This is a genomic window from Rhizobacter sp. P2_D12 (assembly GCF_056404395.1).
In genome coordinates, this window is the sequence record NZ_JBFUEB010000001.1 from 112,804 (window position 1) to 165,514 (window position 52,711).

At 68.9% G+C, this 52,711-nt stretch carries 48 protein-coding genes (1 of these 48 cut by a window edge); 22 read left to right on the forward strand and 26 right to left on the reverse strand.

Annotated features, from left to right (window positions below; genetic code table 11):
• Window positions 1–61: the 3' end of an MBL fold metallo-hydrolase gene (locus AC1DYN_RS00500; protein WP_477957173.1), read on the forward strand. It extends 995 nt beyond the left edge of the window; the window shows 61 of its 1,056 coding nt (coding positions 996–1,056); its start codon lies off the left edge, out of view; it ends in the stop codon at window positions 59–61.
• On the opposite strand, the gene AC1DYN_RS00505 is transcribed toward AC1DYN_RS00500, so the two are convergent.
• The 5 genes from AC1DYN_RS00505 to AC1DYN_RS00525 are packed head-to-tail and all read right to left on the reverse strand — an operon-like array spanning window position 62 to window position 4,827.
• Window positions 62–751 (reverse strand): GntR family transcriptional regulator, encoded by a 690-nt coding sequence (locus AC1DYN_RS00505; RefSeq protein WP_477957120.1) that lies wholly within the window; start codon window positions 749–751, stop codon window positions 62–64.
• A 2-nt stretch (window positions 752–753) separates the two neighbouring features.
• Window positions 754–1,629: an ABC transporter permease gene (locus AC1DYN_RS00510; protein WP_477957121.1), complete on the reverse strand. Its 876-nt coding sequence runs from the start codon at window positions 1,627–1,629 to the stop codon at window positions 754–756.
• Between the two features lie 3 nt (window positions 1,630–1,632).
• Window positions 1,633–2,499, reverse strand: coding sequence for an ABC transporter permease (locus tag AC1DYN_RS00515; protein ID WP_477957122.1), 867 nt, complete (start codon window positions 2,497–2,499; stop codon window positions 1,633–1,635).
• Between the two features lies 1 nt (window position 2,500).
• The gene (locus AC1DYN_RS00520; protein WP_477957123.1) at window positions 2,501–3,784 is read right to left on the reverse strand and encodes an ABC transporter substrate-binding protein; all 1,284 of its coding nucleotides are present in this window, start codon (window positions 3,782–3,784) and stop codon (window positions 2,501–2,503) included.
• A 50-nt stretch (window positions 3,785–3,834) separates the two neighbouring features.
• A complete protein-coding gene (locus tag AC1DYN_RS00525; RefSeq protein WP_477957124.1) occupies window positions 3,835–4,827 on the reverse strand; it encodes an ABC transporter ATP-binding protein in 993 nt (330 codons plus the stop codon).
• Window positions 4,828–5,020: 193 nt separating this feature from the next.
• Here AC1DYN_RS00525 and AC1DYN_RS00530 point away from each other — a divergent pair, with 193 nt between their 5' ends.
• Window positions 5,021–5,752 (forward strand): aspartate/glutamate racemase family protein, encoded by a 732-nt coding sequence (locus tag AC1DYN_RS00530; protein ID WP_477957125.1) that lies wholly within the window; start codon window positions 5,021–5,023, stop codon window positions 5,750–5,752.
• 402 nt (window positions 5,753–6,154) lie between these two features.
• Here AC1DYN_RS00530 and AC1DYN_RS00535 read toward each other — a convergent pair whose 3' ends face one another.
• From AC1DYN_RS00535 to AC1DYN_RS00550, 4 genes are read right to left on the reverse strand one after another with little or no spacing between them, the layout of a single operon-like run.
• The gene (locus AC1DYN_RS00535; protein ID WP_477957126.1) at window positions 6,155–6,676 is read right to left on the reverse strand and encodes a nucleoside deaminase; all 522 of its coding nucleotides are present in this window, start codon (window positions 6,674–6,676) and stop codon (window positions 6,155–6,157) included.
• Window positions 6,677–6,681: 5 nt separating this feature from the next.
• The gene (locus AC1DYN_RS00540; protein WP_477957127.1) at window positions 6,682–7,449 is read right to left on the reverse strand and encodes an ABC transporter permease; all 768 of its coding nucleotides are present in this window, start codon (window positions 7,447–7,449) and stop codon (window positions 6,682–6,684) included.
• Window positions 7,446–8,258 (reverse strand): ABC transporter ATP-binding protein, encoded by an 813-nt coding sequence (locus tag AC1DYN_RS00545; RefSeq protein ID WP_477957128.1) that lies wholly within the window; start codon window positions 8,256–8,258, stop codon window positions 7,446–7,448. The genes AC1DYN_RS00540 and AC1DYN_RS00545 overlap by 4 nt, the downstream gene beginning before the upstream one ends.
• Window positions 8,255–9,079 (reverse strand): alpha/beta hydrolase, encoded by an 825-nt coding sequence (locus tag AC1DYN_RS00550; protein WP_477957129.1) that lies wholly within the window; start codon window positions 9,077–9,079, stop codon window positions 8,255–8,257. Before AC1DYN_RS00550 ends, AC1DYN_RS00545 begins: the two co-directional genes overlap by 4 nt.
• Before the next feature lie 82 nt (window positions 9,080–9,161).
• Between AC1DYN_RS00550 and AC1DYN_RS00555 the strand changes: the two genes are divergently transcribed.
• Window positions 9,162–9,704: a hypothetical protein gene (locus AC1DYN_RS00555; RefSeq protein WP_477957130.1), complete on the forward strand. Its 543-nt coding sequence runs from the start codon at window positions 9,162–9,164 to the stop codon at window positions 9,702–9,704.
• A gap of 5 nt (window positions 9,705–9,709) precedes the next feature.
• Here the strand turns inward: AC1DYN_RS00555 and AC1DYN_RS00560 are convergent, their stop codons facing one another.
• Genes AC1DYN_RS00560 through AC1DYN_RS00580 form a run of 5 tightly spaced genes read right to left on the reverse strand, consistent with a single transcriptional unit; the run spans window position 9,710 to window position 15,444 of the window.
• A complete protein-coding gene (locus tag AC1DYN_RS00560; RefSeq protein WP_477957131.1) occupies window positions 9,710–10,729 on the reverse strand; it encodes an ABC transporter substrate-binding protein in 1,020 nt (339 codons plus the stop codon).
• 35 nt (window positions 10,730–10,764) lie between these two features.
• Window positions 10,765–11,991 (reverse strand): M20 family metallopeptidase, encoded by a 1,227-nt coding sequence (locus AC1DYN_RS00565; RefSeq protein WP_477957132.1) that lies wholly within the window; start codon window positions 11,989–11,991, stop codon window positions 10,765–10,767.
• The gene (gene uraD / locus AC1DYN_RS00570; protein ID WP_477957133.1) at window positions 11,988–13,748 is read right to left on the reverse strand and encodes a 2-oxo-4-hydroxy-4-carboxy-5-ureidoimidazoline decarboxylase; all 1,761 of its coding nucleotides are present in this window, start codon (window positions 13,746–13,748) and stop codon (window positions 11,988–11,990) included. The genes AC1DYN_RS00565 and uraD overlap by 4 nt, the downstream gene beginning before the upstream one ends.
• The gene (gene puuE, locus AC1DYN_RS00575) at window positions 13,745–14,698 is read right to left on the reverse strand and encodes an allantoinase PuuE (protein WP_477957134.1); all 954 of its coding nucleotides are present in this window, start codon (window positions 14,696–14,698) and stop codon (window positions 13,745–13,747) included. The genes uraD and puuE overlap by 4 nt, the downstream gene beginning before the upstream one ends.
• Window positions 14,698–15,444 carry a GntR family transcriptional regulator gene (locus AC1DYN_RS00580; RefSeq protein WP_477957135.1) on the reverse strand — a complete coding sequence of 249 codons (747 nt, stop codon included), beginning with the start codon at window positions 15,442–15,444 and terminating at the stop codon, window positions 14,698–14,700. Before AC1DYN_RS00580 ends, puuE begins: the two co-directional genes overlap by 1 nt.
• 52 nt (window positions 15,445–15,496) lie before the next feature.
• Between AC1DYN_RS00580 and uraH the strand changes: the two genes are divergently transcribed.
• Both uraH and AC1DYN_RS00590 read left to right on the forward strand, forming a co-directional pair.
• Window positions 15,497–15,853, forward strand: a complete 357-nt coding sequence (gene uraH, locus AC1DYN_RS00585; protein WP_477957136.1) for a hydroxyisourate hydrolase — start codon at window positions 15,497–15,499, stop codon at window positions 15,851–15,853.
• 5 nt (window positions 15,854–15,858) lie between these two features.
• Window positions 15,859–17,058: a urate hydroxylase PuuD gene (locus tag AC1DYN_RS00590; protein ID WP_477957137.1), complete on the forward strand. Its 1,200-nt coding sequence runs from the start codon at window positions 15,859–15,861 to the stop codon at window positions 17,056–17,058.
• 86 nt (window positions 17,059–17,144) lie between these two features.
• On the opposite strand, the gene AC1DYN_RS00595 is transcribed toward AC1DYN_RS00590, so the two are convergent.
• Entirely contained in the window at window positions 17,145–19,337 is a 2,193-nt protein-coding gene (locus AC1DYN_RS00595; protein WP_477957138.1) for a tetratricopeptide repeat protein, read from the reverse strand.
• A gap of 253 nt (window positions 19,338–19,590) precedes the next feature.
• Here AC1DYN_RS00595 and AC1DYN_RS00600 point away from each other — a divergent pair, with 253 nt between their 5' ends.
• Both AC1DYN_RS00600 and AC1DYN_RS00605 read left to right on the forward strand, forming a co-directional pair.
• A complete protein-coding gene (locus tag AC1DYN_RS00600) occupies window positions 19,591–21,150 on the forward strand; it encodes a clostripain-related cysteine peptidase (RefSeq protein ID WP_477957139.1) in 1,560 nt (519 codons plus the stop codon).
• Window positions 21,151–21,355: 205 nt separating this feature from the next.
• On the forward strand, window positions 21,356–21,766 hold the full coding sequence (locus tag AC1DYN_RS00605; protein ID WP_477957140.1) for a hypothetical protein: 411 nt from the start codon (window positions 21,356–21,358) through the stop codon (window positions 21,764–21,766).
• A gap of 148 nt (window positions 21,767–21,914) precedes the next feature.
• On the opposite strand, the gene AC1DYN_RS00610 is transcribed toward AC1DYN_RS00605, so the two are convergent.
• Complete coding sequence (locus AC1DYN_RS00610) at window positions 21,915–22,688, reverse strand: TerC family protein (protein ID WP_477957141.1); 774 nt, start codon at window positions 22,686–22,688, stop codon at window positions 21,915–21,917.
• Between the two features lie 89 nt (window positions 22,689–22,777).
• Between AC1DYN_RS00610 and AC1DYN_RS00615 the strand changes: the two genes are divergently transcribed.
• Window positions 22,778–23,608, forward strand: coding sequence for an urease accessory protein UreD (locus tag AC1DYN_RS00615; protein ID WP_477957142.1), 831 nt, complete (start codon window positions 22,778–22,780; stop codon window positions 23,606–23,608).
• A 19-nt stretch (window positions 23,609–23,627) separates the two neighbouring features.
• Here the strand turns inward: AC1DYN_RS00615 and AC1DYN_RS00620 are convergent, their stop codons facing one another.
• Window positions 23,628–24,302, reverse strand: coding sequence for a glutathione S-transferase (locus AC1DYN_RS00620; protein WP_477957143.1), 675 nt, complete (start codon window positions 24,300–24,302; stop codon window positions 23,628–23,630).
• Window positions 24,303–24,536: 234 nt separating this feature from the next.
• Between AC1DYN_RS00620 and AC1DYN_RS00625 the strand changes: the two genes are divergently transcribed.
• The 5 genes from AC1DYN_RS00625 (at window position 24,537) to AC1DYN_RS00645 (ending at window position 30,036) form a co-directional block, all read left to right on the forward strand.
• The gene (locus AC1DYN_RS00625) at window positions 24,537–25,259 is read left to right on the forward strand and encodes a DUF4397 domain-containing protein (RefSeq protein WP_477957144.1); all 723 of its coding nucleotides are present in this window, start codon (window positions 24,537–24,539) and stop codon (window positions 25,257–25,259) included.
• 103 nt (window positions 25,260–25,362) lie between these two features.
• Window positions 25,363–26,775 (forward strand): hypothetical protein, encoded by a 1,413-nt coding sequence (locus AC1DYN_RS00630; RefSeq protein WP_477957145.1) that lies wholly within the window; start codon window positions 25,363–25,365, stop codon window positions 26,773–26,775.
• A 133-nt stretch (window positions 26,776–26,908) separates the two neighbouring features.
• On the forward strand, window positions 26,909–27,961 hold the full coding sequence (locus AC1DYN_RS00635; protein WP_477957146.1) for a DUF2278 family protein: 1,053 nt from the start codon (window positions 26,909–26,911) through the stop codon (window positions 27,959–27,961).
• A gap of 19 nt (window positions 27,962–27,980) precedes the next feature.
• Window positions 27,981–29,651 (forward strand): phospholipase D-like domain-containing protein, encoded by a 1,671-nt coding sequence (locus AC1DYN_RS00640; RefSeq protein ID WP_477957147.1) that lies wholly within the window; start codon window positions 27,981–27,983, stop codon window positions 29,649–29,651.
• Window positions 29,652–29,751: 100 nt separating this feature from the next.
• Complete coding sequence (locus AC1DYN_RS00645) at window positions 29,752–30,036, forward strand: hypothetical protein (RefSeq protein WP_477957148.1); 285 nt, start codon at window positions 29,752–29,754, stop codon at window positions 30,034–30,036.
• A 205-nt stretch (window positions 30,037–30,241) separates the two neighbouring features.
• Here the strand turns inward: AC1DYN_RS00645 and urtE are convergent, their stop codons facing one another.
• From urtE to urtA, 5 genes are all read right to left on the reverse strand, one after another.
• Window positions 30,242–30,934 carry an urea ABC transporter ATP-binding subunit UrtE gene (gene urtE / locus AC1DYN_RS00650; RefSeq protein WP_477957149.1) on the reverse strand — a complete coding sequence of 231 codons (693 nt, stop codon included), beginning with the start codon at window positions 30,932–30,934 and terminating at the stop codon, window positions 30,242–30,244.
• 3 nt (window positions 30,935–30,937) lie between these two features.
• The gene (gene urtD, locus AC1DYN_RS00655) at window positions 30,938–31,831 is read right to left on the reverse strand and encodes an urea ABC transporter ATP-binding protein UrtD (protein ID WP_477957150.1); all 894 of its coding nucleotides are present in this window, start codon (window positions 31,829–31,831) and stop codon (window positions 30,938–30,940) included.
• Window positions 31,828–32,964 (reverse strand): urea ABC transporter permease subunit UrtC, encoded by a 1,137-nt coding sequence (gene urtC, locus AC1DYN_RS00660; RefSeq protein ID WP_477957151.1) that lies wholly within the window; start codon window positions 32,962–32,964, stop codon window positions 31,828–31,830. The genes urtD and urtC overlap by 4 nt, the downstream gene beginning before the upstream one ends.
• Window positions 32,961–34,583 carry an urea ABC transporter permease subunit UrtB gene (urtB, locus tag AC1DYN_RS00665; RefSeq protein WP_477957152.1) on the reverse strand — a complete coding sequence of 541 codons (1,623 nt, stop codon included), beginning with the start codon at window positions 34,581–34,583 and terminating at the stop codon, window positions 32,961–32,963. The genes urtC and urtB overlap by 4 nt, the downstream gene beginning before the upstream one ends.
• Before the next feature lie 145 nt (window positions 34,584–34,728).
• Entirely contained in the window at window positions 34,729–35,997 is a 1,269-nt protein-coding gene (urtA, locus tag AC1DYN_RS00670) for an urea ABC transporter substrate-binding protein (protein WP_477957153.1), read from the reverse strand.
• Between the two features lie 177 nt (window positions 35,998–36,174).
• Between urtA and AC1DYN_RS00675 the strand changes: the two genes are divergently transcribed.
• Window positions 36,175–37,332: an ATP-binding protein gene (locus AC1DYN_RS00675; protein WP_477957154.1), complete on the forward strand. Its 1,158-nt coding sequence runs from the start codon at window positions 36,175–36,177 to the stop codon at window positions 37,330–37,332.
• A gap of 57 nt (window positions 37,333–37,389) precedes the next feature.
• Here the strand turns inward: AC1DYN_RS00675 and AC1DYN_RS00680 are convergent, their stop codons facing one another.
• Window positions 37,390–38,352: a response regulator gene (locus AC1DYN_RS00680; RefSeq protein ID WP_477957155.1), complete on the reverse strand. Its 963-nt coding sequence runs from the start codon at window positions 38,350–38,352 to the stop codon at window positions 37,390–37,392.
• A complete protein-coding gene (locus AC1DYN_RS00685) occupies window positions 38,333–41,830 on the reverse strand; it encodes an ATP-binding protein (RefSeq protein WP_477957156.1) in 3,498 nt (1,165 codons plus the stop codon). The genes AC1DYN_RS00680 and AC1DYN_RS00685 overlap by 20 nt, the downstream gene beginning before the upstream one ends.
• Before the next feature lie 81 nt (window positions 41,831–41,911).
• Between AC1DYN_RS00685 and ureA the strand changes: the two genes are divergently transcribed.
• The 4 genes from ureA to ureC are packed head-to-tail and all read left to right on the forward strand — an operon-like array spanning window position 41,912 to window position 44,865.
• On the forward strand, window positions 41,912–42,214 hold the full coding sequence (ureA, locus tag AC1DYN_RS00690; RefSeq protein WP_477957157.1) for an urease subunit gamma: 303 nt from the start codon (window positions 41,912–41,914) through the stop codon (window positions 42,212–42,214).
• A gap of 17 nt (window positions 42,215–42,231) precedes the next feature.
• Window positions 42,232–42,834, forward strand: coding sequence for a HupE/UreJ family protein (locus tag AC1DYN_RS00695; protein WP_477957158.1), 603 nt, complete (start codon window positions 42,232–42,234; stop codon window positions 42,832–42,834).
• A gap of 10 nt (window positions 42,835–42,844) precedes the next feature.
• Window positions 42,845–43,150, forward strand: coding sequence for an urease subunit beta (locus AC1DYN_RS00700; protein WP_477957159.1), 306 nt, complete (start codon window positions 42,845–42,847; stop codon window positions 43,148–43,150).
• On the forward strand, window positions 43,150–44,865 hold the full coding sequence (gene ureC / locus AC1DYN_RS00705) for an urease subunit alpha (protein WP_477957160.1): 1,716 nt from the start codon (window positions 43,150–43,152) through the stop codon (window positions 44,863–44,865). Before AC1DYN_RS00700 ends, ureC begins: the two co-directional genes overlap by 1 nt.
• A 192-nt stretch (window positions 44,866–45,057) precedes the next feature.
• Here ureC and AC1DYN_RS00710 read toward each other — a convergent pair whose 3' ends face one another.
• Window positions 45,058–48,396 carry a di-heme oxidoredictase family protein gene (locus tag AC1DYN_RS00710; RefSeq protein WP_477957161.1) on the reverse strand — a complete coding sequence of 1,113 codons (3,339 nt, stop codon included), beginning with the start codon at window positions 48,394–48,396 and terminating at the stop codon, window positions 45,058–45,060.
• A gap of 386 nt (window positions 48,397–48,782) precedes the next feature.
• The gene (locus tag AC1DYN_RS00715; protein ID WP_477957162.1) at window positions 48,783–50,420 is read right to left on the reverse strand and encodes a methyl-accepting chemotaxis protein; all 1,638 of its coding nucleotides are present in this window, start codon (window positions 50,418–50,420) and stop codon (window positions 48,783–48,785) included.
• 91 nt (window positions 50,421–50,511) lie between these two features.
• On the opposite strand from AC1DYN_RS00715, the gene ureE reads away from it, so the two are divergent.
• The 4 genes from ureE to AC1DYN_RS00735 form a co-directional block, all read left to right on the forward strand.
• Window positions 50,512–51,066: an urease accessory protein UreE gene (gene ureE, locus AC1DYN_RS00720; protein WP_477957163.1), complete on the forward strand. Its 555-nt coding sequence runs from the start codon at window positions 50,512–50,514 to the stop codon at window positions 51,064–51,066.
• Between the two features lie 5 nt (window positions 51,067–51,071).
• Window positions 51,072–51,782 (forward strand): urease accessory protein UreF, encoded by a 711-nt coding sequence (locus AC1DYN_RS00725; protein WP_477957164.1) that lies wholly within the window; start codon window positions 51,072–51,074, stop codon window positions 51,780–51,782.
• 2 nt (window positions 51,783–51,784) lie between these two features.
• Window positions 51,785–52,489 carry a response regulator gene (locus AC1DYN_RS00730; protein ID WP_477957165.1) on the forward strand — a complete coding sequence of 235 codons (705 nt, stop codon included), beginning with the start codon at window positions 51,785–51,787 and terminating at the stop codon, window positions 52,487–52,489.
• A gap of 4 nt (window positions 52,490–52,493) precedes the next feature.
• The coding region (locus AC1DYN_RS00735; protein WP_477957166.1) for a hypothetical protein at window positions 52,494–52,711 on the forward strand (218 nt) is incomplete at its 3' end.

Here is a 52,711-nt window from a genome sequence, read left to right on the forward strand (position 1 = left end):
GGCGGGGAAGCTGGTGCGCTCGGTGGATGGCGACGGGGTTTATCGGTTTGCCGTGGCCTGATTACGCCCGATACCCCTTGAACACATCCCGCAACGCCGGCACCGCCTTCGCCACCGGCTGCGACAAGGACCGCTCGATCTCGTTCAGGTGCCGGCGCATCTCGGTCGACGCGCCCGCCCCCGCCCCTTTCGCGATCACCTGCAACAGCTGCTGGTGGCTGTGCGCCACGCACATCGGCTCGCCCGGCGACTTGTACAGCGCCATCAGCAGCGACGTGGTCGGCAGCAACTCCTCCAGCAGCCGCACGAAGATCGGGTTGCCGCTCATGCGCGCGAGCTTCAGGTGGAACTCGCCCGACAGCCGGATCGCCTCCTGCTTGTTCTGCGATTTCGTCGCGCGCGCCTCGGCCTCGACCAGTTGCCGCAGCTCGGCCAGTTGCTCGGCGTCGAGCTTGCCCGCCAGCCGCCGCGCCACCTCGCATTCGACGACGCGCCGCGCATCGAACACGTGCTCGCCGTCGCGCCGCGTCGGCTCGGGCACCTGGGCCCCGCGGTTCGGCCGCAGCACGATCACGCCGTCCTGCGCCAGCTTGTGCAGCGCCTGCCGCACCAGCGTGCGCGAGACCTCGAAGGCCTGCGCCAGCTCCTCTTCGCGCAGCCGCGAACCGGGAGCCAGCCGGTGGTCGATCACCGCGGCGTAGATGGCCTCGTAGACCCGGTCGGCACCGGTCGCCGCGGACGCGCCGGCCATCGTCAGGCGCCGCGCCGCTTGCCGAGGAACTTCACCAGCGCCAGCGTGCAGCCCATCACCACGAACGACACCACCGTCGTCACCGTGCCCAGCGCGTAGATCGCCGGCGTCGTGACGGTGCTGGTCAGGCCCTGCAACTCCAGCGGCAGCGTGTTGACGTCGCCGATCGCCTGCGAGGTGCGTGCGATCTCGTCCCAGCTGAGCGTGAAGCCGAACATGCCGACGCCCACCAGGCTGGGCGCGATCAGCGGCAGCACCACGTGGCGGAAGCTCTGCCACGGCGTCGCGCCCAGGTCGGATGCCGCCTCCTCGAAGGCCGGGTTGAAGCGGTTGAAGACCGCCAGCATGATCAAGAGCCCGAACGGCAGCGTCCAGGTCATGTGCGCGCCCAGCGCCGAGGTGTACAGCCCCATCGCGGTGCCGTAGCCTTCGAGCAGGCCGCTCGCGCCCAGGCTCTCCAGCACCCATTTGAACGCCGTGTCGACCAGCCGGAATTGCAGGCCGATGCCCAGCGACACGACGATGGACGGCATGATCAGGCTCGCCACCGAGGTGTAGAACAGCAAACCCGAACCGGCGAACTTCTTGCGGAAGGCAAGGCCGGCACCCAGCGACAGCAGCACCGTCAGCGCCATCACGACGATGCCCAGCGCCACCGAACGGCGAAAGGCGGCCGCGATGTCGACCACGCCCATGCCTTCCCACAGCCTGGCGAACCAGTGCAGCGAGACGCCGCGCATCGGGAAGGTCAGCCCGCCTTCAGGCCCCTGGAAGCTCAGCACGAAGATCGTGATCATCGGGCCGTAGAGGAACAGCACGAAGGCGCCGAACACGGCGGCCAGCGCGTAGAAGCTGCGGGGGCGCTTGTCGGCGTGCATGGTTCAGAGTTCCTTGCGGATGTCGACCAGGCGCGTGAGGCCCCAGATCATCATCAGCACCACCGCCAGCAGGATGACGGCGTTCGCTGCCGCCATCGGGAACTGCAGGTACGAGGTCTGCACCTGGATGATCTTGCCGACCGAGGCGATCTGCTGGCCGCCCATCACGCCGATGGTGACGAAATCGCCCATCACGATCGTGATGACGAAGATCGAGCCGATGATGATGCCGGTGCGCGACAGCGGCACGACGACGTTCCACACCGTCTGCCAGCCGCTCGCGCCGCTGTCGCGGGCGGCCTCGATCAGCGCGCGGTCGATGCGCATCATCGAGTTGAAGATCGGCACGATCATGAACATCGTGTACAGGTGCACGAAGGCCAGCACCACCGAGAAGTCGCTGAACAACAGCCACTCGATCGGCGCGTCGATCACGTTGAGCGACTGCAGCCCCTGGTTGATCAGCCCGTTGCGCCCGAGCAGCGGCACCCACGAGATCATGCGGATCACGTTGGAGGTCCAGAACGGCACGGTGCACAGGATGAACAGCAGCGTCTGCGCGCCGACCGAGCGCACATGGAAGGCCAGGAAGTACGCGACCGCGAAGCCGACCAGCAAGGTGACGAGCCAGACCAGGAAGCAGAACTTCAGCGTCGACAGGTAGGTCTTGAAGGTGACCACGCTGAAGATGTCGAGGTAGTTCTGCAGCGTGAAGGCGGGGATCAGCTCGTAGTCGCTGGCGCGCCAGAAGCTGACCGTGACCACCAGCACCAGCGGCAGCACCAGGAACAGCACGAACACCAGCGCGAACGGCGCGGCCTGTAGCCCGGATGCCAATCCGGGATGTTCGCGGGCCACGGGCGCGCTCATGTCAGGCCGCGACGAACTCGTTCCACTTCTGCACCATGTACGCGTTCTCGTCCATGATCGCGTTCCAGCACGCGATGCCGCCCATGCGCGTCTCGTAGCTGCCGCCGTCGCGCACGCTGCCCGTCTTCGCCAGCAGGTCGCCGTTGGGCGACTTGATGTCCTGCGTCGCCGCCTTGCCTTCCATCCAGTAGGCCCATTCGTAGGCCTCCATCTTCGCCTTGGCGGTCTCCAGCACCGCGCTGTAGTAGCCCTGGCGGTTCAGGTAGGCGCCGGCCCAGCCGTCGAGGAACCAGTTGATGAACTCGTACACCGCATCGGCCTTCTTGCCGCTCACGGTCTTCGGCACGCCGAAGCCGGCAGCCCACGCGCGGTAGCCTTCCTTCAGCGGCTGGAAGGTGCAGGCGATGCCCTTGGTGCGCACCGCGGTGACGGCCGGCGACCACATCGACTGGATCACCACCTCGCCCGAGGCCATCAGGTTCACGCTCTCGTTGAAGTCCTTCCACAGCGCGCGGAACTGGCCGGCCTTCTTCGCCTCGATCAGGGTCTTGATCGTGAGGTCGATCTCCTTCTTCGTCATGTTGCCCTTGTCGGGGTACTTGTAGATCCCCATCGCCTCCACCACCATCGCCGCATCCATGATGCCGATCGACGGGATGTTCAGGATCGCGGTCTTGCCCTTGAACTCGGGGTTCAACAGCTCCTTCCAGCTCTCGATCGGGCGCTTGATCAGGTCGGGCCGGATGCCCAGCGTGTCGGCGTTGTAGACCGTCGGGATCAGCGTCATGAACTGCGTCGGCTCCTTCGCGAAGTCCTTCGCGGTCGGCGACGCGACGTACATCACCTTCTTCGGCGCGGTGCCCTGGTCGCCCACCTTCTTGCCGGCAACCTCGCCCTTGGTGAACAGCGTCGTGATCTTGTCGGCGTTCTTGATGCGCTTGGTGTCGATGCCCAGCAGGTTGCCGGTGGGCAGGATCTTCTTCAGCGAGAAGTACTCGGTGTCGATCAGGTCGAACGAGTTGGGCGCCGTGACGGCGCGCTTGGTCACGTCGTCGGTCGTGACCGGGATGTACTGGATCTCGATGCCGGTGTCGGCCTTGAACTTGTCGGCGATGGCCTTGTCCTGGTTCACCGCGGTGCCCAGGTAGCGCAGCGTGATCTTCTCCTGCGCGTGCACGAACGGGAAGGCCAGCGCGCCACCGGCGGCGGCCGCGCCCTTCAGCAGCGTGCGGCGACCGAGCTTCGGTGTGGCCGGTGTGGCGTTCGGGTCGTTGTGGTCGGACATGGAAGGCTCCTCGGGGTGTTGTGGGAACGGAAAGGGGTCAGGCCGATGGCTTACACCAGAGAGTGGGCCTCGGCGGCGGCCCAGCTGACGTGCACGGTGTCGCCGGGCGCGAACGGCGCGGCGTCGAAGCTGGCATCGGGCAGGGTCGCGGTCCATTGCGTGTCGGCCGGCTCGCCGTGCGGCGCCAGGCTGACCTGTACATAGGTGCCCTGGTACTCGACGGCCTTGACGGCCGCGGTGCGCGAATCCGCGAGCGCCTCGCGCTGCAGCCGCATGCGGTCGGCACGCACCGCGACCGCACCGGCCGGCGACGCGATCACGTTGTGGGCGCCCATGAAGCGCGCGACGAACTCGCTGCGCGGCGCGTTGAACACCTCGCGCGGCGAACCGGTCTGCTCGATGCGGCCCTGGTTCATCACCACCACCTGGTCGGCCAGCGCCATCGCCTCTTCCTGCGAGTGCGTGACGTGCACGAAGGTGAAGCCGAGCTCCTGCTGCCAGCGCTTCAGCTCGGCGCGCATCTGCACGCGCAGGAACGGGTCGAGCGCCGACAGCGGCTCGTCGAGCAGCAGCACGCGCGGCTCGGTCATCAGCGCGCGCGCCAGCGCGACGCGCTGCTGCTGGCCGCCGGACAGCTCGCTGGGCAGGCGCGCCAGGTAGGGGGTCATCGCCACCAACGCCAGCAGCTCGCGCGCCCGCGCATGGCGCTCGGCCGGCGGCTTGCCGCGCATCTTCCAGCTGAAGGCCACGTTGTCGAGCACGCTCAGATGCGGGAACAGCGCGTAGCTCTGGAACATCATCGCGGTGCCGCGCTCGGCCGCCGCGGCGTAGGTGATGTACTTGCCGCCGAGCAGGATCTGCCCGTCGCTGGCCAGCTCGTGCCCGGCGATCATGCGCAGCGTCGAGGTCTTGCCGCAGCCCGACGGCCCGAGCAGGCAGCAGTAGCTGCCGGAGGGAATCGCCAGGTCGATGCCGTCGACGGCGACCGTCGCGCCGTAACGCTTGACCAGCGAGGTGAGCACCAGGGACGAGTCGGGCTTCATCGCCGGCGTGTATGCAAAGCATGTGCCAGTGATCTTTCCCTGTTGCGCGGGCGCAGGCCGCACCAACAGGGGATTCTCAGGCCGCACGTCGCCCGAATTTGGGGCGTATTGCCGCCTTGGATCGGGCGCACGACTTGCTGGTGCATGCCTTCGCTTTGTATACAAAGTGGCCTGGGTTCCTGAGGAGAAGACGATGAAGATCCGCGTGATCAACCCCAACACGAGTGCGTCGATGACGGCCAAGATCGGCGAGGCGGCGCGTGCGGTCGCGGCGCCCGGCACGCGGGTCGACGCGGTGCAGCCGAGCTTCGGCGCACCGTCGATCGAGGGGCACCACGACGACGTGTGGGCCGCGGCCGGCGTGACCGAGCAGGTGCGGGCCGGCGAACTGGCCGGGGCCGATGCGCACGTCATCGCCTGCTTCGGCGACCCGGGCCTGCATGCCGCACGCGAACTGGCGCGCGGGCCGGTGATCGGCATCGCCGAGGCGGCGTTCCACTGCGCGTCGCTGCTGGCCACCGGCTTCTCGGTCGTCACGACGCTGACGCGCACCTGCGTGATCGCCGAGCACCTGGTGCTGCAGTACGGCTTCGAGCGGCGCTGCCGCGGCATCCACGGCACCGACATTGCGGTGCTCGAGCTGGACGATCCGGCCAGCGACGCCTATGCGCGCATCCTGGCGAGCGCGCGGCAGGCGCTGGAACGCGACCGCAGCGGGGCCATCGTGCTGGGTTGTGCGGGGATGGCGGACCTGTGTGCGCGGCTGCAGGCCGAGCTGGGTGTGCCGGTGGTGGATGGGGTGGCGGCGGCGGTCAAGCTGGCCGAGGGGCTGGTCGCGATCGGGCTCGGGACGAGCAAGCGGGGGGACTATGCAGCGCCGCTGAGCAAGAGCTATGCAGGCCTGGCGGCGCCCTGGTCGCCGTGACCCGGATTGGCATCCGGGCTACCAGCATTCGTAGCCCGGATGCCAATCCGGGGCGGCGGCGCCGCACTCACCGGGTGCGGGTTGGCCGGCCACCTGGTTGGCGCAACTCGGCTCGACGCTTCTCGAACTGCCGTCTCGCATCTGTGTCGCCGACGCTCGGGCGAGGATCCTCGATCGAGGCTTGCACGCTCTCGAGGAACCACGACTCATACTCGCCGCAATCGGCATCCGGCTTCTGAGGGGTCTCAAGGTCGCTGGTTCCGGTCGACTTTTGCATGACATCTCGAAACGAGGACACCGTTCGGGCTGAGCCTGTCGAAGCCCTGGTCCGCAAACGCCGGGACAGCCGTTCGCTGCGGCGCCGGCCCTTCGACACGGGCCTTCGACAAGCTCAGTCCCTGCTCAGGGCGAACGGGGTGGCGGTGGTGGCGTTGGTGTCCAGAACCCGCGCTGCAGCTCGAGGATCTCCGACTCAACCCCGGCCACCGGCCCCCACACCCGCACCGCCTTCTGCCCGCGCGCAAACACCTCCCTGCACGGCAGGTCCAGCGTCGGGTTCTCCGGATGCGCCCCGGTGATCGCCCGCAGCGCCGACTCCGGCACGCCGTACACCAGCCGCCCGATGTTCGCCCAGTACTGCGTGCCCGCGCACATCGCGCACGGCTCGACCGTCGTGTACAGCGTGCAGTTCCACAGGAAGCCGGCCGCATGGTTCAGCGACGCATGCCGCGCCAGCGTCGCCTCGGCGTGGTGCACCGTGTCGACGTTGCCCTGCTCGGCCAGCACCGTTTCATGGTCCGGCCCGACCAGCACCGCGCCGAACGGATGTCGTCCCAGCGTCATCGCGCGCCGCGCCACGTCGTTCGCGCGCCGCAGGTGCCGCAGCATCTGTTCGGCCGTCGGGTCCGGGTTCGCGAAGTCCATCGCCATCAACCGCCTCGCGATCCGCGGTGCGCCCACCCGGTGGTGCGCCTCTCGAGCACCGCGAACAACTCGTACATCGCCATCGCCATCCCTCCCACCACCACCAGGCCGGCAAACGCCAGCCCCATCTGCATCGATGACCCGGCGGACACCAGCAGGTAGCCGATGCCCTCGTTCGCCGCCGTCATCTCCGACACCGTCGTGCCGACGAAGGCCAGCGTGATCGCCACCTTCAGCGACGCATAGAAGTACGGCATCGAGCGCGGCAGCCCCACCTTCAGCAGCACGTCCCGGCGCCGCGCGCCCAGCACGCGCAGCACATCCTCCAGCTCCGGCTCCAGCGTCGCGAGGCCGGTCGCGATGTTGACCGTGATCGGGAAGAACGAGATGAGAAAGGCCGTCAGCACCGCCGGTCCGGCACCGATGCCGAACCACACCACCAGGATCGGCACGAAGGCCGCCTTCGGCAGCGCGTTGAAGGCCGTCATCAGCGGGTACATCGCCGCATACGCAAGCCGCGAGCTGCCGACCACGAAGCCCAGCAGCACGCCGACCCCGATCGCCAGCCCAAAGCCCAGCATCGTGACCCAGAAGGTGCGCCACGCATGCATCGCGATCACCGCATGGAACTGCCACAGCTGCTCCGCGATGCGCGACGGGCTGGGGAAGATGAAGTCCGACACGCCGAAGCCGCGGCATGCGAGCTCCCACACCAGCAGCACGGCCGCCAGCAGCAGCCACGGCGCGAAGCGTTCCCGCTGCAGCTGCGTCACGGCGCCACCTCCGCGGCCGGCCGCCGGATCGCGCCGATGTGCTCGCGCAGTTCGAGCACGATGTCGCTGAACTCGCGCGTGTAGGTCAGTTCCAGCCCGCGCGGGCGCGGCAGCGCGATCTCGCGCCGCACCAGCATGCGCCCCGGGCTGCGGCTCATCACGTGCACCGTGTCGGCCAGGAACACCGCCTCGCGCAGGTCGTGCGTGACCAGGATGACGTTGAAGCGCTGCGCCGACTGCAGGTCGCGCAGGATGCACCACAGCTCCTCGCGCGTGAAGGCATCCAGTGCACCGAACGGCTCGTCCAGCAGCAGCATCTTCGGCTCGTGGATCAGCGCGCGGCAGATCGACGCACGCTGCTGCATGCCGCCCGACAACTGCCACGGGAACTTGTCCTCGTAGCCGGCCAGCCCGACGCTCGCCAGCAGTGCCCGCGCCTTCGCCTCGTACTCGGCGCGCCGCGCGCGGAACTGCGAGCGGTGCGGCTCGACGATCTCCAGCGGCAGCAGCACGTTGCGCAGCGTGCTGCGCCACGGCAGCAGCGACGGCGCCTGGAAGGCCATGCCGGTGATCTTCAGCGGCCCGCTCACCGGCCGGCCGTCGACCAGGATCGTGCCCTGCGACGGCTGCTTCAGCCCGGTCGCAAGCTTCATGAAGGTCGACTTGCCGCAGCCCGACGGCCCGACGATCGCGATGAACTCGCCCGGCCGCGCCTGCAGCGTGATGTCCTCGACCGCGAACTGGCGGCGCGCCAGCAGCGCCTCGTCGTACGCGAGCCAGACGTTGCGGAAATCGACGAAGTGCGTCATGGCAATTGCAGCCGCGCAATCAACGACTTCACCGCCTCGCGGTACAGCCCCGGGTCTTCGCTGTGCAGCCGGCTGTGCGAGCCGCCCGTGAACTCGACCCAGCGCGTGCCGGCCGGTGCCGCATCGCGCAGCTGGCGGCCCAGGCCGATCGGCACGGTGTCGTCGGCGCTGCCGTGCATGATCAGGATCGGCGCGTCGATGCGGCCGATCTTGTCGATCGAATCGAACTTCTCGCTCGCGAGCCACGAGGCCATCGTGCCCAGCGTGCCCAATTCGGCCGCCACGGCCGGCAGCCGCGTGAAGGTGGATTCGAGGATCAGCCCGCCGTAATCCTGTCCGCGGTGCTTGCGGCTCGCCAGCTCAACGGCCACGCCGCCCCCCATCGAGTGGCCGAAGATCACGCGCCGGCCCGGATCGGGCTGGCGCTTCACCAGCTCGGCCCAGGCCACGTCGGCATCGGCGTAGATGCTGGCTTCGGACGGAATCAGCGGCGTGCTCTCGCCCCAGCCGCGGTAGTCCACCGCCAGCACCGAGAAGCCGGCCTCGCGCAGCGCCTCGATCTTTGGCAGGTTGCGGTACAGCGCGCGAAAGGTGCCGTGCAGGTACAGCAGCGTCGGCGCCCGGGCATCGGCATTCGGCAGCCACCACAGCTGCAGGCGGTCCTGCGTGCCCGGCACCGCCCCGGGCACCGCGACCGTGTAGGACAGGTCGCCCGGGCGCAGCGCGAAGTCCGCCGGCTGGCCCGGCGACGGGCGGAACACCAGCTGGCGCTGTTTCAGGTCCCACCAGGCGCAGCCCTGCAGCAGCAGGGGTGATGACATGAGACAACACATGACACACCACCTCACGGCAATGGAGGCGTGCGCCCAAAAAGCAGCTCGAGAGTTCGCGACAATCGCGGCCATGAAGTTTCCTGCCCTGGCGCCTGCCGCCTGCCTCTGCCTCGGCAGCCTGACGCCTTGCGCGCGTGCCCAGACCGCACCGATTGCGGCTGACGCGCCGGTGGCCACTGTACCGGCGATGCTGCCCACCGACCGCGAGGGCGAGACTTGGCGCCTGATGTACTCGCCGTTCACCTACCACTACTCGCGCGACCCCGACCACCGCTACGTGTGGATGATCGGGCTGGAACGCGAAGGCCCGACCAACGTGGTCGCCGGCCTCACCTACTTCAGCAACTCGTTCGGCCAGCCCAGCACCTATGCCTACGTCGGCCAGCGCCTGACCGGCTTCAGCGACTACGACAAGCTGTTCGCGCAGTGGACCGCCGGCCTGATCTACGGCTACAAGGCGCCGTTCGACGACAAGGTGCCGCTCAACTACAAGGGCTTCTCGCCCGGCCTGGTGCTGACGGTGGGCTGGGAGCTGACCCCCACCTGGTCGACCCAGGTCAACGTGCTGGGCAACTCGGCGCTGATGTTCCAGCTGTCGGCCGTGCTGCGCTGACGCCTTCACTTGCGCGCGGCGGCGAAGATGTTGCGCGACGCGGCATCGGGCAGCAGGCTGCCGTCCCACACCGCGGCGGGGTCGACGCGCTGCCGCGTGCCGAAGGCGTCCGACACCTGGCTGGCCATCAGGCTCAGCCGCGGCGCGAGCACCGCGCCGAAGCCTTCGGCCCGGGCATCCGGCGTCAGCACGGTGGCGTCGAGCGCCAGCTTCAGGCGCCGCAGTTCGAGCTCGTCGTTGATGATGCCGTCGCGCGCCTTGACGCTCGCGATCGCCGCCTTCGGGTCGGCGACCACGTCCTTCATGCCCTTGGTGAACGCGCGCAGGAAGGCCTGCACGGCCTGCGGGTTCTTCTTCAGGAACTCCTGCGACACGATGATCGCGTTGCCGTACAGCTTCACGCCGAACTGCGGGTACGGCAGGATCACCACGTCGTCGGCCTTCACGCCGCGCGCCTCCAGGTTCAGCAGCGAGGTGAACGAGAAGCCGGTGATCGCATCGATGTCGCCGCGCACCAGCATGGTCTCGCGCAGCGGCGGGTCCATCGCGGTCCAGGCCACGTTGGCGATGCCGTTGGCCTTCGCGAAGATCGGCCAGGCCTTGCGGCCGGCATCGAACACCGGCGCGCCGAGCTTCTTGCCGTTCAGGTCGGCCGGCACCTTGATGCCGGACTTCTTCAACGCCAGCACCGCGGCCGGCGTGTTGTTGTAGACCATCATCACCGCCACCGGCTTGTTCGGCGCGGTCGGGTTGTTGGCGTGGAACTCCATCAGCGCCGCGAGGTCGGCAAAACCCATGTCGTACGAGCCCGACGCGACGCGCGTGACGGCCCCGCCCGAGCCGTTGCCGGCGTCCACCGTGACATTGAGCTTCTCGGCCTGGAAGTAGCCCTTGGCCACCGGCACGAGGAACATCGCGGCCGGCCCTTCGAAGCGCCAGTCGAGCTGGAACTTGATCGGCGTCTCCTGCGCCAGCACCGGCAGCGAAACCACGAAGAAAAGAAAAGCCAGCGTGCGAGCAATCATCTTCGTAGCCCGGATGCCAATCCGGGAGTCGTGAATCAATTCAACAGGTCGAGCAAGGTCCGCGCCACCACCTTCGTCGCGCGCCGCAAATCGTCGAGCACCACATGCTCGTCCGCGCGCTTCGCGTTGCTCTCGAACACCGTGCGCGGCCCGGCCCCGTAGATCACCGCCGGCACGCCGTGCGCGCTGTACAGCCGCACGTCGGTGTACAGCGGCGAGCCCGACGTGGGGATCGCCTCGCCGAACACCTCCTGCCCATGGCGCTGCAAGGCCTCGACCAGCGGCCGGTTGCCCGGCAAGGGCTTCAGCGCCTCGGCCAGCAGCAGCCGGCGGATGTCGACCGTGATGCCCGGCACCTGCGCCGCGGCCTCGGCGATCACCGCGCGCAGCGCCGCCTCCACCTCCACCGGGTTCTCTTCCGGGATCATCCGGCGGTCGAGCTTGAGCACCACCTTGCCCGGCACCACATTGGTGTTGGTGCCGCCTTCGATGCGCCCCACATTGAGGTACGGGTGGCGGATGCCCGGCACCTTCGACGTGACCTGCCGGTACAGCGCGTTCTGCGCATACAGCGCGTTCAGCAGCGCGACCGCGCCCTGCAGCGCATCGATGCCGGTGTCGGGGATCGCGGCATGCGCCATCCTGCCGTACACCGTCACCTCCATCTGCAGGCAGCCGTTGTGCGCCGTGACCACCTGGTAGCTGAAGCCGGCCGCGATCAGCAGGTCGGGCTTCGTGAGCCCGTGCGCGAGCAGCCAGCCGGGGCCCAGCTCGCCGCCGAACTCCTCGTCGTACGTGAAGTGCAGCTCGACGCCGCCGCGCAGCGCCAGGCCCAGCGATTCGAGCGCGCGCACCGCGAAGCTGTAGGTCGCGAAATCGCTCTTGCTGACGGCCGCGGCCCGGCCGTACAGCCGGCCCTCCGCGATCTCGCCGCCATAGGGATCGTGCTGCCAGCCCTCGCCCGGCGGCACCACGTCGCCATGGGCGTTCAGCGCCACGGTGCGGCCTGCGCCGTAGCGGCGGCGCACGATCAGGTTGGTGATCGACTGCAGCCCGCCGGCCTGCACCTCGGCGGCCGGCACCGGATGGCGTTCGGCCTCCAAGCCGAAGCCGGCCAGCAAGGCCGCGGTGCGCTCGGCATGCGGCGCGTTGTCGCCGGGCGGGGTGTCGGTCGGCACCTGCACCAGGGCCTGCAGGAAGCGGACTTCCTCGTCGAAGTGCGTGTCGACCCACGCATCGAGTCGCGCGTAGCGGTCGTTCATTGTTCGTCCAGGTGATCCAGCAGGTGCTGGAAGGCTTCGACGCACAGCTGTGCGTCATGGTTGGTGATGGTCTCGAGCGGGTTGTGGCTGATGCCGGAGTTGCCGCCGCGCAGGAACAGCATCGCCTGCGGCATCACCTCGTGCAGCTTCATCGCGTCGTGGCCGGCACCGCTGGGCATGCGGTGCACCGGCAGGCCGGCCGCCTTCACTGCCGCCTCCCAGCGCGCCTGCCACGCGGGGGCGCTGGGCGCGGCGGCGGCGCGCAGCGTCTCTTCGAGCGTGTGGTGCAGGCCGCGGCGCAGGCAGATCTGTTCCAGCTCGGCGACGACGTCGCGCGCCAGCGCATCGCGCGCCTCGTCGGTGGTGGCGCGCAGGTCGAGGCTGAACTGGCAGCGGCCCGGCACCACGTTGATCGAGCCGTTCGGCACGCCCAGCTGGCCGACGGTGCCGACCAGGTCGGGCTGCGCGGCGGCCCGCTCCTCGACGTACAGCGCCAGCTCGGCCACCGCGGTGGCCGCGTCGCGGCGCCGGTCCATCGGCGTCGTGCCGGCGTGGCTGGCCATGCCGACCACCTCGCCCAGGTAGCGCACGCTGCCGTTGATCGACGTGACGATGCCCAGCGGCAGGTCGAGCTCGTTGAGCACCGGCCCCTGCTCGATGTGCACCTCGACAAAGCCGAGGTAGCGCGCCGGATCGCGCTTCACCGCGGCAATGCGCGCCGGATCGAGGCCGGCCGCGCGCATCGCATCGCGCATGGCCACGCCGTCGGCGTCGCGCTGGTCGAGCCAGCGCACGTCGAACTGGCCGATCAGCGCGCCCGAGCCGAGGAAGGTGGCCTTGTAGCGCTGGCCCTCCTCTTCGGCGAATCCGACCACCTCGATGCCGTGCGCCAGCCGACGGCCGGCGCGGTGCAGCTCGCGCACGCACACCAGCGGCACGAAGATGCCGAGCCGGCCGTCGTACTTGCCGCCGTTGCGCACGGTATCGAAGTGCGAGCCGGTCAGCAGCCGCGGTGCCTGCACGTCGGTGCCGTGGTACACGCCGACCACGTTGCCGACCGCATCGATGCTCACCTCGTCGAAGCCGCAATCCTTCATCCAGCGCACCAGCTGGCGCTGGCACGCGAGATGTGCGTCGGTCAGGTAGGTGACGGTCAGCTGGCCGCGCTCGGCGTAGCCGGGGTCGCTGTGCTGCGCCAGCAGTTCGGCGCAATCCCACACCTGGTTGCCGAGCGTGGGCGTGCTGCCGAACTTGTCATCCAGCCGCAGTTCGGCGATGCGGTGGATCTGGCGCAGGCACTCGGCCAGCTCGAAGCCGGCATCGTGGCCGTCGGCACGCCGCGCGAAAGTCTCGATGACCTGCGCGCGCGTCAGGCCGCTGCCGCGCGGGCCGCGCACCGCCAGGATGAAGGGCCAGCCGAAGCGCTCGCGGTACGCGGCATTCAGGGCCTGCATCCGCGCGTACTCGTCGGGCGAGCAGTGCGTGAGACCGGACACCGACTGCTCGCTCGCCGATTCGTGCGTCAGCGCGACGCGCGCCTTGCCGGCCAGCTCGGGGTGGGCGCGCACCAGCGCCAGCTGCTCGTCGCGCGTCGCGTCGCGCACCACCTGCACCAGCGCATGCTTGAGCTGCGCCAGGCTCGCGAACGGCGCAGCGGCTGCCGCGCGCTCGGCGATCCACGGCGAATGCTCGTACACGCCGTCCAGCAGCGCGGCGAATTCGCCCGGGGCCGCGTCGTTCAACTGCTGCAGCTTCATTTCCACACCCAGGCGTTGTCGGGGTTGAACGGATGCACGTCCTTCCAGTGGCGTGCGATGTCGACGCGGCGGCAGATCCAGACGCGGTCGTGCGATTCGACATGGTCGAGGAAGCGCTGCAAGGCCTTGAAGCGGCCCGGCCGCCCGAGCAACCGGCAGTGCATGCCCACGCTCAACATCTTCGGCGCCTCGTCGCCCTCGGCGTACAGCACGTCGAAGCTGTCGCGCAGGTAGGTGAAGAAGTCGTCGCCGGTCGCGAAGCCCTGCGGCAGCGAGAAGCGCATGTCGTTGGTGTCCAGCGTGTACGGCACCACCAGGTGCGGCGCGAGGCTGCCGTCGGTCTTGCGCACCTGCAGCCAGAACGGCAGGTCGTCGCCGTAGTAGTCGCTGTCGTACTCGAAGCCGCCATAGTCGGCCACCAGGCGGCGCGTGTTCGGGCTGTCGCGGCCGGTATACCAGCCGAAGGCGCGCTCGCCGGTCAGCTTGTGGATGATGTCCATGCCGATGTCCATGTGCTGGCGCTCGGTGGCCTCGTCCATCTGCTGGTGGTGGATCCAGCGCCAGCCGTGGCAGGCGATCTCGTGGTCGAGCTCGACGAAGGCCTGCGTCAGCTCGGGGTGGCGCTCCAGCGCCATCGAGACGCCGAACACCGTCAGCGGCAGGCCGCGCTTCTCGAACTCGCGCAGCAGGCGCCACACGCCGGCGCGCGAGCCGTACTCGTAGATCGACTCCATCGACAGGTGGCGCGCCGGGTAGCTGGCCGGGTTGAACATCTCGGACAGGAACTGCTCGCTGCCGGCATCGCCGTGCAGCACGCTGTTCTCGCCGCCCTCTTCGTAGTTCAGCACGAACTGCACCGCGATGCGGGCGCGGCCCGGCCATTCGGCGTGCGGCGGGTGTTCGCCGTAGCCGGCGAGGTCTCGGGGGTAGGTGCGGTCGTTCATGGCCATCAAGGGGTTGCATGCGCCAGCAGCGCGCCGGCAAGGTCGGGTACGCGCGGGTCCAGGCGCAGGTTGCGCTCGACGCTGTCCAGGTGCGCCTGCATCAGGCGCACCGCGGCGCGCGCGTCGCGGCGCTCCAGCGCATCGACGATCGCGACGTGCTCGTCGAACGAATGCTCGGCCGAATGGGCCGACTGGTACATCAGCGAGATCAGCGACGAGCGCGAGACCAGGTCGGCCAGCAGCTCGGCCAGCACCTCGTTGCCCAGCATGCGCGCGAGCACCACGTGGAAGTCGGCCAGCAGCCGCGTGCGGCCGGTGACGTCGGTGCGCTGCACCGCCGCCTGCTCGGCCGCCAGGTGGGCGCGCAGCTCGGCGATCTGCGCGGCGTCGAGCGCATCGGCGGCGCGCCGCACCAGCGCCGACTCGACCATGTGCCGCACCTCGAACACCTGGCGCGCCTCTTCGACGCTGGGCTCGGCGACGCGCGCGCCGCGCGCCGGCTCGAGCGTGATCAGCTTGTCGCGGCTGAGCTGGTTGAGCGCCTGGCGCACCAGCGTGCGCGAGACCTTGAAGATGTCGGCGATCTTCTGCTCGGCCAGCTTGGTGCCGGGCGCCAGGCGCCGCTCGACGATGGCGGTGGTGATCGCGTCGACGATGCGCTGCGTGGTGTTGCCGTCGCCCGCGGCCGCGCGCCGGCCGGCAGGCCGGATCTGCTTCAGCGGGGTCGACTTGGCGGGGGCGGCGCGAGGCATGGACAGCGGATCGGTTGGCTCTCGGAGTCAAAGTGTATACACTTTCGCCACCATGGGAAAACTGACCACCCACGTGCTCGACACGATGAATGGCTGCCCTGCTGCCGGCATGGCGGTGCGGCTGTACCGCCTGGATGCCGCCAGCGTGCCGCAGCTGATGCGCAGCGTGCAGCTGGATGCCGACGGCCGCGCCGGCGGGCCGCTGCTGGAGGGCGCCGATTTCGTGCCCGGCCGCTACCGGCTGGTGTTCGAGCTGGCCGACTACTTCCGCGCGCGCGGCATCGTGCTGCCGGATCCGCCTTTCCTCGACAGCGTGCCGCTCGATTTCGGGCTGGCCGATGCGGCGGCGCACTACCACGTGCCGCTGCTCGCGAGCCCCTGGGCCTACTCCACCTACCGCGGCAGCTGAGGCGCATGGAAGCCTACGTCCTCGACTGGGTCAACCTGCTGCTGCGCTGGGCCCATGTGATCGTCGCGATCGCGTGGATCGGCTCGTCGTTCTACTTCGTCTTCCTCGACAACAGCCTGCTGAAGCCCGAGGCACCCGAGCTGAAGGACAAGGGCGTCGACGGCGAGCTGTGGGCGGTGCACGGCGGCGGCTTCTACAACCCGCAGAAGTACATGGTGGCGCCGAAGTCGCTGCCGGCGCACCTGCACTGGTTCTACTGGGAGAGCTACTCCACCTGGCTGACCGGCTTCGCGCTGTTCACGGTGCTCTACCTGTACCAGGCGGCCACCTTCCTGATCGACCCGCGCGTGCATGCGTGGGCGCCGGCCGCGGCGATCGCGGCGGCGCTCGGTTTCCTGGGGGTGTTCTGGCTGGTCTACGACGGCATCTGCCGTGCCTTCGGGCAGCGTGCCGACGGCGACCGCATCGTCGGCGCCGGCGTGGCGCTGTTCGTCGTGATCGCGTCGTGGCTGGCCTGCCAGCTGTTCGCCGGGCGCGCGGCCTTCCTGCTGGTGGGCGCGATGATGGCGACGGCGATGAGCGCCAACGTGTTCTTCTGGATCATCCCGGGACAGCGCACCGTGATCGCGCAGATGCGCGCCGGCCAGCCGGTCGACCCGGTGCACGGCCGGCGCGCCAAGCAACGCAGCGTGCACAACACCTACTTCACGCTGCCGGTGCTGGCGGCGATGCTCAGCAACCATTACGGCTTCCTGTACGGCGCACCGCACAACTGGGCGGTGCTGGTGCTGGTGATGGGGGCCGGCGCGCTGATCCGGCATGCCTTCGTCGTGCGGCACAAGGCGCTGGTGCAGGGCAGGCGGGTGCCGTGGGAATACGCGGCGGCGGGCACGCTGCTGCTGGTGGGCGTGGCGGTGTGGCTGGCGCCGGCGCCGGCGTCCAGCGCCAAGGCGGCGCCGGCTGTCACGTTTTCGCAGGTGCAGCAGGTGGTCGGCACGCGCTGCGCGATGTGCCACAACGAACAGTTGGCGAGCAAGGGCGTGCGGCTCGATTCGGCCGCGGCGATCTCGCAACATGCGCAGCAGCTGTACCAGCAGGCGGTGGTGCTGAAGCTGATGCCGCTGAACAACGCGACGCAGATCACCGACGAGGAGCGCGGGCTGCTGAAGCGGTGGTACGAAGCGGGAGCGTCCATCGCGCCTTGAGCGCCCCTCCCCACCTTCTGATCCCGTAGCCCGGATGCCAATCCGGGATGTGTGAATCACGATCCCCGGATTGGCATCCGGGCTACTCAATGCGGCAGCACGTAGCGCGTGCTCGGCCCGTTGCCGGTCTGTTCGAGCAGACCGAGTTGCGCCAGCGTGCTCAGGTGCTTGGAGGCAGTCGCCAGCCCCACGCCGCAGACCTTGGCATACATGCTCTTCTGGATCGAGCCGGCGCGAAACAGGTATTCCAGCAAGGCGATGCGACGCTGCTCCTGCAACAGTTCACCGGCTTGCCGCTGCCACTGCACGGCCAAGTTCTGTTCCCGCGTCAGCTCGCGGTTGAACGTCACCCGAAGTCCCTCGAGCTGGGCGGCGAACTGGTCGCCCAAGCCGTGCTTCCTGATCAATGACAAGGCGGCTTCGCGCTCCTTGCTCGATATGGCCAGGTAGGCGTTGGCGATGGCCAGGTGGGCGCTGACGTGCGCCTGGGGACCGACAGGCACAGCCAGCACCGCCCGATGGCGCTGCACATCGGCCATCTCCTCGAAATGGGCTGCAAACTCTTCGGGCAGCAGGCGGTCATAGGTTTGACCGTCCCGGGGGCCGAGAATCTCGGTCTTCAGGTTGCGCGTCGCTTCGACATGGGCTGGGTCGCTTTCGGCCGCCGGGCCCTTGAGCGCAGCGGCGGCATGGGCATCTCCCAGGTGCTCGTCTTGCGCGTCCTGCCCGATCTGAAAACGCTTGTAGTGCGCCTCGGCCAGGTTGTAGTGGGCACGCCGCATGTGAAGCGGCAAGTTGGCCCCACGACCCGTCTCCAGGGCGAGCCGGTACTGCTCGATCGCCAGGTCATAGCGCCCTTGCCAGAAGTACGTGGCCCCCAGATTCAGGCGAGTACTGCTTTCCATCTCCGGCTCGAGCGAAATGCGCCTGCCGATGTCGAGGATGCGCTCCGAGCAGGCGATCGCGCGGTCGAAGTCCTTCGCCTCGCCGTGGATCAGGCTGAGGTTCAGGTACGTGATCAGGATGGACCGCTGGTCGCCCAGGCGTTCAAAGATGTTCAAGGCCCTGTGCTTGTGGGTCAACGCGCGCTGCAGGTCACCGGCTCGACGCCAGTACTCGCCCCAAGTCTGTTCCAGCATGCCGATCGCTTCGGGCTTCAGTGCGTGGTCGGCTCGCAGCTGTTCGGCCTTGTCGAGCACCGTCCGCGAGCGGGGGTCATTGCGCAGCACATGCAGCCAAGCCAGCTTGACGAGCGTCCCCAGATACTCCTGGACGGTCTGCGTTTCGTCGCCCTCGCCGGCCTGGCGCGCAATGCGAAGGAACTCGGCGCTGTCCTCGTAGCAGACGAAGGCGCGATCCGCATCGCGCAGCTCATAGAACTTGCCCAGCGCCCCGTAGGCCTTGCCGAGCATCAGCCTGTCGTCGGCCGCGCTGGCGATGCGCAATGCCTGCTCGTACGCCTGGCGTTCGCGTTCCTCTGCATTGCGCACCTGCCAGATGGAAGCCTGGGCCAGGCAGAGCGCGAAGCGAACCCGTGGCGGCAGCGCTTCGCCGGCCAGGCGCTCCAGCATCGCGTCGGTCTCGGGATCGGTGGCCAGTTCGATCCGGAATCGCTGCAGCAACTCGACCGCCGCATCCCAGTCTCTGGCCTGCAACTGATGCCACCACGCGGTGGGCGCATCGCGCAAGAGCAAGGCATCGCTTGCTTGCAGGCGATGCCAGTGCGTGCGCGCATCGGCCTCGTCGAGGCCGAGCCGCACATAGGCCTGCGACTGCGCCATGCGCCGCAAGACCTGCGTTTTCTCCCCGACCCGCAACGGGTCCATCAAGCCCTCGGCGATGAGGCGCCTGCCCTTGTCCAGGTAGCGGTAGAAGGTGCTGGGCCCGACGGCCCACAGCCCACAGAGGTTGTCGGCCGCCGACTCGTCAGCCCGACGGTGGTAGCGCTGGCGAAAGTCCGGCACCGGCGCAAAGCCGAAATGGCACATCACCGCGAGGAACGGGCGCCAACTGGTGCGCTCGATCCAGGCCTGGCTTTCGATGCCGGCAAGTTCGGTGTGCTGGTCCGGACGCAGTTGCAGCACCGCCCAGCGCAGCCACAGCGACACCGCATCGGCACTGGCGGACTCGCCTCGCAACGCGTCGCCCGACGTGCCCAGCACCGGCCTGAGGAACCTGCGGGAAAACCAGCGGGTGAATCGCGGCCTGCGCCGCAACAGTTCATCCAGCGTACCGGCCTTGTGGGCCGCCAGCGCCAGGGCGAGCAGCGCATCGACCACCGCAGCAGGCAGCAATGGACCGACGGGCGAGGCAAGGGACTGCAAATTAGGGGGGTGTCTCACCATGACAGACCTATCGTCTCTTGATCGTCTGGCGTTCCTGCCTCTGCGGCCACTTCAAGGGAGTGTGCATGCGAAAGGATCGCGGTTAGTGTAGCGACGCGCGGGTCACAGGTGCATGTTCGCACCTGCGCAGTTGCATCCGATTGCAGCAGCCGCGCGTCACATTGAGCCATCGACAAGAGGAGATCCCATGCCAACCCCCCGCTTGCTGCCCCGCGACACCCATTCCGCTGCGCGCGACAGCGTCGTGCTGGCGGTGTACGCGCCGTTCGGAAGCGATCCCGTGCTCAGCACCTTCCCGGACGGCAGCTCCCAGCAGCTCGCACAGCATCCGCTCGTCAAGAGCCTGCTGCAGATCGCGGGAAGCGGCATCCACGTGACGGCATTGATCGACCTGGCCGAGGACGACACCTACCTGATCGACGTCCCGGCGGGCCAGCCCGCCGCCATGCAGACGGTCTCGCGCTGGAAGCAGGACATGAGCTCACCGAACACGCTGGCCGGCTTCCTGCGCCATGCACACGAGCTGCAGGCCACGTCGGACGTGGTCCTGGCCCTCGAAGGCCACGGTGCCGGCTTCCTGCCCGAGATCGATCACAGCAAGCTCACCGTTGCCAATCTGACCTTGCAGGGGCAGGTCGAATGGCACATCACGAACGCTGGTGGGTCGCCCGTGCTGCCGCAAGGCTCGCCGATGCTGCCGCAGGGCTCCCCCATGCTGCCGCAGGGATCGCCGATGCTGCCTGCCAGCCAGATGCCCCTGTCCACCTGGGGCCTCGGCGAAGCCCTGAGGCAAGCCCTGGACGCCGGCGTCCCCAAGCTCGCGGCGATCCACTTCAACAACTGCTTCAACATGTCGGTCGAGGTGCTGCACACCGTGGCGCCCCATGCCGACTACGCCACCGGCTACGAGAACTACAACTTCTTCACCGCCGGCGCCGCCTACCCCGCGGTGTTCCAGAAGCTCGCGGCGGCCGGCAGCGCCACCGCGCAGCAGCTGGCCCAGTGGTTCGCCGACGGCAACAAGGACATCCTGGCCGCCAAGGGCAACCACCCCACCGTCGGCTGCGTGGTGCAGCTGGCGCGCCTGCAGGCCATCGTCGAGCGCATCGACGACCTGGCCGATGCACTGCTCGCGGCGCTGCGCACCTCCACGCCGGCGCAGCGCCCGGCCATCGTGCAGAAGATCCGCAACGCGATCCGCAAGGCCCAGCAGTTCGACACCAATGCCAACATGGACCTGGAGGCGCCCGACGAACTGACCGACATCGACAGCCTGGCGACCGAGCTGCTGGCCACCGACTTCGCACCCTTCAAGGTGCAGCAGGCCGCCGCCGGGCTGCGCGACGCGCTGAAGGACATCAAGCGCTACGGCGCCGCGGACGCCCCGTGGACCGACGCCGGCGAGTTCTGGGACTTCTCGTCGAAGAACCTCGCGATGAACATCTTCCTGCCCGACCCGCTGCTGCTCGGGCTGTGGGACTGGCGCTCGCCGTACTACCTCGACGTCAACCCCGACCCGACGCTGCCGCGCGTGCAGCCGCACATCATCGATTTCGTGAAGGTCACCGACTGGGTCGACTTCATCGTCGAATACCACAAGGGCCAGCCGTTCAAGGGCCTGCTGCCGGCGGCGATCCCCGAGTTCCCGGTGTTCAACGCGCGCTACGAACCGCCGAAAGGCCGCCGGCCCGACCCCTGCGGCGATGGCGACATCCCCAAGGGTGATGACAAACCGCGCGCCGCCTGAGCCGCCGACGCCCGTTCCCCCTCCCCCCGAAACCCCTGCGAGGCCCGTCCTCCCAGGGGTTTTCCGTTTCCGGCCGCCGCATCGTCTGGCCATCGTCTCGCCGGCCGGCCGATGCGCGCCCATCCGGGCGTGTCAATGGGAAGCCGTCGCCGATGGAATGCGGTCCATGGCATCCAACCACCCCACCCCGCATCAGGAGACGCACATGAAGTGGTATCTGTCCCTTCTCGGCGCGCTGGCCGTCTGGCGCATCACCCACCTGCTGAGCGCCGAGGCCGGCCCGCGCCGGCTGCTCGAGCGGCTGCGGCACTGGGCCGGCGAGACCTCGTCGCTGGCCTGCTTCTACTGCCTGAGCCTGTGGGTCTCGGTGCCGGTCGCGCTGGTGATCGGGCAGGACTGGCTGGAGCAGGTGCTGCTGTGGCTCGCGCTGTCGGCCACCGCGATCGCGCTCGACCTGCTGCTCGACACGATCAGCCGCAACAGCCTGCCCGAGGCACATGCCCAGGTCCTGACGCCTTCGGAGATGGCGGCGGCGATGGCGGCGCGCTACTTCGACGAGCCGGGCCACGACGAGCTGGCCGAGCCGCTCTTCACCCGCCCCGACGTCCGGCACTGAAGGAGGCCTGCCGTGCTGCCCTCGATCAAGCGCTGCCTCGCGGCCCTCGGGCCGGTGGCCATCCCGTTCGCCGACACCACGCCGGGCATCTGGCTGCTCGACACCCGCCCGCTGCCGTCTTCGGCAGCGGCGGCCGGCAAAGCCGCCGTCACGCCGCAGGAGGCACCGGAGGCTCATCCTCGCGCACATACGCGGCCTTCAGCTGCGCCGGGCGGGCGGAGCGGCGGCGCATCCGGATGTTGAGCATCTCGACCCCGAGCGAGAAGGCCATCGCGAAGTAGATGTAGCCCTTGGGCACGTGGTGATCGAACCCTTCGGCCACCAGCACCACGCCGACGACGACCAGGAACGACAGCGCCAGCATCTTGATCGTCGGGTGGTCGGACACGAAGCGGCCGATGGCGCCGGCGAACAGCATCATCAACCCGACCGAGGCCACCACGGCGGCCATCATCACCGCCACCTGGTCGACCATGCCGACCGCGGTGATGATGGAGTCGAGCGAGAACACCATGTCGACCACCATGATCTGCAGGATCACGGCCGTCATCGTGGCCTTCACCGCCGACGAGGCGCTGCCTTCCTCGCCTTCCATCGACTGGTGGATCTCGCCGGTGCTCTTCCAGATCAGGAACAGGCCGCCGGCGATCAGGATCAGGTCGCGGCCGGAGATCTCGTTGCCCCACACGGTAAACAGCGGCGCCGTCAGCCCGACCAGCCACGCGAGGATCAGCAGCAGGCCCAGGCGCATGAACATCGCCATGAACAGGCCGATGCGGCGTGCGAACTCGCGGCGCTCGCGCGGCAGCTTGTCGACCAGGATCGAGATGAAGACGATGTTGTCGATGCCCAGCACCAGCTCGAGCGCGGTCAGCGTCGCGAAGGCGATCCAGGCTTGCGGGTCGGAAAGGAGTTCGAGCATGGCGGGGTCCCGGAGCAGCGGCGGCACGCAGCATACCCGGCGGCGGCCCCTACACTGCACGCGGTCCGCATCCACCCCGAAAAGAACCCATGGCCTGGCACGGTCACCTGTCGCTGAACTACCGCCACGACGCCGGCCGCTGCGTCGTCCACGACCGCCACAGCGGCCCGCTGCGCGTGCTGCAAAGCCTGTACCCCGAGGGCGACGCGGTCTGCCACAACGTGCTGGTGCATCCGCCCGGCGGGCTGGTCGGCGGCGACGTGCTGGAGATCGACGTCGAGGTCGGCAGCGGCGCGCATGCCTTGATCACCACGCCCGGGGCGACGCGCTTCTACCGCAGCCTCGGCGAGACCGCGCTGCAGGCGCTCGCGGCGCGCGTGGCCGATGGCGCGCGCTTCGAGTGGCTGCCGCTGGAGACGCTGTGCTACCGCCGCACGCAGGCCGAGAACCGCATGCGCTTCGAGCTGGCGCCGCGCGCCGAGATGATCGGCTGGGACGTGCTGGCGCTCGGCCTGCCGGCCAGCGGCGAACTGTTCGACGAAGGCCGCTACACGCAGCAGATCGAGCTGCCCGGCGTGTGGCTGGAGCGCGGCACGGTCGACGGGCAGGACCGGCAGCTGCTCGATTCGCCGCTCGGTTTCGCCGGGCACAGCGTGCTGGCGACGATGTGGTTCGCCAGCGGCTCGGCCTTCGCGCCGGCGCGGCGCGAGGCCTTGCTCGAGGCGGCGCGCGAGCAGCTCGAGGCGCATGCGCTGCGCGACACCGCCGGCGCGACGGCGCCGCACGACGAGCTGGTGGTGCTGCGCGTGCTGGCGCACCGGGTGGAGCCGGCGATGGAGCTGCTGACCGGCGTGTGGAAGCGCTGGCGCGAGCTGGCCTGGGGCCTGCCGGCGCCGGTGCCGCGGGTGTGGCGCACCTGACGCGTCCGCCCGCGCACCGTCAGTCGTTCGCGAAGTCGTAGGGCCCGCCGCGCGCCAGCGCCCGCTGCCAGGCCGGCCGCGCGTGGATGCGCTTGAGCCACGCCATCAACTTCGGCCGGCTCGCATCCAGCCCGGCGCGCTGCGCCGAGGCCTCGACCGGGAAGCTCATCTGGATGTCGGCCGCGGTGAACTCCGGCCCGGCGAACCACTCGCTCTTGCCGAGCTCGGCTTCCATGAAATCCAGCTGGCGCTTCAGGTTGGGCTCCACCAGCGTCGCGAGCACCTTGCCGGCGATGCCCTTGGCGAGCGGCTTCATGAAGAACGGCATCGGCGCCTTCGGGATGCGGTCGAAGATCAGCTTGAGCAGCAACGGTGGCATCGCCGAGCCTTCGGCGAAGTGCAGCCAGTAGGTGAAACGCAGCCCGTCGGGCGTGCCCGGCGCCGGCTCGAGCCGGCCCTGGCCGTGGCGCGACAGCAGGTACTCGATGATCGCGCCCGATTCGGCCACCGTCGTGCCGTCTTCGGTGATCACCGGCGACTTGCCCAGCGGGTGCACCGCCAGCAGCTCGGGCGGCGCCAGCATCGTCTTCCGGTTGCGCTGGTAGAACGTGATGTCGTAGGGCAGGCCCAGCTCTTCGAGCAGCCACAGCACGCGCCGCGAGCGCGAGTTGTTCAGGTGATGGACGACGATCATGCGGCTTCCTCGGTGGGGCGGTGGCGCGCATTGTGTGCGCAAGCGCCATCCGACACCGCGGTCCCGTGCAAAGCGGCGCCTTGTCCGACACGAGGTTCAGGCACGCCCCACAGTGGGTCGCCGCGTCTGCCGACAGTGCGCCGGATGCACCAAACATAGAGTCGCTGCACCGATTCACTGAAAGGCAGGCTCATCATGCACAAAGGTCTCAAATTCCTGTTGGCGTTCGCTCCGATGCTGTTGGTCGCCGCGTGCGGCGGCGGGGATGACAGCATCGACGACCGGCTCGACATCGCCGACCCGAAGGTCCGTTTCATCCACGCGATCCCGGCCGGCCCGAACGTCACGCTGTACCGCAATGCCGACATCTCGGGCGGCGTCAACGACGTGCCCTACCTGTATGCGTCGAAGTACTTCACCGTCGACACCGCCCCTGCCGACTACACCGTGAAGACGACCACCGGCGGCGTGACCGTCGGCGCGATCAACTTCAACCCGACGCGCGGCAACAAGTTCACGCTGATCGCGGTGCCCGGCGAGGCCACCACGACCAACCTGCTGTTCATCAACGACCCGTACGACAAGGAACTGACCGCCAACAACGCCCGCGTGCGCATCGTCAACGGCTCGTTCAACGCGCAGAACGTGGACGTCTACCTGACCGCGGCGAACGTCGACATCGCCACCGTCGGCCCGAACTTCGCCGCTGCCGCCTACAAGAGCGCGGTGCCGGCGTCGAGCGCCAACTCGGTGGACTTCACCGCCGGCGCGTATGTCATGCGCGTGACGCTGGCCGGCAGCAAGACGGTGATCTTCACCGCGCCGGTCAACGTGCAGACCAACGCCGACCTGCTGCTGATGACGGTGCCGAACAGCCTCGCCGTCAACGACGTGAAGGTGCTGGAAGTGATCGCCGACAATGGCCAGCCCAGCACCGAGATCCTGAACCAGCCCTGACGCTCCGGCTGAACGGTTGAACGGCCCGCTTCGGCGGGCCGTTTTCATGGGCGGACCGCCCCGCGGCTCGGATACGCTCTGGCGCTGGCGAGGAGCTTCCCCGATGGCGATCCAATCCCGTACGGCCCGAGACAGGGCCGGCAAGTCAGGCAAGAGTTCAGACAAGAACGCAGGCAAGAGCCCCGGCAGGCCCGCCAACGCGGCCAGCCCGCGCGTGGCGCTGCTGTGCCTGTTGATCGCGCTGCTGCTGATCGCGCTCGACCTGCGCGTCAGCCAGCGCGCCGGCGAACTGAACGGCCCGGGCGCGCTGGCCGTGCAGTCCGATGCCTCGCAGGCCTGGCTGGCGGTGGATGGCGAGATCTGGGCCTTCGACGCCACCGGCCGGCGCCGCGCCCGCGCCAACCTGGCCGAGATCGGGCTGGCCGGCGACATCTACAGCCTCGACTGGCACCCCGCGGCCGGCCTGCTGGCGCTGCGGCTGGACGACGACCCGCTGATCTACCTGGTCGACCCCGTCACGCTGAAACCGGCCGGCCGCATCGCGCTGCAGTGGCCGTCCGAACTGGCCCCCCATGCCGCGCGCGCGGTGCACCTGGCCTTTGCGGCCGACGGCCGCATCGCGGCCTCCACCGGCGGCGGGCATGCGGTGGCGCTGTTCGCCCGCGACGGCCGCTTCCTGGCCCGCAGCGCGCTCGGCATGTACCGCTTCACCAACGGCCTGTGGTGGGCCGGCGATTCGCTGTGGACCACCGACACCAACGGCCTGGTGCTGAAGCGGCTGGACGGCACCACGCTCGCGCTGCAACAGGAGGTGGAGACGCCGTCGCCGCGGCCCACGCGCTTCCTGGGCCTGGCGCGGGCCCATCCGCCCGAGGCGCAGGAGCCGGCGCCGTGGGCCACCGTGATCCGCTTCGGGCGCGACCGCATCGCCGGCGTGGTGGCCGACATCCTGCCCGGCGGCAGCGAGCTGCTGTTCTCGCAGACCGAGCGCATGGAGCCGCGCGACCTGGCCTGGCTGGGCCGCGAGCTGCTGGTGGTCGACGGGCACAGCCGCTCGGTGCTGCGCTGGAATGCCGCGCACCAGCCGCTCACGCCCTTCGGCGATGCCGACAGCCAGCGCGAGCTGCACGAGGCGGCCCAGCTGCAGCAGCGCCTGCACTGGCTGCACCAGGGCCTGACGGCCGCGGCGATCGGGCTGGTGGCGGCGGCCATCGTGCTGGTGTGGCATGCGCGGCGCGGGGCGCGCTCGTCGCGGCGCATCGCCGCCACGCCGCACTGGCGCGCGGTGCTGGCCTCGGCGCTGGTGCCGGGCCTGGGGCAATGGATGCGCGGCCACAACGGGACAGCGCTGGCCTGGTTTCTCGTGTGGTCGATGTACACGCTGGCGGCCAGCGTGCCGATGCTGTGGAACCTGCTCGGGCCGCGCACCGAGGTGTCGGTGCAGCAGGCGGCGGACGTGCTGGCGGTGCAGTTGCTGATCACCGCGTTCGCGGCACTCGAAGCGGCACGACGTTAGGGGGTAGGCCATCCACCATGTGGTGGATGACGGGCCGGATCGAGCGCCGCAAGCTGCCGTGAACGGCCGCCCGTCATCCCGGTGACATCGGGTTCTGTCACAACCAGGGCGAGCCGACCTCAAGGAGCTTGCCATGCCCATTGCCCAGTACGGCGTCCTGTGCGGACGCGCGATCGACCGCCAGCTTGGTTCCGGTGCCAAGCCGCACTACCAGGTCCATGTCATCGACGGCACCACCGACTACCGCATCGCCGTCAACGTGGCGTCGGCGCTGGCGCCGTCGGAGGTGGAGTACGTCATCGAGCCGCAGTTCAACCACCCGGTGCTGCAGAACCTGCTCGAGTTGCCGTCGGGCTGGCACGCGCTGGTGTCCAAGCCCGGCGGCGCGGCGCTGGACTTCATCCGCACCAACCTGTTCGATCCGCGCAAGATGGTGCCGCTGCCGATCAACGTGCCCGGCCCCGACAACGACCTGAACGAGAAGCTCGACCACTACGTGCAGCGCGCGATGTCCGACGAGGACGCGCGCGTCTATGCCTTCGGCCAGCGCTGGGGCCCGGAGGCCGGCAAGAAGGATGCGTACTTCGGCTTCCTGCCCGGCAACGGCGTGCACGACATCCACATGAACCAGGCCAACGTCGGCCAGTTCACGAAGGACGATGGCGTGTACCAGGACGGCGCGCTGCTGCTGCATTTTCCGTCGCAGGGCCAGTGGGTCGGCATCTTCCTGAAGTTCCAGTCGCAGACCTGGCACACCGACGACAAGACCGGGCACCAGACCGGCGTGGACACCAGCGGGCCGCCGTCGGACAACCCGCCCGCGCCCGGCCCCTTCATTCCCGGCAATCCGCCGACGCCGAACCAGCCGGACGGCATGCTGCGCATCGTCTCGGCGCTCGTGAACAGCGTGCAGTCGCCCGAGACCGAGACGGTGACGCTGCTGAACGTGACGCCCAGGCGCATCGAGCTGGCGGGCTGGAAGCTGCTGGACCGCAACAAGTCGGCGACGCCGCTGTCGGGCTCGATCGAGGCCGGCGAGACGCGGCGCTTCACGGTGACCGCGCCGATGGTGCTGTCGAACAAGGGCGGCGTGATCAGCGTGATCAACGGCGACGGGCTGCGCGTCGACGGCGTCACCTACAGCAAGGCCGAGGCGTCGCTGCCGGGCTATTCGGTCAAGTTCTGAACCGGCAAGGGAGAACACCATGCGCGTGCGCAACGAGAACGATGGCCTGACCGCGATGGCGGTGGCCGGCACCTATGTCGTGCTGCTGGGCTGGGACATGGCCGAGCAGGCCCTGCTCGACCAGGGCGTACTGGGCTTCGCGGTGTGCCGCGAGCGCGAGCGCGACGGCGAGCGCATCTGGCTCGCGGGCATGAAGACCTTCGAGCTGGTGGAGCCGTTCCCGGTGCCGGGCGAGCCGGTGTCGAGCTTCGTGCACCCGCTGCAGACCTTCCAGTGGTCGGACTACAGCGCGTCGCCCGACGAGCACTATGCGTACACCGTGGTCGCGATGACGGGCCAGCCGGGCGCGCTGGTGCGCGGGCCCGAGGTGACGCTGGCGGTGAAGACCGAGCGGGTGGACCAGGGCAAGCATGCGGTGTTCTTCAACCGCGGCGCGGTGGGCTCGCAGGAGTATGCGCGGCGCTTCCAGAACCGCCCGCCCGACGAGGTGGGGCCGTCGGCTTTCAAGTGGCTGTCGCGCGGGCTGGTGGAGGGGCTGGAGACCTTCATCGGCCAGGCCGGTGCGGGCGACGAACTGGTGGGCGCGTTCTACGAGTTCAAGAGCCCGCGCATCTACGACGCGCTGAAGGCGGCGCGCACGCGCGGTGCGGTGATCGCAGTGCTGTACGACGGCGACAGCCAGGGCGAGGGCAACGAGACGGCGCTCCAGGGCCAGGGCATGGACGGCATGGTGAAGTCGCGCGAGCACTCGGGCGGGTTTGCGCACAACAAGTTCATGGTGCTGCGGCGCGCCGGGGTGCCCAAGCAGGTGTGGACGGGATCGACCAACCTGAGCCGCAACGGCATGTTCGGCCATTCGAACAATGCACACATCGTGCGCGACGACGGCACCGCGGCGAACTACTACCAGTATTGGCTGCTGCTGAACAAGGACGAGACGCGCAAGCCGACGGCGACGAAGGCCGAGGCGCTGTCACCGTTGCCGGCGGACGGTTCGCCGCTGGATGCGCTGTTCTCGCCGCGGCCGGGGCTGGAGGCGCTGGACTGGTATGCGGGGCTGGCGGCCGGGGCGCAGCGCGGGGTCTTCATGACCTTCGCGTTCGGCATGAACAGCCGCTTCGTGCCGTCGTTCGACAAGACGGACGGCGTGATCCGGTTTGCGCTGATGGAGAAGAAGGGCACGGGCACCAGCTACAAGGCGCAGGCGGCAGAGATCGACCGCATCCGCAGGCACCCGAACGTGACGGTGGCGGTGGGCAACCACGTGGAGCTGAACACCTTCGACCGCTGGCTGGCCGAGCTGGACCGCATCGAGAACACGGCGCACGTGCTGTACGTGCACACCAAGTACATGCTAGTGGACCCGCTGGGCGACAACCCGACGGTGGTGGTGGGCTCGGCGAATTTCTCGGGCGCGTCGACGACCGACAACGACGAGAACATGCTGGTGATCCGCGGCGACACCGGTGTCGCCGACGTCTACCTGGGCGAGTTCATGCGGCTGTTCTCGCACTACGCGTTCCGCGAGTCGCTGCAGTTCAAGGGCGCCACGTCGGAGGCGAACGCGTTGTTGCGCAAGTACCTGGTGCCCACTGCGGCATGGATTCATGGAGGTGGCGGAGCCGGTCAGAGCTATTTCCGGGCGGGGTCGGACCGGGCGTTGCGAAGAGCGTACTTCTCGGGTCAGTGAGCTCGGGATTGCCGGCCAGCCGCCAGCACCCGGCCAGGATGGCGAAGATGTGCGAGAGGCGGTTGGCACCGATGAGCGCGCAGGCCAGCGCGAAGGAACCGTGGACGGCCGCCTGGTGGGTGAGTTCGTGCACGACCGCGACCTCTTTGGGACCGCGCGAGCCGCAGTAGAAGAGGTTGAAAAACATCGCCGCGACCGTGCCGAAGGCCAGGCAGATCAGCAGATCGAGGACCAGCCGGCGCAGGCTGGGCCCGGCTTGGACTGGAATGCACGGAGGCGGTGGCTCTTCGTCGACCTCAAAGAACATGGACATGGATGCTCTCCCTGGATCAAAGGAGCATCGAGCTTCGGGCGGGAAGGTGCAGGAAATATGCAGATGGGGTGATCTGGGGGTTTGTCCGGACCGCGCGAGGCGTGACCTCGTCAGCCAGCCAAGTCTGATTCAGCGCCACCTTCGCGAGATTGCGTCACTGCGTATGCACACGGCGGAGCATCCATAAGACGTTGGCTCATCGCTCTCAGCCCTTCAGTTCGATGCCTTCACGCACGCGCGGGGCGTGCCGGGTGGCGTGGAATTGGTCAGCATTTCCTCAGATCGACATGCGATCCCGCACGCCTTCGACTTCCATGTTCTGCCCCCGCCCGCGCTGGATGATCTCGCCGCGCTCCATCACGAGGTACTGGTCGGCCAGCTCGGCCGCGAAGTCGTAGTACTGCTCCACCAGCACGATGGCCATGGTCTTGCGATCGGCCAGCATGCGGATCACGCGGCCGATGTCCTTGATGATGCTCGGCTGGATGCCTTCGGTCGGCTCGTCCAGGATCAGCAGCTTCGGCCCCGCCGCCAGCGCACGCGCGATCGCCAGCTGCTGCTGCTGCCCGCCCGACAGGTCGCCGCCGCGCCGGTTGATCATCTGCTTGAGCACTGGGAACAGCTCGAACAGCTCAGCCGGGATCGGCGTGCCGCCGCTCTTGTACGCGAGCCCCATGCGCAGGTTCTCTTCCACCGTCAGGCGGCCGAAGATCTCGCGCCCCTGCGGCACGTAGCCCACGCCCTTGCGCACGCGCTCGTACGGCGTGTCGTGCGTGATGTCCGCCCCATCGAGCTGGATCGTCCCGGTCTTCACCGGCACCACGCCCATCAGGCTCTTCAGCAGCGTCGTCTTGCCGACGCCGTTGCGGCCCAGCACCACCGTCACCTCGCCCAGCTTCGCCTCGAAGCCCAGGTTGCGCAGGATGTGCGAACCGCCGTAGTACTGGTTGATGCCCTCGACCTTCAACATGACTCAGCGCCCCAGGTAGACCTCAACCACTTTGTCGTTCGCCTGCACGTCGGACAGCAAGCCTTCCGCCAGCACGCTGCCTTCGTGCAGCACCGTCACCTTCTTGCCGTTGCGCCCGTTCTGCGTCAGCTCGCCGATGAACTTCATGTCGTGCTCCACCACCACCAGCGAATGGTTGCCTTCGAGCGACAGGAACAGCTCCGCGGTGCGCTCGGTCTCCTCGTCGGTCATGCCGGCCACCGGCTCGTCCAGCAGCAGCAGCTTCGGGTCCTGCATCAGCAGCATGCCGATCTCAAGCCACTGCTTCTGCCCGTGCGACAGCAGCCCCGCCACGCGCTGCGCGCTGTCCTTCAGGTGGATCAGCGCCAGCATCGCGCCGATGCGGTCGAGCTGCTCGCCATCGAGCCGGAAGAACATCGACGAGCGCACGCCGCGGTCGGCCTTCAGCGCGAGCTCCAGGTTCTCGAACACCGTCAGCTGCTCGAACACCGTCGGCTTCTGGAACTTGCGGCCGATGCCGATCGACGCGATCTCGTTCTCGCGCAGGCGCAGCAGGTCGATGGTCGAGCCGAAGAAGGCCTTGCCGACGTCGGGCCGCGTCTTGCCGGTGATCACGTCCATCATCGTCGTCTTGCCGGCGCCGTTCGGGCCGATGATGCAGCGCAGCTCGCCGGCGCTGATCGACAGCGACAGCGCGTTCAGCGCCTTGAAGCCGTCGAAGCTGACTGTTATGTCGTCCAGGTACAGGATCGCGCCGTGCGTGGTGTCCAGCACGCCGTCCTGCACCACGCGGCCGTAGCTGGCCGCGCGGCCGCCCGACTGGCCCGCGCCGCCTTGCGCCTTGTGCGCCATCGCCTCGCGCACGCGCGCGCCGGCCTCCATCAATTCGGGCGTCATGCCTTCACCTCGCTCTTGTCCTTGCCGCCCAGCTTGCGCGCCAGCCCGACGATGCCTTGCGGCAGGAACAGCGTCACCGCGATGAACAGCGCGCCCAGGAAGTACAGCCAGAACTCCGGGAACACCTGCGTGAACCAACTCTTCGCGCCGTTGACGAAGAACGCGCCCAGGATCGGCCCGACCAGCGTGCCGCGCCCGCCCACCGCGGCCCAGATCGCGATCTCGATGCTGGCCGCCGGCGACATCTCGCCCGGGTTGATGATGCCCACCTGCGGCACGTACAGCGCGCCGGCAATGCCGCACATCACCGCCGAGATCACCCAGATGCTCAGCTTGTAGCGCAGCGGGTCGTAGCCGGTGAACATCACCCGGCTCTCGGCATCGCGGATGGCCTGCAGCACGCGGCCGAACTTGCTGCCCACCAGCCAGCGCGCCAGCAGGAAGAAGCCGATCAGCGCCAGGCCGGTCAGCACGAACAGCGTCATGCGCATCGAGGGCGTCGCGATCGGATGGCCCAGGATGCGCTTGAAATCGGTGAAGCCGTTGTTGCCGCCGAAGCCGGTCTCGTTGCGGAAGAACAGCAGCATCGCCGCATAGGTCATCGCCTGCGTGATGATCGAGAAGTACACGCCCTTGATGCGCGAGCGAAACGCGAAGAAGCCGAACACGAAGGCCAGCAGGCCCGGCACCAGCACGATCAGCAGCAGCGTCGCGAAGAAGCTGTCGCTGAAGGCCCAGTGCCATGGCAGCGTCTTCCAGTCGAGGAAGACCATGAAGTCGGGCAGGTCCGACTGGTAGTTGCCGTCGCGGCCGATCTGGCGCATCAGGTACATGCCCATCGCATAGCCGCCGAGCGCGAAGAACACGCCGTGGCCCAGCGACAGGATGCCGGTGTAGCCCCAGATCAGGTCCATCGCCAGCGCGCAGATCGCGTAGCACATGATCTTGCCGATCAGGCTGATCGCGTAGTCGCTCAGGTGCAGCGCGCTGCCTTGCGGCACCGCCAGGTTCAGCACCGGCGCGAGGATCACCACGGCGACCAGCGCGATGAAGATGCCGCTCCAGGCCTTCAGCGACAGCAGGCTGGTGCCCGGGCCGACGGGCCGCGAGGGGGAAGGAAGAACCGCGCTCATGCTTCAGCACTCCGGCCCTTCATCGCGAAGATGCCCTGTGGCCGCTTCTGGATGAAGATGACGATGAACACCAGCACCATGATTTTCGCGAGCACGGCGCCCTGCCAGCCTTCGAGCAGCTTGTTCAGCACGCCCAGGCCCAGCGCCGCATACACGGTGCCGGCCAGCTGGCCCACGCCGCCCAGCACCACCACCATGAACGAGTCGACGATGTAGCCCTGCCCCAGGTCCGGCCCCACGTTGCCCACCTGCGACAGCGCACAGCCGGCCAGCCCCGCGATGCCCGAGCCGAGCGCGAACGCATAGGTGTCCACGCGGGCGGTGTTGACGCCCATGCAGGCCGCCATCTTGCGGTTCTGCGTGACGCCGCGCACGAACAGGCCGAGGCGGGTGCGCGCGATCAGCAGCGCCACGCCGGCCAGCACCAGCACCGCGAAGATCACGATCGCGATGCGGTTGAACGGCAGCGTCAGGTTGCTCAGCACCTGCACGCCGCCCGACAGCCAGGCCGGGTTCTCGACCTGCACGTTCTGCGCGCCGAAGATCGAGCGCACGCCCTGCATCAGCACCAGGCTGATGCCCCAGGTGGCCAGCAGCGTCTCCAGCGGGCGGCCATAAAGCCAGCGGATCACGCTGCGCTCCAGCACCGCGCCGACCAGCGCCGCCGCCAGGAACGAGGCCGGGATCGCGACGATCACGTAGGCGTCGAACAGCCCCGGCAGGTGCGACTTGAAGAGGTTCTGCACCACGTAGGTGGCATAGGCGCCGATCATCATCAGCTCGCCGTGCGCCATGTTGATGACGCCCATCAGGCCGTAGGTGATCGCCAGGCCCAGCGCCACCAGCAGCAGGATGCTGCCCAGGCTGACGCCGGTGAACAGCACGCCCAGGCGCTCGCCCCACGCGAGGCGTGCGTCGATCGCGCCGAGCGCGATGCCGAGCTGGCTGCGGATGTCGGCGTCGCCCTCGCCGCCTTCGGCCGCGGGCTTCAAGCGTTCGAGGATCAGTGTCTTGGTGGCCGGCGTCAGGCTGCCGGCCAGCGCCTTCGCGGCCTCGAGCCGCTTGGCCGGGTCGCTGGCCGACACCAGGATGGCGGCGCGCACCTGGTTCAGCTGCTCCTTCAGCGCGGCATCGGTCTCGGCGGCGAGCGCCTTCTCGATCAGCGGCAGCCGCGCCTCGTCGGCTTCCTCCTTCAGCGCCTTGACCGCGGCGCGGCGCTCGTCCAGGTCGCGCGAGAACAGCTTCAGCGCGGCCATCGCCCCGTCGAGCTCGCGGCGCATCTGGTTGCTGTTGATCACGTCCTCGGCGCCGTCGGGCAGGCGCGCGGCGGCGCCGGTGGCGGCGTCGGTCACCTTGTCGCCATGCACGATGAACACCTTGTCGCCGGCCAGCTTGACTTCGTCGTCGAGCATCGCCTGGACGAAAGCGGCCAGACCGTCGTCGCCGCGCGCGAGCGAAGACTGCAACGCAGCGATGCGCTCTTCGTTCTCGCCCTTGGCGAGCGCGAGTGCCTGCGGTGGCGTCAGCGCGTGGCTGGCGACCGGCAAGGCGAGCGCGAACAACGCCCAGGCCACCATCGCCAGGCTGCGCCACAAGAAGTTCGGCAGACGTTCCGTCATCACAACTCGTCAAAAGAGGGTCAGGCCGCCAAAGAGAGAAGCGGCCGCGCAGCAGGCCGCTCCATCCAGCAACTCCCGCGGAACCGGCTTTGCCGGGCCGCTGGGAGGCGCCCCTCGGGGGCAGGAGCGAAGCGACTGGGGGGCCCTATTTCTGGGGTTCGTCTTTCTTCTTGTCGTTGCCTTCGATGTACGGGCTCCACGGCTTGGCCTTCACCGGGGCCGGGGTCTTCCACACGACGTTGAACTGGCCGTCGGCCTTCACCTCGCCGATGAAGACGGGCTTGTGCAGGTGGTGGTTCTTGGCATCCATGGTCGACACGAAGCCGCCCGGGGCCGGAAAGGTCTGGCCGGCCATCGCGGCGATGACCTTGTCGGTGTCGGTGCTGCCGGCCTTCTTGACCGCCTGCGCCCACATGTGGATGCCGATGTAGGTGGCTTCCATCGGATCATTGGTCAGCGGCTTGTCGGCACCCGGCAGGTTCTTCGCCTTGGCGTACTCGGCCCACTGCTTCTTGAAGGCGTCGTTGGTCGGGTTCTTGATCGACATGAAGTAGTTCCATGCCGCCAGGTGGCCCACCAGCGGCTTGGTGTCGACGCCGCGCAGCTCTTCCTCGCCGACCGAGAAGGCCACCACCGGCACGTCGGTCGCCTTCAGGCCCTGGTTGCCCAGTTCCTTGTAGAACGGCACGTTGGAGTCGCCGTTGATGGTGGAGATGACGGCCGTCTTGCCGCCGGCCGAGAACTTCTTGATGTCGGCGACGATGGTCTGGTAGTCGCTGTGGCCGAACGGGGTGTACTTCTCGTCGATGTCCTTGTCGGCAATGCCCTTGCTCTTCAGGAAGGCGCGCAGGATCTTGTTGGTGGTGCGCGGGTAGACGTAGTCGGTGCCCAGCAGCACGAAGCGCTTGGCGCCGCCGCCGGCCTTGCTCATCAGGTATTCCACTGCGGGGATGGCCTGCTGGTTGGGCGCGGCACCGGTGTAGAACACGTTCTTGCTGAGCTCTTCACCCTCGTACTGCACCGGGTAGAACAGCAGGCCGTTGAGTTCCTCGACCACCGGCAGCACCGACTTGCGCGACACGCTGGTCCAGCAGCCGAACATCACGGCAACCTTGTCCTGGCTGATCAGCTGCTTGGCCTTCTCGGCGAACAGCGGCCAGTTCGAGGCCGGGTCGACGACCACGGGCTCGAGCTGCTTGCCGAGCACGCCGCCCTTGGCATTGATCTCCGCGATGGTCATCAGGGCCGTGTCCTTGAGCACGGTCTCCGAGATCGCCATCGTGCCCGACAGCGAGTGCAGGATGCCGACCTTGATGGTGTCGGCGGCCTGCGCGAACAGCGGCAGGCCGAGGGCGGCGACGCCGAGCGACACGGCGCTCAGCGACGCGGCGAAATTGCGGCGGGATGACTTCATGGACGAACGCTCCTGTGGGTTGTGTCTCGCGTCCCTCGTTGCTTGGGGACGGACGGACGCAGGTTACGGAGCGGGGGCGGTTCGCGGAATACGACAGATGGCGTAGGGGCACTGTCGTTGTTACACATCCTTGTTTATTGAGCGGTTACCGCTCAAAATACAATGATGATTGATCGCATGCTGCTGGCCACGCTGCGCGAGCGGCTGGCATTCTTCCCCGGGGTCGTGATCACCGGCCCGCGCCAGGTCGGCAAGACCACGCTGGCCCGCGCGATCACCTCGGAACGGGACGATGCCGTCTTCCTCGACCTGGAGCGGGCCGCAGACCGGGCACAGCTGGCACAGCCCGAGCTCTTCTTTTCCCGCTACCGCGACCGGCTGGTGGTGCTCGACGAAGTGCAGCATGTGCCGGACCTGTTTGCCGCCCTGCGCCCGGAGATCGACGCCGACCGGATCCCGGGCCGCTTCCTGCTGCTGGGCTCGGCTTCGGGCCCGTTGATGCGCCAGAGCGCAGAGTCGCTGGCCGGTCGGGTGAGCTACATGGAGCTGACCCCGCTGCTGGCATCGGAAGTGTTGACCGGCCCCGATGCCGACCTCGGCGGCCTGCAGGCCTTGTGGTCGCGAGGCGGCTTTCCGATGAGCCTGGCGGCGCCGAGCGACGCACTGTCATTCACCTGGCGCCAGGACTTCATCCAGACGTTCCTGCAGCGCGACCTGCCGCAGCTGGGCGTGACCATCCCCGCCGAAACCCTGCACCGCTTCTGGCGCATGCTGGCGCACCTGCAGGGCCAGCTCTTCAACGCGTCGCAGCTGGGCATCTCGCTCGGCGGGGTGGCGCACACGACGGTGACGCGCTACCTCTCGCTGCTGAGCGACGCGATGATGGTGCGCCGGCTCGAGCCGCACCTCACCAACGTCGGCAAGCGCCTCGTCAAGTCGCCCAAGGTCTACATCCGCGACAGCGGCCTGGTGCACGCCCTGCTGAACATCGCCAGCATCGATGACCTGCAAGGGCACCCGATCGTCGGCGCTTCCTGGGAGGGATTCATCCTGGAACAGGTTCGCGCCCACGCGCCGATGGGGGCAGAACTCGGCTTCTACCGGACGGTGGCGGGTACCGAGCTCGACCTGGTGGTTTCGGCCGGACGGCGAACCCTGGGGATGGAGGTCAAGTTCTCATCCGCGCCCAGCGTGACCAAGGGCTTCTGGCAGGCGCTGGAAGATCTCGGGGTCAGCCGTGGCTACGTGGTCGCACCCGTCGAGCGGCGCTATCCACTGGCGGCCAATGTCGAGGTGATTCCGCCTTCCGATATTCCGTCTGTGCTGCGAGGCTGAGGTCCCGGATTGGCATCCGGGCTACAAGTCCCGTAGCCCGGATGCCAATCCGGGAAATCAACCACCATGCCATGGCGCGAGCGCCCGCACGCGCTGGATCGCGAGCGACGCCGCCGCGTTGCGCGTCTCGACCCCGAGCTTCTCGAACACGTGCTCCAGGTGCTTCTTCACCGTCGCCGGGCTGCTGCCCAGGATGTCGCCGATGTCGCGGTTGGTCTTGCCCTTGGCCACCCAGTACAGCACCTCGGCCTCGCGCAACGTCAGCTTGAAGGTCTGCATCACCGCATCCACCGCCGCCGCGTCCGACACCTCGCGCATCACGATCAGCCAGTCGTCATCGCTCGTGCGCTGCTGCAGCGAGAACACCAGCTGCCGCTCGCCGCGCGTCAGCGACAGGGGCTTCGGCTCGCTGCCCTGCGTCGCAAGCGTCGACTGCTCCTGCAGCCATGTGGCCAGCTCGAGCGGCACCTGCCCCGGCTGCGCCTCGAAGTAGCGCTGCATCAGCTCGCGCGCGAGCGGCGTCTGCCACACCGCCCGGCTGTCGGCCACCCGCTCGCTGACGTGGATCGCCATCGTCGCGTGGCCGAACGCGTCCAGAGCATTGCGCGCCTGCCGCGCCTGGCGAGCGCTCAGCATGTGCACCACCATGCGCGCCAGCACCTCCTGCGGGCGGATCGGCTTGGTCACGTAGTCGATGCCGCCGGCCTGGAAGGCCGCCACCACGTGCTCGGTCTCGGTCAGCCCGGTCATGAAGATGATCGGGATCTGCGCCGTGTCGGCGCTCGCCTTCAGCCGGCGCGCCACCTCGAAACCATCCATGCCCGGCATCACCGCGTCCAGCAGCACGATGTCGGGCTCGGCCTGCGCCGCCCGCTGCAGCGCGCTCTCGCCGTCCACCGCCACCAGCACGGTGTAGCCGGCCTCGTCCAGCGCGTCGTGCAGCAGCGACAGGTTGTCGGGCACGTCGTCGACGATCAGCACGACGTCGGTCGCGGCGCGGTCAGGAAGTCTCTCGGTCATGTCTCGCCTGCCGAAGGATGCGGGTCATCGCATCGAGTTGGAACTGCCGGGCCAGCGTGCGCAGGTGCGCGACGAAGCCGGCATGCGCCGCATTGTCCGCCTCGATCTCGTCCAGCTTGTTCACGATGCCGCGGAAATAGCCCAGCCCGACCAGCTCCTCCAGCGCCTGCAGCTGCGTGCCGTCCGGCAGCACCCAGTCCGCTGCCGGCTGCGGCGCCGGCACCTGCGGCGGCGCCGCGGCCACCACCCAGCGCAGGCGCAGCCGCTCGCCCAGCCAGTCGAGCAGCTCGTTCACGCGCACCGGCTTCAGCACGAAATCCGCCGGCGTGATGCCGACGTCGTTGTCCAGGTCCTTGTCGAAGGCGTTGCCCGACACGATCGCGATCGGCGCCGCGCTCAGGTCCTGCGTGCGGATCGCGCGGATCGTCGCCCAGCCATCGATGCCCGGCATCGCCAGGTCCATCAGGATGGCGTCCGGCGTGAAGCTGCGCAGCAGCTGCAGGCAGTCGGCCCCCGACGCCGCCTGGCGGATCTCGAAGCCCAGCGGCTGCAGCACGCTGGCCAGCAGGTCGCGGTCGACCTCCTCGTTGTCGACCACCAGGATGCGCCGCCGCGGCCCCTCGTAGCCGGTGCGGCTGGCGCGCGGCGCCGGCACCGCCACCACGTCGCGCGCCGCCGGCAGGAAGAGCCGGATGCGGAACAGGGTGCCCACCTGCGGCGTGCTGTGCACCGTCATCTCGCCGCCCATCAGGTCGGTCAGCATCTTGCTGATCGTCAGGCCCAGCCCGGTGCCGCCGCCGGCCAGCGCGCCGGCATCGCTGCCGCGCGCGAACGGCTCGAACACGTGCTCGATCTCTTCGGGCGCGATGCCCGGGCCGGTGTCCTCGATCTCGAAGGTGGCCATCTCGCGCGCATAGCCGACACGGAACACCACCTGCCCCGCCTGCGTGAACTTGACCGCGTTGCCCAGCACGTTGATGAGGATCTGGCTGAGCCGCTTCTCGTCGCTGCGCACCACCTCGGGCAAGGCCTGCGACAGCTCGTGGCTGAACGCGATGCCCTTGCCCGCCGCCTGCAGCTCGAACATGCGCACGATCTGCTGCACCGTCTCGCGCAGGTGCATCGGCTGCGCCTCGAGCCGCAGCTTGCCGCCCTCGATGCGCGCGATGTCCAGCGTGCCCTCGATCAGCGACAGCAGGTGCTCGCCGCCGCGGCGGATCACGCTGACGGCCTGGCGGCGCTGCGGCGGGATGGACGCGTCCTCGTCCAGCAGCTGCGCATAGCCGAGGATGCTGTTCAGCGGCGTGCGCAGCTCGTGGCTCACCGTCGTGATGTAGCGGCTCTTGGCCTGGTTGGCCAGCTCGGCGCTGCGCTTGGCCTGCTGCAGCTGCAGGTCGGTGCGGCGGTGCGAATCGATCTCGCGCCGCAGCGCCTGCGTCTGCTCGTGCACCGCCTGCGTCTGGCGGTTCGACTCTTCCTGCGCCACCTGGCGGCTCTTGTGCGTCAGCACCAGCCACCACGCAACGATGCCGCTCACCAGCAGCAGCGCCGCGAAGGCCTTGATGAAGCCCAGGCGCAGGGCCGGCGCCAGCGCCGCACCGGGTTCGCCGAGCAGCCGCAGTTCCTGGTGGTACAGCAGTCCGAACAGCCCGGCCAGCAGCGGCACCACCACCGCCATCAGCAGGATGTAGTGGCCCAGGCCCGTGTCGATGTACGGCCAGGCCCGGCGCGGCAGCAACGCGCGCAGCGCCGCGGCCCATTGCGTGGCCAGCTTGGCCTCGGGCTTGCACAGGTCGTCGCAGCGCGCATCGAGCGAACAGCACAGCGAGCAGATCGAGCCCAGGTAGGCCGGGCAGTGCGCCAGGTCGTCGGACTCGTACTCGCGTTCGCAGATCACGCACTGCTGCAAGCGGGTGAACAAGCCCTTCGGGCTGCTGCGTGCAATGTAGAAGCGGCCCTTCGTCGCCCAGGCGATCAACGGCGAAACCACGAAGGCGGTGACCAGCGCGATCAGCGCCGAGAAGGCCTGCGCCATCGGCCCGAACAGGCCCAGGTAGGCGGCGATCGACAGCGCCGATGCCGCGCCCATCGCACCGACGCCGACCGGGTTCACGTCGTACAGGTGGGCGCGCTTGAACTCGATGCCCGGCGGCGACAGCCCGAGCGGCTTGTTGACCACCAGGTCGGCCACCACGGCCATGATCCACGAGATCGCGATGTTGGAGAACAGCCCCAGCACCTCGCCGAGCGCGCGGAACACGTCCAGCTCCATCAGCATCAGCGCGATCATCGTGTTGAACACCACCCACACCACGCGGCCCGGGTGGCTGTGCGTCAGGCGCGCAAAGAAGTTGGACCAGGCCAGCGAGCCGGCGTAGGCGTTCGTCACGTTGATCTTCAGCTGCGACACCACCACCAGCAGCGCGGTGGCGGCCACCGCCCATGCCGGGTGCGGGAACACGTATTCGTAGGCCGCGAGGTACATCTGGTTGGGATCGACCGCGCGGTCCACCGGCACCGAATGGCTGATCGCCAGGTAGGCCAGCAGCGCGCCGCCCAGCATCTTGAGGACCCCCGGCACCACCCAGCCCGGCCCGCCGATCAGCACGCCCAGCCACCAGCGCTTGCGATTGGCCGCGGTGCGCTCGGGCATGAAGCGCAGGTAATCGACCTGCTCGCCCATCTGCGTGATCAGCGCGATGCCCACCGTCATCGCGGCACCGAACAGGCCCAGGCTGAACTCCGCGCCGCGGCCCTCGGCGCCGGCATAGTGCACCAGGCCGTCCAGCACGCCGGGGTTGTGGCGGAACACGTAGATGTAGGGCACCACCAGCAGCAGCAGCCACAGCGGCTGCGTCCACACCTGCAGCCGGCTGATCGCGGTGACACCGTGCGTGACCAGCGGCACCACCACCAGCGCGCAGGCCAGGTAGCCCCAGGCGGGCGGGATGTCGAACGCGAGCTCGAGCGCGTAAGCCATGATGGCCGCCTCGAGCGCGAAGAAGATGAAGGTGAAGCTCGCGTAGATCAGCGAGGTGATGGTGGAGCCGATGTAGCCGAAGCCGGCGCCGCGCGTCAGCAGGTCCATGTCGAGCCCGTGGCGCGCCGCGTAGAGGCTGATCGGCAGCCCGGCCAGGAAGATGATCAGCCCGGTGGCCAGGATGGCCCAGAACGCGTTCAGGAAGCCGTACTGCACCAGCAGCGTCGCGCCCACCGCCTCGAGCACCAGGAACGAGGCCGCGCCGAACGCGGTGTTGGCCACGCGCAGCTCCGACCACTTGCGGAAGCTGTGCGGCGTGAAGCGCAGCGCGTAGTCTTCCATCGTCTCGCGCGCGACCCAGCTGTTGTAGTCGCGGCGCACCTTGACCACCCGCTGCACCGCGCGCTCGTCCTGCGCCGCCGCGGGCGGCGGCACGATGGCCGGGCCGATGTTCGGTGCAACCGGGGCACCGTCTGCGGCGGAGGTGGCAGGGTTCATGCGATGTTCCGCGCAAGCCCCGTGCCATTGCCACGATCAAGCGCCCTAAGATGTGGCACACCTTCTGCTTCCCGCACCACCATGGAACTGACGCCGCGTGAGAAAGACAAGCTGCTGATCTTCACGGCCTCGCTGCTGGCCGAGCGCCGCAAGGCGCGCGGGCTGAAGCTCAACTACCCCGAGGCGGTGGCGCTGATCAGCGCCGCCATCATGGAGGGCGCACGCGACGGCAAGTCGGTCGCGGCGCTGATGAGCGAGGGCAAGACGGTGCTCCGCCGGGCCGACGTGATGGACGGCGTGGCCGAGCTGATCCCCGAGATCCAGGTGGAAGCCACCTTCCCCGACGGCACCAAATTGGTGACCGTGCACCAACCCATTGCATGACGCCCGGAGTGCTGCGCATGAAAGTCCGTTCTCTCATGGGGCGGCTCGCCGCCTCGACCCTGCTGCTCGGCCTGCCGGCCCTGGCCCTGGCCCACGCCGGCGGCGATGCCGGGCAACACCACGGGGCGGCCGGCGCGCTGGCGGCCGGTTTCGCCCACCCGTTCACCGGGCTCGATCACCTGGCGGCGATGGTTGCCGTGGGCATGTGGAGCGCGATGACGGCGCGGCGCGCGTGGCTCGCGCCGCTGGCCTTCGCCGGCACCTTGCTGGTGGGGGCGCTGCTGGGGCTGGCGGGGCTGGCGCTGCCGGCGGCCGAGCCGATGGTCGCGGCCTCGCTGCTGGTGCTGGGGCTGCTGGTCGCCACCCACACCCGCCTGCCGGCGCTGGCCGGTGCCGCACTGGCGGCAGGCTTCGCGCTGTTCCATGGCCTGGCGCACGGCGCAGAGCTGGCCGGTCCGGCGGCCGCCTTCGCGCTGGCCGGCATGGTCGCCGCCACCGCACTGCTGCACGGCGCGGGCATCGCGCTCGGCCTGCTGCTGCGTGCGCGCTCGCCCTGGCTGCCGCGCATCGCCGGCAGCGCGGTCGCGCTGTTCGGCGTGGCCTTGCTGGCCGTCAACTGAAGGGTCCGCGATGATTCCAGGCGAACTGCTGATCGACGGCCCCGACATCGAGATCAACGTCGGCCGCCGCACCCTCACGCTGGTGATCGAGAACAGCGGCGACCGGCCGGTGCAGGTCGGCTCGCACTACCACTTTGCCGAGACCAATCCGGCGCTGCGGTTCGACCGCGCGGCGGCGCGCGGCATGCGGCTGAACATCGCCTCGGGCACCGCGGTGCGCTTCGAGCCGGGGCAGCAGCGCACGGTCGAGCTGGTCGACTATGCCGGCGACCGCAAGGTCTACGGCTTCCGCGGCGACGTGCAGGGAGCCCTTTGATGGCCACCATCCACCGCCGTGCCTATGCCGAGATGTTCGGCCCCACCACCGGCGACCGCGTGCGCCTGGCCGACACCGGCCTCATCGTCGAGGTGGAGAAGGACTACACCTTGCTCGCCGGCGGCTACGGCGAAGAAGTGAAATTCGGCGGCGGCAAGACCATCCGCGACGGCATGGGCCAGGGCCAGCGCCTCGCGAAGGACGTCGCCGACACCGTGATCACCAACGCCCTCGTGATCGACCACTGGGGCATCGTGAAGGCCGACATCGGGCTGAAGGCGGGCCGCATCAGCGGCATCGGCAAGGCCGGCAACCCCGACGTGCAGCCCGGCGTCGACATCGTGATCGGCCCGGGCACCGAGATCATCGCCGGCGAAGGCAGCATCGTCACCGCCGGCGGCATCGACAGCCACATCCACTTCATCTGCCCGCAGCAGATCGAGGAGGCGCTGATGAGCGGCGTGACGACGATGCTGGGCGGCGGCACCGGCCCGGCCACCGGCACTTTCGCGACCACCTGCACGCCCGGCCCCTGGTACATCCACCAGATGCTGAAGGCGGCCGAGGCCTTCCCGATGAACCTGGGCTTCCAGGGCAAGGGCAATGCGAGCCTGCCCGGCGCGCTGGAAGAGCAGATCGAGGCCGGCGCCTACGGGCTGAAGCTGCACGAGGACTGGGGCACGACGCCGGCGGCGATCGACAACTGCCTGAGCGTGGCCGACAAGCACGACATCCAGGTGACGATCCACACCGACACGCTGAACGAATCGGGCTTCGTCGAGAGCACCATCGATGCGTTCAAGGGCCGCACCATCGCGACCTTCCACACCGAAGGCGCGGGCGGCGGGCATGCGCCCGACATCATCAAGGCCGCGGGCCTGCCGAACGTGCTGCCCTCGTCGACCAACCCGACGATGCCGTACACGGTGAACACCATCGACGAGCACCTGGACATGCTGATGGTGTGCCACCACCTCGACGCGTCGATCGCCGAGGACCTGGCCTTCGCCGAGAGCCGCATCCGCCGCGAGACCATCGCGGCCGAGGACATCCTGCACGACGTCGGCGTGTTCTCGATGATGTCGTCCGACAGCCAGGCCATGGGCCGCGTCGGCGAGGTCATCATCCGCACCTGGCAGACGGCGCACAAGATGAAGGCGCAGCGCGGCACGCTGCCCGAAGACAGCGCGCGGCACGACAACTTCCGTGTCAAGCGCTACATCGCGAAGTACACGATCAACCCGGCGATCACGCAAGGCATTGCGCACGAGGTGGGCTCGGTCGAGGTCGGCAAGCTGGCCGACCTGGTGCTGTGGAAGCCGGCCTTCTTCGGCGTGAAGCCGTCGCTGATCCTGAAGGGCGGCTTCATCGCGGCCGCCGCGATGGGCGACCCGAACGCGTCGATCCCGACGCCGCAGCCGGTGCACTACCGGCCGATGTTCGGCTCGTACGCCGGGGCGATGCACGACACCAGCGTGACCTTCGTGTCCAAGGCAGGGCTGGCGGCGGGCGTGCCGCAGAAGCTGGGGCTGAAGAAGCGCGCGGTGGCGGTCAGCAACACGCGCACGATCGGCAAGGCCGACATGGTGCACAACGGCTTCACGCCGAAGATCGAGGTCGATCCGCAGACCTACGAGGTGCGGGCGGATGGGGTGCTGCTGACCTGCGAGCCGGCGACGGTGTTGCCGATGGCGCAGAGGTACTTCCTGTTCTGATCGATCTCGCCATTTGAGCGACGCATCCCGGATTGGCATCCGGGCTACATGACAACCCCTCGCCCGGCCCGCGCGCATCACAAGGTCGTAGCCCGGATGCCAATCCGGGATTCGTCCGTCAAATCGCCCCGGCGACGCGAAACGAAAAAGCCCCGCCGAAGCGGGGCTTTTTGCTGACGTCAGTTCACTCGATCACAGCGATCCGAGGAACGCCAGCAGCGCCTCGCGATCCGCCGCGGACAGCGCCGCGAAGCGATTGCGCGCATTGGTGGCTTCGCCCCCGTGCCACATCACCGCCTCGGTCAGCGTGCGGGCCCGGCCGTCGTGCAGGTAGCCGACCTTGCCCGCCGTGCCCATCACGCGGTCGGTGTAGCCGATGCCCCACAGGGCCGAGGTGCGCCACAGGTTGCCGGCGGCCGTGCCTTCGACATAGTTGTCGGCCAGGTCGGCCCCCATGTCGTGCAGCAGCAGGTCGGTGTACGGCTTGATGGTCTGGTTGCGCAGCTCAGCCAGCGGGTGGCCGGAGCCGGTCTTCACCTCCGGGAGGTGGCAGCCGGTGCAGTTCGCCGCCTTGAAGACCTTCGCGCCGTTGGCCACCTTGACCGGGTCGACGTCCAGGTCCGCCAGCGGTGCCACGCCCTTCGGAAAACCGCTCACCAGGCTGCGTTGGGCCGGCACGGCCAGCAGCTGCAGGTAGCGCGCGATCGACGTCAGGTCGTTCTCCGACAGGCCACGCTCGTTCTTCGTGCGGCAGGTCGGCAGGCCGGCCAGGCAGTCGCGGCTCGGGTACACCGGCGTGGTCACCGACATGTCCTGCAGCAGGGCCGAGGCGGCCTGGTGGCGCAGGCTGAACTTGCCGGCCTTCCAGCCGAAGCGGCCCAGGCGCACGTCACCGGTTTCCGGGTCGAACACGAAGTTCGCCTGGCCCTTGATGCCGTCGGCGTCCGCCGTGCCGCGGGCACGCGCCAGGATGTCGGCTTCCGGGATGGCTTCCAGCAGGCCGGCACCCAGCATCGGCTGCGCCGCACGCAGCGAGACGACTTGCGGCGTCGGGCCGTCGAAGGCCAGCTTGGGCTTGCGCAGCTCCACCGACGTGCCGTCGGCCAGCTTCACGGTCTGGGTGTCGAAGCCCGCGACGCGCACGCCGTTGCCCCAGTCCTGCGGCGCGCCGTTGGCACCGCGCGCATTCATCTGCACCCCCACGCCGTAGCGCGTGTCAGGCACCTGCTGGCCCTGAGCGTTGATCGCCGCGGTGTGCACCGACATCGTGTCCAGGCGCTGGTTCACTGCCGCCGGCGCCGGGCTGCGGCCGTTGTTCACGTGGCATGCGAAGCACGACGACTGGTTGTAGCGCGGCCCCTGCAGGTCCACCAGCGCATCGAAGCGGTCGTTGCCCGGCTCGTTGTGCTCGCCGGTGAACATGTTGGTGTGGATCGTGCGACGGCCTTCGACGAAACGCTGCATGTTCTGCATGCCGACGTTGATGTGCGGCTGCTGGAAGATGAAGGTGCCGTTGTCGGCGTAGTCGTACGACAGCGAGCCGGTGCCGCCCTGCAGCGTCTCGGCCGGCAGCGGCGCGTTCATCAGGCGCGGCTGCACGCCGTACCACGGGCGCAGGCCGGTGCCCACCACGTAGGTCCACTCGCCCGCGTAGTAGCGGATGCCGCCGTTGTCGCCCTTGGCGGCCATCGCCTCCTTGGTCGAGAAGAACGACGGCGAGACCTCGATCACGTCGCCCGGCACCAGCGGACGTGCGGGCACGTTCTTGCCGTTGGGGAAGCCGTCCGGTCCGATGTCGCCGTGGCCGGGGTAGTCCTTGACCGTCAGGCTGCAGTCGTTGTTCAGCACGTTGGCGCTGAGCAGCCTGCCGTTCGGCGGGTAGGCCACCGGCGGGCAGATGGTGACCTTGTCGTTCACCAGCTGGCCCGGGTTCATCCAGCCGTAGCCGGTGACGCCCACGCGGTCGAAGGCACGGAACCAGGCCACGCCGCCCGGCAGCTGGTCCTGCGTGAAGTAGTGGTTGACCCGCAGCGTCGGCTTGGTCACGCCGGCCACCCGGCTGTTGTCGACGATCTCGAAGCCCCAGGTGCGGTTCTTGAAGTAGTTCGGCACGAAGGTCAGGAAGTTGCCCGGGCCCTTGTCGACCGGGCGGCCCGTCACCGGGTCGACCGTCTCGTTCGGGCCTTCGCCGATCTCGTTCCAGTCTTCGCCGCGCTCGCGGCCGTGGCGGGCCAGGCCGCGGATGCCGAAGCGCGTGACCAGCGTGCCGTCGGCCAGCGTGAACTGCAGCGTCTCGACCGGGTCGGCCTGCGTGGGCAGCGGGGCCATCGCGGCGCCGCTGGACGGCGCCTTCAACGGCGCGGTGGCCATCGTGGGCATCGTGTTGTCGGTGCCCGGGGTCTTGAACTCGACTTCCCACAGCGAGTAGCCGTACTGCGTGCCGCGGGCCACGCCCTGCAGGCGCACGTAGCGCGAGTTGATGCCGAGGTTGTAGAACTCCTCGGTGCCGCCCTTGCCGTTGCTGACGTAGCGCACCTGCGACCAGTTCTGGCCGTCATCGGAGACCTGCAGCGCGTACTCCTTGCCGTACGAGTTCTCCCAGCTCAGCTTCATCGCGCCGATGCGGGTCTTGGCGCCGAAGTCGTACTGGATCCACGCGCCGTCTTCCTGCTTGCTCGACCAGCGCGTGCCGATGTTGCCGTCGATGGTGTTGGTGGCGGGCATGCCGCCGTTTTCCAGCGCCGACGAGGTCGCGCCCACCGGCCTGATCGCGACGCCGGGCTGGCTCACGTCGGGTGCGGGCGCCGGGGCGGGTGCAGGTGCCGGGGCCGGCGAAGGCGCCGGGCTCGGCGCGGGTGCGGGAGCCGGGCTGGGCGCGGGCGACGGTGCCGGGCTGGGGGCCGGTGCCGGAGCGGGCGCAGGCGCCGGGGCCGGCGCAGGAGCGGGTGCGGGGGCCGAGCCGCTGAAGGCCTGGATCTCGAAGATCGAGTAGCCGTACTGCGTCGAGCGGGTCACGCCCTGCACGCGCAGGTAGCGGCCCTGGCCGCTCAGGCCGGTCCAGTCCTCGATGCCGCCCTGGCTGTTGTCGACGGTCTTGATCGTGACCCAGCTCGACTTGTCGTTCGACACCTGCAACAGGTACCTGGTGGCGTGGGCGCGTTCCCAGTTGATGCGCACGCGGGTCACGCTGACCGACTGGCCGAAGTCCAGCGTCAGGTTCTGGTCGTCGCTGAAGCCGCTGCTCCAGCGGGTGTTGTCGTCGTGGTCGATCGCGGCAGCGGCCGACAGGTCGCCGCGCTCCGACGCGCTGGCGCTGGCCGCGATGGGCGTCAGCGCCGTGCCGATCGGGTCGCCGACCGCCATCGGGCGCGAGCGGTCGCCCCCGACGTCGCTCGCACTGGCGTTGTTGTTGTCCGCGGCGGCGCTGCTTCCTCCGTCGCCGGAACCGCATCCAACCAGCAGGATCGCCAGGGCGCAATGCAGCCCCAGCATCGAACCGTTGCGCAAGCTGCGCAGCACATGGTGTTTCATAAGCTCCCCTCCAAGGACGTGGCAGAAACCAGGCCCGGATGCTGCGCGCTTGGCTGGAGAACGCTGTAAGCCGGTTGCGAGTGCCCACCTCTCATCCAACGCGATGGGTGGGCTGCGCCGCAAGCGCTTTCATGACAAGAAACGCAGTTCTGGAGGGATTGCTCACTTTCCTGTAGATCCCCGTTGACACGAGGAACAGGAGGCATCCTACGGTCCATTGCCATACGGGAACCGGGATGCCTGCGATGCGCAGGCCGAAGACCTGTCCCGGCCTTTGCGAATGGCTGCCCCGGCCTTGGCCGCGTGGCCTTTTTTCCGATGCTTACATCGCCCCATGCAGAGGCGATACGAGGTATTCGCGCGATCGGGGAGAAGTGCCGCGAACCTCAGGCGTTCGCGAACGCGAGGTGCACGGCGGCCCGGGAGGATGCCGCCGCATCGGGCTGCACGGCATGCGCCGCATCGGCCTCGACCTTGAACGCCGCCACCGCTTCCAGCAGCTTCTGCGCCTGCATCTTCAGGCTCTCGGCCGAGGCCGAGGCCTCCTCGACCAGCGCCGCATTCTCCTGCGTCGAATGGTCGAGCAGCGAGATGGCCTGCGAGACCTGTTCGATGCCGCTGTGCTGTTGCGCGGCCGAGCGGCGGATCTCGCCGACCAGGTCGTTCACGCTCGACACCTGGTCGTGGATGTCCTGCATCACGCGGCCGGCGTCGCTGACGTGGCGCGAACCGCTGCCGACCTTCTCGGCGCTGTCGGTGATCAGCTGCTTGATCTCGCGCGCCGCACCGGCGCTGCGCTGCGCGAGGCTGCGCACCTCGCCGGCCACCACCGCGAAGCCGCGACCCTGTTCACCGGCACGTGCCGCCTCCACCGCGGCGTTCAGCGCCAGGATGTTGGTCTGGAACGCGATGCCGTCGATCACCGAGATGATGGAGGCGATGCGGTCGCTCGACTGCTGGATGTCCTGCATCGTCTTCACGACGTCGCCGACCACTTCCTTGCCGCGGCCGGCCGCCTGGCGCGCGCTCTTCGAAATCTCCTCGACGCGGTTGACGGTGCCGGCGCTTTCCTTGACGGTGGCCGCCATGGTCTCCATCGACGACGCCGTTTCCTCCAGGCTCGCGGCCTGGCGCTCGGTGCGGTCGGACAGCGACAGGTTGCCCTGCGCGATCTCCGACGCGGCGCTGTAGACCGAGTCGCTCGAGTTGCGGATGTCGCCGACGGCGGTGCGCAGGTTGTCCTGCATCTGTGCCAGCGCGGCCATCAGCTGGCCCATCTCGTCCTTGCGCTCGCTGTCGACGCGGCCCGACAGGTCGCCTGCGGCAATGCGCTTCAAGGCCTGCATGCCGCTGCGCAGCGGCCGCACGACGCTGGTCGTCAGGCCCCAGGCCAGCAGGCTGCCGAGCGCCAGCGCGATCGCGCCGCCCACCGCCATCGCGATGCGCGAGCGGTGGTTGCCCTCGCTCGCCGCGACGATGCGCAGGCCGGCGTCCTCGCGGATCACCCGGGTCAGCTCGGCGGCGGCATTGTTCAGCGTCGTGAAGTTGGCCAGCGTCTGGCCCTCCAGCAGCTTCTTGACCTTCTGGAAGCGCTCGGCATCGTCGGTGCTCGCGAGCAGGCGTTCGATCTCGGCCGAGCTGGCGTCGTAGGACTTCAGCGCGCTGTCCAGCGGCGCCAGGTGCACCTCGATCGAATCGGCGCGCGGCAGGCCGCGCAGCAGCTTGATCTGCTCGACGAAGCGCGCATGGTGCTTCTTGAAGGCCTCGGCCTGGGTGCTGCGCTCGGCTTCGCTCCAACGCGTGGCCAGCAGCTCCTGCGCGCCGCGCATGCCGCGCGCCGCCGTGCCGAGTTCGGACACGCCGTTCATCGCCGGCATCGTCATGCCGGCCAGGTCGTCGAAACGGCCTTGCAGCTGCGACATCTCGAAGAAGCTCTGGCCGATGGTGGCGCAGGAGAGCAGCAACACGCTCGCGAAACCGAGCGCGAGGCGCACGCCGATGCGAACATCCTGGAGCAGTTTCATGGTCGATCCTTGTTCCAATCCGATGGAATATCGGCCGACCGTTCAGGATCCTGAATGGAAATGCCCTAGGGTTTACTGCCACACTCGCACCATGCTGACCGTGAACAAACTCCTTGCCCAAGGCCATGGATTGGCCCCCGTGCTGCTCAAGCGCGCCGCGAGCGTCGAGCTCGACTGGGATGTCCGACAGAAAAGCCGCTTCGACGCGACCGATTCGCAGGGCCGCACGCTCGGCGTGTTCCTGCCGCGCGGCACCGCGGTGCGCGGCGGCGACGTGCTGGTGGCCGAAGACGGGTCGATGATCCGCGTGGTGGCCGCACCGCAGCCGGTGCTGGTCGTGACGCATTGCCGCGAGCACGGCTCGCCGTTCGACCTGCTGCGCGCCGCCTACCACCTGGGCAACCGCCACGTGCAGCTCGAACTGAAGCCCGACCACCTGAAGCTCGAACCCGACCACGTGCTGGCCGACATGCTGCGCCACATGCACCTGATCGTGAACGAGGCGCAGGCGGCGTTCGAGCCGGAAGCCGGGGCCTATGCGGCCGGCGGCCATGCCCACCACGACCACGCACACGACGACGGGCACGACCACGGACACCCTGGCCACGACCACGGTGACCATGACCACCACGGCCATTCGCACTGAGCACGATGCCCCGCGTCCGCCGTGCCCCAGCGCCCACCAGCGCGTCGTCGCTGCTGCAACTGATGTGGCTGGCCTCGCCGGCCTTGCCGGTGGGCGGCTTCAGCTACTCGGAAGGCCTCGAATCGGCGGTCGATGCCGGCCGCGTGACCAACGAGGCGCAGGCCGCCGGCTGGCTGGCCGACCAGCTGCAGCTGGCGCTGGCGCGCAGCGACCTGGCGCTCGCCGCCAAGGCCTTCGGCGCCTGGCAGCGCGATGACCGCGCCGCCATCGGCGAGCTGAACGACTGGGTGGTGCAGACGCGCGAAAGCAGCGAGATGCGGTTGCAGACCGAGCAGATGGGCCGCTCGCTGGTCGAATGGCTGAAGAACCGCGGTACCGCCGACGAGCGCATCGCCGTGCTGGGCGCGCTGAAGCCGGCACCGACCTGGCCGGTGGCCTTCGCGCTGGCCGCGGTGCAGACCGGTGCGCCGCTGCGCGACGCGCTGCTGAGCTTCTGCTTCGGCTGGGCCGAGAACATGGTGCAGGCGGCGCTGAAGGCGGTGCCGCTCGGCCAGAATGCCGGGCAGCGCGTGCTGGCCACGCTGGCCGACGCGATCCCGCCCGCGGTCGACCGCGCGATGCGGCTGCCGCACGGCGAGCGCCAGGCCTTCACGCCGATGCTGGCCATCCTGTCGGCGCGCCACGAGGCACAGTATTCGAGGCTGTTCCGTTCCTGACCATGATCCACGTCCTGCTTGTCGACGACGACATCGACCTGCGCCAGCTGGTCGGCGACTACCTGCAGCGCTACGGCATGCGCGTGAGTGCGGTGGCCGATGCGGCCAGCCTGCGGCGCGTGCTGCGCCCCGGCCTGGCCGGCCCCGATCCGTACCGGGTGCTGCTGCTCGACCTGATGCTGCCCGACGGCAACGGGCTCGACCTGTTCCGCTGGGTGCGCGAGGTCGCGCCGCTGCCGGTGATCATGCTGACCGCCCAGGGCGATCCGGCCAGCCGCGTGGTCGGGCTCGAGCTGGGCGCCGACGACTACCTGCCCAAGCCCTTCGAGCCGCGCGAGCTGGTGGCGCGCATCCACGCGGTGCTGCGGCGCAGCGGCGCCGCACCGGCCGCACCGCCGTCGGACACGGTGCTGCAGTTCGCCGGCTGGAGCTTCGACCGGCTGCGCCGCCAGCTCACCTCGCCGCAGCAGGTGGTGGTGGCGCTGTCGTCGGCCGAGTTCCGGCTGCTGTCGGCCTTCGTCGACCACCCGAACCGCGTGCTCAGCCGCGACCAGCTGCTCGACCTGACGCGCGCGCCCGGCGTCGACGTCACCGACCGCAGCGTCGACCTGACGGTGTCGCGGCTGCGCCAGAAGCTGGACGCGCCGAACCTGATCCGCACCGTGCGCGGCGAAGGCTACCTGTTCGACGCAGCCGCCAAGGGCTGAGCCGATGCAGCGGCTGCGGCACCTGTTCAGTGACACGCTGTTCAAGCGGCTGATGCTGCTGATGTGGGTGGCGCTGGTGGCCAGCCACTTCCTGAGCTTTGCGGCGGTGCGCAGCGTGGCGGGCGATCCGGGCGGGCCGCCACCGATGGGTGCGCCGGGCGGCGACGGCGTGCCGCCGCTGGCGTCGCTGCCCCCCGGCGTGCTGCCCGGCATGTCCGGCGG

Coding starts and splice junctions, on each gene's coding strand:
- AC1DYN_RS00505 (WP_477957120.1), bottom strand. CDS start 751: ATGGCCGGCGCGTCCGCGGCGACCGGTGCCGACCGGGTCTACGAGGCC.
- AC1DYN_RS00510 (WP_477957121.1), bottom strand. CDS start 1,629: ATGCACGCCGACAAGCGCCCCCGCAGCTTCTACGCGCTGGCCGCCGTG.
- AC1DYN_RS00515 (WP_477957122.1), bottom strand. CDS start 2,499: ATGAGCGCGCCCGTGGCCCGCGAACATCCCGGATTGGCATCCGGGCTA.
- AC1DYN_RS00520 (WP_477957123.1), bottom strand. CDS start 3,784: ATGTCCGACCACAACGACCCGAACGCCACACCGGCCACACCGAAGCTC.
- AC1DYN_RS00525 (WP_477957124.1), bottom strand. CDS start 4,827: ATGAAGCCCGACTCGTCCCTGGTGCTCACCTCGCTGGTCAAGCGTTAC.
- AC1DYN_RS00530 (WP_477957125.1), top strand. CDS start 5,021: ATGAAGATCCGCGTGATCAACCCCAACACGAGTGCGTCGATGACGGCC.
- AC1DYN_RS00535 (WP_477957126.1), bottom strand. CDS start 6,676: ATGGACTTCGCGAACCCGGACCCGACGGCCGAACAGATGCTGCGGCAC.
- AC1DYN_RS00545 (WP_477957128.1), bottom strand. CDS start 8,258: ATGACGCACTTCGTCGATTTCCGCAACGTCTGGCTCGCGTACGACGAG.
- AC1DYN_RS00550 (WP_477957129.1), bottom strand. CDS start 9,079: ATGTCATCACCCCTGCTGCTGCAGGGCTGCGCCTGGTGGGACCTGAAA.
- AC1DYN_RS00555 (WP_477957130.1), top strand. CDS start 9,162: ATGAAGTTTCCTGCCCTGGCGCCTGCCGCCTGCCTCTGCCTCGGCAGC.
- AC1DYN_RS00560 (WP_477957131.1), bottom strand. CDS start 10,729: ATGATTGCTCGCACGCTGGCTTTTCTTTTCTTCGTGGTTTCGCTGCCG.
- AC1DYN_RS00565 (WP_477957132.1), bottom strand. CDS start 11,991: ATGAACGACCGCTACGCGCGACTCGATGCGTGGGTCGACACGCACTTC.
- uraD (WP_477957133.1), bottom strand. CDS start 13,748: ATGAAGCTGCAGCAGTTGAACGACGCGGCCCCGGGCGAATTCGCCGCG.
- puuE (WP_477957134.1), bottom strand. CDS start 14,698: ATGGCCATGAACGACCGCACCTACCCCCGAGACCTCGCCGGCTACGGC.
- AC1DYN_RS00580 (WP_477957135.1), bottom strand. CDS start 15,444: ATGCCTCGCGCCGCCCCCGCCAAGTCGACCCCGCTGAAGCAGATCCGG.
- uraH (WP_477957136.1), top strand. CDS start 15,497: ATGGGAAAACTGACCACCCACGTGCTCGACACGATGAATGGCTGCCCT.
- AC1DYN_RS00590 (WP_477957137.1), top strand. CDS start 15,859: ATGGAAGCCTACGTCCTCGACTGGGTCAACCTGCTGCTGCGCTGGGCC.
- AC1DYN_RS00600 (WP_477957139.1), top strand. CDS start 19,591: ATGCCAACCCCCCGCTTGCTGCCCCGCGACACCCATTCCGCTGCGCGC.
- AC1DYN_RS00605 (WP_477957140.1), top strand. CDS start 21,356: ATGAAGTGGTATCTGTCCCTTCTCGGCGCGCTGGCCGTCTGGCGCATC.
- AC1DYN_RS00610 (WP_477957141.1), bottom strand. CDS start 22,688: ATGCTCGAACTCCTTTCCGACCCGCAAGCCTGGATCGCCTTCGCGACG.
- AC1DYN_RS00615 (WP_477957142.1), top strand. CDS start 22,778: ATGGCCTGGCACGGTCACCTGTCGCTGAACTACCGCCACGACGCCGGC.
- AC1DYN_RS00620 (WP_477957143.1), bottom strand. CDS start 24,302: ATGATCGTCGTCCATCACCTGAACAACTCGCGCTCGCGGCGCGTGCTG.
- AC1DYN_RS00625 (WP_477957144.1), top strand. CDS start 24,537: ATGCTGTTGGTCGCCGCGTGCGGCGGCGGGGATGACAGCATCGACGAC.
- AC1DYN_RS00630 (WP_477957145.1), top strand. CDS start 25,363: ATGGCGATCCAATCCCGTACGGCCCGAGACAGGGCCGGCAAGTCAGGC.
- AC1DYN_RS00635 (WP_477957146.1), top strand. CDS start 26,909: ATGCCCATTGCCCAGTACGGCGTCCTGTGCGGACGCGCGATCGACCGC.
- AC1DYN_RS00640 (WP_477957147.1), top strand. CDS start 27,981: ATGCGCGTGCGCAACGAGAACGATGGCCTGACCGCGATGGCGGTGGCC.
- urtE (WP_477957149.1), bottom strand. CDS start 30,934: ATGTTGAAGGTCGAGGGCATCAACCAGTACTACGGCGGTTCGCACATC.
- urtD (WP_477957150.1), bottom strand. CDS start 31,831: ATGACGCCCGAATTGATGGAGGCCGGCGCGCGCGTGCGCGAGGCGATG.
- urtC (WP_477957151.1), bottom strand. CDS start 32,964: ATGAGCGCGGTTCTTCCTTCCCCCTCGCGGCCCGTCGGCCCGGGCACC.
- urtB (WP_477957152.1), bottom strand. CDS start 34,583: ATGACGGAACGTCTGCCGAACTTCTTGTGGCGCAGCCTGGCGATGGTG.
- urtA (WP_477957153.1), bottom strand. CDS start 35,997: ATGAAGTCATCCCGCCGCAATTTCGCCGCGTCGCTGAGCGCCGTGTCG.
- AC1DYN_RS00675 (WP_477957154.1), top strand. CDS start 36,175: ATGCTGCTGGCCACGCTGCGCGAGCGGCTGGCATTCTTCCCCGGGGTC.
- AC1DYN_RS00680 (WP_477957155.1), bottom strand. CDS start 38,352: ATGACCGAGAGACTTCCTGACCGCGCCGCGACCGACGTCGTGCTGATC.
- AC1DYN_RS00685 (WP_477957156.1), bottom strand. CDS start 41,830: ATGAACCCTGCCACCTCCGCCGCAGACGGTGCCCCGGTTGCACCGAAC.
- ureA (WP_477957157.1), top strand. CDS start 41,912: ATGGAACTGACGCCGCGTGAGAAAGACAAGCTGCTGATCTTCACGGCC.
- AC1DYN_RS00695 (WP_477957158.1), top strand. CDS start 42,232: ATGAAAGTCCGTTCTCTCATGGGGCGGCTCGCCGCCTCGACCCTGCTG.
- AC1DYN_RS00700 (WP_477957159.1), top strand. CDS start 42,845: ATGATTCCAGGCGAACTGCTGATCGACGGCCCCGACATCGAGATCAAC.
- ureC (WP_477957160.1), top strand. CDS start 43,150: ATGGCCACCATCCACCGCCGTGCCTATGCCGAGATGTTCGGCCCCACC.
- AC1DYN_RS00710 (WP_477957161.1), bottom strand. CDS start 48,396: ATGAAACACCATGTGCTGCGCAGCTTGCGCAACGGTTCGATGCTGGGG.
- AC1DYN_RS00715 (WP_477957162.1), bottom strand. CDS start 50,420: ATGAAACTGCTCCAGGATGTTCGCATCGGCGTGCGCCTCGCGCTCGGT.
- ureE (WP_477957163.1), top strand. CDS start 50,512: ATGCTGACCGTGAACAAACTCCTTGCCCAAGGCCATGGATTGGCCCCC.
- AC1DYN_RS00725 (WP_477957164.1), top strand. CDS start 51,072: ATGCCCCGCGTCCGCCGTGCCCCAGCGCCCACCAGCGCGTCGTCGCTG.
- AC1DYN_RS00730 (WP_477957165.1), top strand. CDS start 51,785: ATGATCCACGTCCTGCTTGTCGACGACGACATCGACCTGCGCCAGCTG.